The sequence below is a fragment of the Rhodococcus sp. no. 34 genome (genome assembly GCF_054589475.1).
In genome coordinates, this window is record NZ_BAAILK010000041.1 from 282,893 (window position 1) to 340,563 (window position 57,671).

Annotated in this window: 55 protein-coding genes (1 of these 55 cut by a window edge); 42 read left to right on the forward strand and 13 right to left on the reverse strand. The window is 63.2% G+C overall.

Annotated elements, in window-relative coordinates; translation table 11 throughout:
* The 24 genes from ACYP01_RS18830 to ACYP01_RS18945 form a co-directional block, all read left to right on the forward strand.
* Positions 1-192: hypothetical protein (locus tag ACYP01_RS18830; RefSeq protein WP_459681685.1), on the forward strand; the 192-nt coding region annotated here is incomplete at its 5' end.
* A gap of 220 nt (positions 193-412) precedes the next feature.
* Positions 413-844, forward strand: a complete 432-nt coding sequence (gene mraZ / locus ACYP01_RS18835; protein WP_003941779.1) for a division/cell wall cluster transcriptional repressor MraZ — start codon at positions 413-415, stop codon at positions 842-844.
* 190 nt (positions 845-1,034) lie between these two features.
* The gene (gene rsmH, locus ACYP01_RS18840) at positions 1,035-2,048 is read left to right on the forward strand and encodes a 16S rRNA (cytosine(1402)-N(4))-methyltransferase RsmH (RefSeq protein WP_007730079.1); all 1,014 of its coding nucleotides are present in this window, start codon (positions 1,035-1,037) and stop codon (positions 2,046-2,048) included.
* Positions 2,045-2,689 (forward strand): hypothetical protein, encoded by a 645-nt coding sequence (locus tag ACYP01_RS18845; RefSeq protein WP_003941715.1) that lies wholly within the window; start codon positions 2,045-2,047, stop codon positions 2,687-2,689. Before rsmH ends, ACYP01_RS18845 begins: the two co-directional genes overlap by 4 nt.
* On the forward strand, positions 2,686-4,560 hold the full coding sequence (locus tag ACYP01_RS18850) for a peptidoglycan D,D-transpeptidase FtsI family protein (RefSeq protein WP_003941764.1): 1,875 nt from the start codon (positions 2,686-2,688) through the stop codon (positions 4,558-4,560). Before ACYP01_RS18845 ends, ACYP01_RS18850 begins: the two co-directional genes overlap by 4 nt.
* Positions 4,561-4,727: 167 nt before the next feature.
* On the forward strand, positions 4,728-6,362 hold the full coding sequence (locus ACYP01_RS18855) for a UDP-N-acetylmuramoyl-L-alanyl-D-glutamate--2,6-diaminopimelate ligase (RefSeq protein WP_042921840.1): 1,635 nt from the start codon (positions 4,728-4,730) through the stop codon (positions 6,360-6,362).
* Positions 6,359-7,912: a UDP-N-acetylmuramoyl-tripeptide--D-alanyl-D-alanine ligase gene (locus ACYP01_RS18860; protein ID WP_065456587.1), complete on the forward strand. Its 1,554-nt coding sequence runs from the start codon at positions 6,359-6,361 to the stop codon at positions 7,910-7,912. Before ACYP01_RS18855 ends, ACYP01_RS18860 begins: the two co-directional genes overlap by 4 nt.
* A complete protein-coding gene (mraY, locus tag ACYP01_RS18865; RefSeq protein ID WP_003941699.1) occupies positions 7,909-8,991 on the forward strand; it encodes a phospho-N-acetylmuramoyl-pentapeptide-transferase in 1,083 nt (360 codons plus the stop codon). The genes ACYP01_RS18860 and mraY overlap by 4 nt, the downstream gene beginning before the upstream one ends.
* Before the next feature lie 5 nt (positions 8,992-8,996).
* A complete protein-coding gene (gene murD, locus ACYP01_RS18870) occupies positions 8,997-10,520 on the forward strand; it encodes a UDP-N-acetylmuramoyl-L-alanine--D-glutamate ligase (RefSeq protein ID WP_081557981.1) in 1,524 nt (507 codons plus the stop codon).
* Positions 10,517-11,995, forward strand: a complete 1,479-nt coding sequence (gene ftsW / locus ACYP01_RS18875) for a putative lipid II flippase FtsW (RefSeq protein WP_003941724.1) — start codon at positions 10,517-10,519, stop codon at positions 11,993-11,995. The genes murD and ftsW overlap by 4 nt, the downstream gene beginning before the upstream one ends.
* A complete protein-coding gene (gene murG / locus ACYP01_RS18880; RefSeq protein WP_003941767.1) occupies positions 11,992-13,161 on the forward strand; it encodes an undecaprenyldiphospho-muramoylpentapeptide beta-N-acetylglucosaminyltransferase in 1,170 nt (389 codons plus the stop codon). Before ftsW ends, murG begins: the two co-directional genes overlap by 4 nt.
* Entirely contained in the window at positions 13,158-14,666 is a 1,509-nt protein-coding gene (gene murC, locus ACYP01_RS18885; RefSeq protein ID WP_030537033.1) for a UDP-N-acetylmuramate--L-alanine ligase, read from the forward strand. The genes murG and murC overlap by 4 nt, the downstream gene beginning before the upstream one ends.
* A 164-nt stretch (positions 14,667-14,830) precedes the next feature.
* Positions 14,831-15,469 (forward strand): cell division protein FtsQ/DivIB, encoded by a 639-nt coding sequence (locus ACYP01_RS18890; RefSeq protein WP_373938992.1) that lies wholly within the window; start codon positions 14,831-14,833, stop codon positions 15,467-15,469.
* Between the two features lie 239 nt (positions 15,470-15,708).
* Positions 15,709-16,896 (forward strand): cell division protein FtsZ, encoded by a 1,188-nt coding sequence (ftsZ, locus tag ACYP01_RS18895; RefSeq protein ID WP_003941788.1) that lies wholly within the window; start codon positions 15,709-15,711, stop codon positions 16,894-16,896.
* 108 nt (positions 16,897-17,004) lie between these two features.
* Positions 17,005-17,772, forward strand: coding sequence for a peptidoglycan editing factor PgeF (gene pgeF / locus ACYP01_RS18900; RefSeq protein ID WP_007733207.1), 768 nt, complete (start codon positions 17,005-17,007; stop codon positions 17,770-17,772).
* A gap of 6 nt (positions 17,773-17,778) precedes the next feature.
* Positions 17,779-18,528, forward strand: coding sequence for a YggS family pyridoxal phosphate-dependent enzyme (locus ACYP01_RS18905; RefSeq protein ID WP_030537030.1), 750 nt, complete (start codon positions 17,779-17,781; stop codon positions 18,526-18,528).
* 85 nt (positions 18,529-18,613) lie between these two features.
* Positions 18,614-19,264 carry a cell division protein SepF gene (locus ACYP01_RS18910; protein WP_003941752.1) on the forward strand — a complete coding sequence of 217 codons (651 nt, stop codon included), beginning with the start codon at positions 18,614-18,616 and terminating at the stop codon, positions 19,262-19,264.
* Between the two features lie 189 nt (positions 19,265-19,453).
* A complete protein-coding gene (locus ACYP01_RS18915) occupies positions 19,454-19,732 on the forward strand; it encodes a YggT family protein (RefSeq protein ID WP_003941780.1) in 279 nt (92 codons plus the stop codon).
* Positions 19,733-19,858: 126 nt separating this feature from the next.
* Entirely contained in the window at positions 19,859-20,686 is an 828-nt protein-coding gene (gene wag31 / locus ACYP01_RS18920) for a DivIVA-like cell division protein Wag31 (protein ID WP_003941722.1), read from the forward strand.
* A 49-nt stretch (positions 20,687-20,735) separates the two neighbouring features.
* Positions 20,736-21,050, forward strand: coding sequence for a hypothetical protein (locus ACYP01_RS18925; protein ID WP_459681697.1), 315 nt, complete (start codon positions 20,736-20,738; stop codon positions 21,048-21,050).
* A 281-nt stretch (positions 21,051-21,331) separates the two neighbouring features.
* Complete coding sequence (gene ileS / locus ACYP01_RS18930; protein ID WP_030537028.1) at positions 21,332-24,445, forward strand: isoleucine--tRNA ligase; 3,114 nt, start codon at positions 21,332-21,334, stop codon at positions 24,443-24,445.
* Positions 24,446-24,513: 68 nt separating this feature from the next.
* Positions 24,514-24,852, forward strand: coding sequence for a TfoX/Sxy family protein (locus ACYP01_RS18935; protein WP_003941748.1), 339 nt, complete (start codon positions 24,514-24,516; stop codon positions 24,850-24,852).
* Positions 24,853-24,888: 36 nt separating this feature from the next.
* Positions 24,889-26,253, forward strand: coding sequence for a DNA polymerase IV (locus ACYP01_RS18940; protein ID WP_042452844.1), 1,365 nt, complete (start codon positions 24,889-24,891; stop codon positions 26,251-26,253).
* A gap of 131 nt (positions 26,254-26,384) precedes the next feature.
* Positions 26,385-26,873 carry a WKL family lipoprotein gene (locus tag ACYP01_RS18945; protein WP_371713249.1) on the forward strand — a complete coding sequence of 163 codons (489 nt, stop codon included), beginning with the start codon at positions 26,385-26,387 and terminating at the stop codon, positions 26,871-26,873.
* An 83-nt stretch (positions 26,874-26,956) separates the two neighbouring features.
* Here the strand turns inward: ACYP01_RS18945 and ACYP01_RS18950 are convergent, their stop codons facing one another.
* The 3 genes from ACYP01_RS18950 to ACYP01_RS18960 all read right to left on the reverse strand — a co-directional run bounded on the left by ACYP01_RS18950 (position 26,957) and on the right by ACYP01_RS18960 (position 30,181).
* On the reverse strand, positions 26,957-28,348 hold the full coding sequence (locus tag ACYP01_RS18950; protein WP_459681702.1) for a glutamate decarboxylase: 1,392 nt from the start codon (positions 28,346-28,348) through the stop codon (positions 26,957-26,959).
* A gap of 142 nt (positions 28,349-28,490) precedes the next feature.
* Complete coding sequence (locus tag ACYP01_RS18955; protein ID WP_459681704.1) at positions 28,491-29,258, reverse strand: sensor domain-containing protein; 768 nt, start codon at positions 29,256-29,258, stop codon at positions 28,491-28,493.
* Complete coding sequence (locus tag ACYP01_RS18960; RefSeq protein ID WP_125051242.1) at positions 29,255-30,181, reverse strand: hypothetical protein; 927 nt, start codon at positions 30,179-30,181, stop codon at positions 29,255-29,257. The genes ACYP01_RS18955 and ACYP01_RS18960 overlap by 4 nt, the downstream gene beginning before the upstream one ends.
* Positions 30,182-30,249: 68 nt before the next feature.
* On the opposite strand from ACYP01_RS18960, the gene lspA reads away from it, so the two are divergent.
* From lspA to dnaE, 5 genes are all read left to right on the forward strand, one after another.
* Complete coding sequence (gene lspA / locus ACYP01_RS18965; protein WP_003941684.1) at positions 30,250-30,936, forward strand: signal peptidase II; 687 nt, start codon at positions 30,250-30,252, stop codon at positions 30,934-30,936.
* Positions 30,933-31,859, forward strand: coding sequence for an RluA family pseudouridine synthase (locus ACYP01_RS18970; protein ID WP_007733161.1), 927 nt, complete (start codon positions 30,933-30,935; stop codon positions 31,857-31,859). Before lspA ends, ACYP01_RS18970 begins: the two co-directional genes overlap by 4 nt.
* Entirely contained in the window at positions 31,856-32,539 is a 684-nt protein-coding gene (locus ACYP01_RS18975) for a hypothetical protein (protein ID WP_459681708.1), read from the forward strand. The genes ACYP01_RS18970 and ACYP01_RS18975 overlap by 4 nt, the downstream gene beginning before the upstream one ends.
* A complete protein-coding gene (rarD, locus tag ACYP01_RS18980; RefSeq protein ID WP_399552190.1) occupies positions 32,536-33,489 on the forward strand; it encodes an EamA family transporter RarD in 954 nt (317 codons plus the stop codon). Before ACYP01_RS18975 ends, rarD begins: the two co-directional genes overlap by 4 nt.
* 99 nt (positions 33,490-33,588) lie before the next feature.
* Entirely contained in the window at positions 33,589-37,125 is a 3,537-nt protein-coding gene (dnaE, locus tag ACYP01_RS18985; RefSeq protein ID WP_459681711.1) for a DNA polymerase III subunit alpha, read from the forward strand.
* Between the two features lie 92 nt (positions 37,126-37,217).
* Here dnaE and ACYP01_RS18990 read toward each other — a convergent pair whose 3' ends face one another.
* A complete protein-coding gene (locus ACYP01_RS18990) occupies positions 37,218-37,451 on the reverse strand; it encodes a hypothetical protein (protein WP_003941759.1) in 234 nt (77 codons plus the stop codon).
* Positions 37,452-37,637: 186 nt separating this feature from the next.
* Between ACYP01_RS18990 and ACYP01_RS18995 the strand changes: the two genes are divergently transcribed.
* The 3 genes from ACYP01_RS18995 (at position 37,638) to ilvA (ending at position 41,398) form a co-directional block, all read left to right on the forward strand.
* On the forward strand, positions 37,638-38,072 hold the full coding sequence (locus tag ACYP01_RS18995; RefSeq protein ID WP_003941666.1) for a nitroreductase family deazaflavin-dependent oxidoreductase: 435 nt from the start codon (positions 37,638-37,640) through the stop codon (positions 38,070-38,072).
* Between the two features lie 116 nt (positions 38,073-38,188).
* Positions 38,189-39,964, forward strand: a complete 1,776-nt coding sequence (locus ACYP01_RS19000) for a pyruvate dehydrogenase (RefSeq protein ID WP_020969844.1) — start codon at positions 38,189-38,191, stop codon at positions 39,962-39,964.
* 78 nt (positions 39,965-40,042) lie between these two features.
* Complete coding sequence (ilvA, locus tag ACYP01_RS19005; protein WP_314681902.1) at positions 40,043-41,398, forward strand: threonine ammonia-lyase IlvA; 1,356 nt, start codon at positions 40,043-40,045, stop codon at positions 41,396-41,398.
* Between the two features lie 14 nt (positions 41,399-41,412).
* Here the strand turns inward: ilvA and ACYP01_RS19010 are convergent, their stop codons facing one another.
* Entirely contained in the window at positions 41,413-41,934 is a 522-nt protein-coding gene (locus ACYP01_RS19010; protein WP_003941685.1) for a TetR/AcrR family transcriptional regulator, read from the reverse strand.
* Positions 41,935-42,062: 128 nt separating this feature from the next.
* Here ACYP01_RS19010 and ACYP01_RS19015 point away from each other — a divergent pair, with 128 nt between their 5' ends.
* The gene (locus tag ACYP01_RS19015; RefSeq protein ID WP_054781564.1) at positions 42,063-43,607 is read left to right on the forward strand and encodes an MFS transporter; all 1,545 of its coding nucleotides are present in this window, start codon (positions 42,063-42,065) and stop codon (positions 43,605-43,607) included.
* A gap of 21 nt (positions 43,608-43,628) precedes the next feature.
* On the opposite strand, the gene treZ is transcribed toward ACYP01_RS19015, so the two are convergent.
* Together treZ and ACYP01_RS19025 are read right to left on the reverse strand one after the other, a co-directional pair.
* Positions 43,629-45,350: a malto-oligosyltrehalose trehalohydrolase gene (gene treZ, locus ACYP01_RS19020; RefSeq protein WP_459681716.1), complete on the reverse strand. Its 1,722-nt coding sequence runs from the start codon at positions 45,348-45,350 to the stop codon at positions 43,629-43,631.
* A 69-nt stretch (positions 45,351-45,419) separates the two neighbouring features.
* The gene (locus tag ACYP01_RS19025) at positions 45,420-46,781 is read right to left on the reverse strand and encodes an NAD(P)-binding domain-containing protein (protein WP_459681718.1); all 1,362 of its coding nucleotides are present in this window, start codon (positions 46,779-46,781) and stop codon (positions 45,420-45,422) included.
* Positions 46,782-46,876: 95 nt separating this feature from the next.
* On the opposite strand from ACYP01_RS19025, the gene ACYP01_RS19030 reads away from it, so the two are divergent.
* The 4 genes from ACYP01_RS19030 to ACYP01_RS19045 all read left to right on the forward strand — a co-directional run bounded on the left by ACYP01_RS19030 (position 46,877) and on the right by ACYP01_RS19045 (position 49,722).
* Entirely contained in the window at positions 46,877-47,761 is an 885-nt protein-coding gene (locus ACYP01_RS19030) for a helix-turn-helix domain-containing GNAT family N-acetyltransferase (protein WP_459681721.1), read from the forward strand.
* Positions 47,762-47,825: 64 nt separating this feature from the next.
* Positions 47,826-48,212, forward strand: coding sequence for an ArsR/SmtB family transcription factor (locus ACYP01_RS19035; RefSeq protein WP_003941739.1), 387 nt, complete (start codon positions 47,826-47,828; stop codon positions 48,210-48,212).
* Positions 48,209-49,312: an ACR3 family arsenite efflux transporter gene (gene arsB / locus ACYP01_RS19040; RefSeq protein WP_459681724.1), complete on the forward strand. Its 1,104-nt coding sequence runs from the start codon at positions 48,209-48,211 to the stop codon at positions 49,310-49,312. Before ACYP01_RS19035 ends, arsB begins: the two co-directional genes overlap by 4 nt.
* Entirely contained in the window at positions 49,309-49,722 is a 414-nt protein-coding gene (locus ACYP01_RS19045; protein WP_007733138.1) for an arsenate reductase ArsC, read from the forward strand. Before arsB ends, ACYP01_RS19045 begins: the two co-directional genes overlap by 4 nt.
* A 21-nt stretch (positions 49,723-49,743) precedes the next feature.
* Here the strand turns inward: ACYP01_RS19045 and ACYP01_RS19050 are convergent, their stop codons facing one another.
* The 3 genes from ACYP01_RS19050 to ACYP01_RS19060 are packed head-to-tail and all read right to left on the reverse strand — an operon-like array spanning position 49,744 to position 52,530.
* Positions 49,744-49,875, reverse strand: a complete 132-nt coding sequence (locus ACYP01_RS19050; RefSeq protein ID WP_007733137.1) for a hypothetical protein — start codon at positions 49,873-49,875, stop codon at positions 49,744-49,746.
* Positions 49,872-50,462, reverse strand: coding sequence for a TetR/AcrR family transcriptional regulator (locus ACYP01_RS19055; RefSeq protein WP_459681728.1), 591 nt, complete (start codon positions 50,460-50,462; stop codon positions 49,872-49,874). The genes ACYP01_RS19050 and ACYP01_RS19055 overlap by 4 nt, the downstream gene beginning before the upstream one ends.
* Before the next feature lie 58 nt (positions 50,463-50,520).
* Positions 50,521-52,530 (reverse strand): MFS transporter, encoded by a 2,010-nt coding sequence (locus ACYP01_RS19060; RefSeq protein ID WP_459681731.1) that lies wholly within the window; start codon positions 52,528-52,530, stop codon positions 50,521-50,523.
* A gap of 179 nt (positions 52,531-52,709) precedes the next feature.
* On the opposite strand from ACYP01_RS19060, the gene ACYP01_RS19065 reads away from it, so the two are divergent.
* The 3 genes from ACYP01_RS19065 to ACYP01_RS19075 are packed head-to-tail and all read left to right on the forward strand — an operon-like array spanning position 52,710 to position 53,999.
* Positions 52,710-52,904 (forward strand): DUF1918 domain-containing protein, encoded by a 195-nt coding sequence (locus tag ACYP01_RS19065; RefSeq protein ID WP_003941743.1) that lies wholly within the window; start codon positions 52,710-52,712, stop codon positions 52,902-52,904.
* 57 nt (positions 52,905-52,961) lie between these two features.
* Positions 52,962-53,585, forward strand: coding sequence for a TetR/AcrR family transcriptional regulator (locus ACYP01_RS19070; protein WP_459681733.1), 624 nt, complete (start codon positions 52,962-52,964; stop codon positions 53,583-53,585).
* Between the two features lie 57 nt (positions 53,586-53,642).
* The gene (locus tag ACYP01_RS19075) at positions 53,643-53,999 is read left to right on the forward strand and encodes a PLD nuclease N-terminal domain-containing protein (RefSeq protein WP_003941757.1); all 357 of its coding nucleotides are present in this window, start codon (positions 53,643-53,645) and stop codon (positions 53,997-53,999) included.
* 1 nt (position 54,000) lies between these two features.
* On the opposite strand, the gene ACYP01_RS19080 is transcribed toward ACYP01_RS19075, so the two are convergent.
* Positions 54,001-54,891 (reverse strand): LysR family transcriptional regulator, encoded by an 891-nt coding sequence (locus ACYP01_RS19080; RefSeq protein WP_042921818.1) that lies wholly within the window; start codon positions 54,889-54,891, stop codon positions 54,001-54,003.
* Positions 54,892-54,974: 83 nt separating this feature from the next.
* Between ACYP01_RS19080 and ACYP01_RS19085 the strand changes: the two genes are divergently transcribed.
* Positions 54,975-55,883, forward strand: coding sequence for an EamA family transporter (locus tag ACYP01_RS19085; RefSeq protein ID WP_459681736.1), 909 nt, complete (start codon positions 54,975-54,977; stop codon positions 55,881-55,883).
* A 34-nt stretch (positions 55,884-55,917) separates the two neighbouring features.
* Here the strand turns inward: ACYP01_RS19085 and ACYP01_RS19090 are convergent, their stop codons facing one another.
* A complete protein-coding gene (locus ACYP01_RS19090) occupies positions 55,918-56,511 on the reverse strand; it encodes a TetR/AcrR family transcriptional regulator (RefSeq protein WP_003941729.1) in 594 nt (197 codons plus the stop codon).
* A gap of 55 nt (positions 56,512-56,566) precedes the next feature.
* Here ACYP01_RS19090 and ACYP01_RS19095 point away from each other — a divergent pair, with 55 nt between their 5' ends.
* Positions 56,567-57,013, forward strand: a complete 447-nt coding sequence (locus ACYP01_RS19095; RefSeq protein WP_459681738.1) for a PaaI family thioesterase — start codon at positions 56,567-56,569, stop codon at positions 57,011-57,013.
* Here ACYP01_RS19095 and ACYP01_RS19100 read toward each other — a convergent pair.
* Positions 57,003-57,671: the 3' portion of an NADP-dependent oxidoreductase gene (locus ACYP01_RS19100; RefSeq protein WP_042921812.1), read on the reverse strand. Its footprint extends 261 nt past the window's final position; the window shows 669 of its 930 coding nt (coding positions 262-930); its start codon lies off the right edge, out of view; the stop codon is at positions 57,003-57,005. The genes ACYP01_RS19095 and ACYP01_RS19100 overlap by 11 nt on opposite strands.

The following is a 57,671-nucleotide window of genomic DNA, read 5'->3' on the forward strand; positions in this document are numbered from 1 at the left end:
GCGAATCACTCGCCACTCCTGCTGCCTCAGGGCATGCCCGCGGGCTTCCTCCACTTCGCTCCACTCGGCCCTCCACTTTCCTCCACCCTGGTCGAACTGCAACGCACGACCAGACCTCGTCCCGCTCACGTCTATTCGAAAACCGCGCTTGTACTGCGATTTTGTGTGGGGGAGCAACAGATCGTGGCGTAAAGTGTCGATCTGACGGCGGTGTGGGCCGGGACACGGTTGCAAATTTCCCCCACGTCTCCCCACCTGCGCTGACCTGCTATTTATCAGCAAATGATGCTGAATAGGGACCATGTGCTCCTTGTTTGTGGGGGAAAGTGGGGTACTGTGGGTTCGGGCGGAGAGCTGAAGCACGATCCGCTCGATAGGGAGGGTTTCAGCGCAAGCTCGCAGGAGGTGTCGAGTGTTCCTCGGTACCTTCACGCCGAAGCTCGACGACAAAGGTCGGCTCACGTTGCCGGCAAAGTTCCGAGACGAACTGGCAGGAGGATTGATGATCACCAAGAGTCAGGATCACAGCCTCGCCATCTACCCCCGGGACGAGTTCGTCAAGCTTGCTCGAAAGGCAGCGGCAGCTCCACGCAATGATCCGGCAGCTCGGGCGTATGTCCGTGCTCTGGCCGCCGGCACAGATGAACAGCACGCCGATGCCCAGGGGCGAATCACCCTCTCGGCTGATCATCGGCGTTACGCAAACCTGTCCAAGGAATGCGTAGTGACCGGCTCCGTCGATTACCTCGAGATCTGGGATCTAGCAGCCTGGGAGAGGTATCTCGGAGACAACGAAGAGGACTATTCGCAGGCAACAGGCGAATCTCTCAGCGAGATCGTCTAGGCGAAGAGCCCCCGGCGAATGCCGCGAGGCCTCTGCCCGGAAAGACCCTGACGCACTTCCCCAGCGCCAGGTTCTCCTTCGGGCAGGGACCTCGAAGCATTCGCCTTCTCGAACAGTCATCGCCTTCTCGGAAAGTCAGCACCTTTTCGAAAAGTCATCGGAAATCATGAAAGTAGGAGCCGGAGCAATCATGGTGGATCACGAGGTGAACGAACCCTCGGATGCCGATGGCTTCGCGCACGTCCCTGTACTTCTGCACCGCGCCGACGATCTTCTCGGCCCTGCCATCACCGCCGTCGGTGACGGTGGAGCGGGCGCATACATGATCGATGCGACGTTGGGGCTCGGTGGCCACTCCGAATTCTTCCTGGGCAAGTACCCGGGCCTTCACCTCATCGGTCTCGATCGCGACACCAACGCACTCCGGATCGCTTCCGAGCGTCTGGCGCCATTCGCGGACCGAACGACGTTCGTGCACACCACGTATGACGGGATCGAGGACGCGCTCGAACAGGCAGGTCTGCCGTCGACGGAGTCGGTTCACGCGATCCTTTTCGATCTGGGTGTGTCGTCGATGCAGTTGGACGAAGCCGACCGAGGTTTTGCGTACTCGATCGACGCTCCTCTCGACATGCGGATGGATCAGACGGTCGGGCTGACCGCGGCAGAGGTCCTGAACACCTACAGTCACGGCGACCTTGCTCGCATTCTGAGCACGTACGGCGAAGAACGGTTCGCGGGAAAGATTGCGTCCGAGATCCTTCGGCAGCGTGAGCGTGAACCCTTCACCACCAGTGCAGCTCTGGTCGAATTGCTGTACCGAACAATCCCGGCAGCCACGCGGCGTACGGGGGGACACCCGGCCAAGCGCACCTTCCAAGCGCTGCGGATCGAAGTCAATGCCGAGTTGGATTCGCTTCGTGCAGCCGTTCCTGCCGGGCTCGACGCACTGGCAGTCGGTGGGCGAGTGGTGTTCATGTCCTACCAGTCGCTCGAGGATCGAGTTGTGAAGGCGGAGTTGGTTCCCCGCTCGAAGTCCACCAGTCCTGAAGGACTACCGGTCGAGTTGCCGGGTATGGGACCGGAGTTCCGCATTCTCACCCGTGGCGCAGAACGTGCGTCAGAGCAGGAAATCGAAGAGAACCCACGATCAGCTCCGGTGCGTTTGCGTGCCGCAGAACGCATTTCCAGGAGGCGGGCATGAGTCGTCAGGGCAAATCCGGTGCAGCGCAACGTGCATACGACAAGCGCACCGCACGGGCGGCAGGCCGGACCGGAACTGTCGCTGCTGCCGGCCCGTCTATCTCTCCTCGGGCGATGCTCAAGGGGAGAGTGCCGTTCGTCGCCTCCGTCATCGGACTTCTGTCCATCGGTCTCGCGGTGACTCTGCTGCTGACCACTCGCGCTGCCGAGGATTCGTACCAACTCAGTGATGCACGTGCATACAACCAGTCTTTGGTCGAGCAGAAAGCAGCGCTCGAACGTGACTTCCAGTCGCGTAACTCGGCTCCGGAGTTGGCAAATCAGGCAAGCGCTCTCGGCATGGTCCCCGCCAAGGACCCTGCACGACTGGTAGTTCATCCGGACGGTTCGGTCGAGGTCGTCGGAACGCCGACTCCCGCGACTGCCGGAGCTATGCCTCCGCTCGATGCGCCCACATCGGTGCCCGCACCGACTGCGACACCCCCGCGCACCACGACGCCGGTTGCTCCCGGAGCCACGCCGAGCGTTCCGAATAACACGCGAAACCTCGCGCAGAGTGAACAATTGGTTCCTGTGATCCCCACGACGACAGCACCCGCCACCACGACGGCGGTGCCTGCTCCGCCTGAGGAACGTCGGTGAGTCAGAACTCCCGTAACAACCCCGGTCGGCGTCCGCGCCGCTCGGCCACCGCCTCATTTCCGTTTCGTCAGCGAGTCGGTCGTATCACCATGTGTGGTGCGCTCGCCGTTGCGGCATTGCAGCTCTTGTGGATTCAGGGAATCGACGCGCCGAGTCTGGCTGCGGAATCTGCCAATCAACGAACCACGACCCAGGTCGATCCGGCTGTACGTGGCTCGATAACCGATCGCAACGGAAACCCCCTCGCCTTCACCATGGAAGCCAAGGCGCTGACTTTCCAGCCGGTGCGGGTACGCAAGGAACTCGAGGAAGCGCGCGCCAAGAGCATCGAGCAGGGAGCCGAGGGTGACAAGCAGGCGCCGGAAGTGAGCGATCGCCTCGCCGAGATCGCCGCCGGAATCCACGCCAAGCTCGGCGATACCGTTCCGGAAAAAGATCTGCTTCAGAAGATGAACAGCAACGAGACTTTCACGTACCTCGCGCGCAGTGTGGATCCGGCGGTTGCTGCCGAGATCTCGGACAAGTTCCGGGAGGTCGGCCTCGAGCGTCAGGACATCCGCGAGTACCCCGGTGGCTCTCTGGCCGCGAATCTCGTCGGCGCGACCGGCTGGGACGGGCACGGTTTGCTCGGTCTCGAAGATTCGATGGACTCCACGCTCGCCGGAACCGATGGATCCGAAACGTATGACCGCGGTTCCGACGGCGCTGTAATCCCCGGTAGCTGGCGTGACAAGCAACCGGCAGTCAACGGTTCGGGTGTCGAGCTGACCATCGATTCGGACCTCCAGTTCTACGTTCAGCAGCAGGTCCAGATCGCCAAGGACAAGTCGGGCGCAAAGAACGCTTCGGTTGTGGTCATGGACTCCAAGACGGGACAGGTGTTGGCCATGTCCAACGACAGCACCTTCAACCCCGCAATCGGCATCGACAAGAACGCGCCGACAGCCGAAATGGGCAATCCGTCGGTCAGTACGCCGTTCGAGCCCGGATCGGTGAACAAGATCGTCACCGCAGCAGCGGCCATCGAGGACGGTAAGACAACTCCGGACGAAGTTCTGCAGGTCCCGGGCAGCATCACGATGTCCGGTGCCACAGTCAAGGACGCGTGGGATCACGGTGTGGCCCCGTACACCTCTACCGGTGTGTTCGGAAAGTCCTCGAACGTCGGCACCTTGATGCTCGCTCAGCGAGTGGGCGAGGATCGCTACGCAGACATGCTGAACAGGTTCGGCCTCGGACAACGCACCGACGTCGGACTTCCCGGCGAGAGCGCGGGCAGCGTTCCGAGTCGCGACCAGTGGTCCGGCGGAACCTTCGCGAACCTGCCGATCGGGCAGGGTCTCTCGATGACAACCCTGCAGATGACCGGGATGTACCAGGCCATTGCCAACGACGGCGTGCGTATTCCTCCGCGGATCGTGAAGTCGACTGTCGATTCTTCCGGCACGCGGACCGAGACCCCGCAGCCCGAGGGCGTCGAGGTGGTCAGCGCCCAGACAGCGGCGACCGTTCGGGACATGTTCCGGTCGGTCACTCAGGAAGACACCGGCAACCAACGAGGAACCGGTGTTGCCGCGGGCGTCGAGGGATACCAGGTCAGTGGAAAGACCGGGACCGCGCAGCAGGTGGATCCCGCGTGCAAGTGCTACTCCAACTCCAACTACTGGATCACCTTCGCGGGAATCGCGCCTGCGGACAATCCTCGATTCGTGATCGGAATCATGCTCGACGCACCGGTTCGCGGCGTGGACGGCGGCGGCGGTCAGTCGGCGGCACCGTTGTTCCACAACATCGCGTCGTGGATGCTCCAGCGTGACAGTGTCCCGATGTCGCCGGACCCCGGTCGCAAGTTGGTGTTGCAGGCGGACTGATTGCGGTGTGTCGGTTTCGACACGGTCTTCGGGTGAATCCCGGACACGGTAATCTCAAACGTCGCAGTAACCTCATTCATCGCAGTGCGCCGAACTTTGCTTGCGTTGCGACCGCCATAGACAACGACCGCGATAGAACAACGACAATTGCCAGGAGTCGAGTGACAGTGCCGAATCGTTTGCAATCGTCGAACTCGGACGGCGCTCCCGGGACGCGTCCGACACAACCGGTTGCTACCGCGATCACGGCGCTCTCCGAACTGTCCGGGGCTCGCCTCGAATGGGTGGGGCAACCGGGATCACAGTCCTCGGAGGTCGTCGTCAAGGGCGTCGACCTGCGTGCGCAGGGAATCGTGACCGATGACCTCTTCGCCGCTCTGCCCGGTGCACGGACCCATGGCGCTCAGTTCGCCGTCGACGCTCTGGGGCGTGGTGCGACCGCGATCTTGACCGACGAGGCCGGCCTCGAACTGATCGAGGCCGCGGACAAGGCGCCTGACCGGTCCGTCCCAGTTCTCGTTCATCCGAACCCGCGGGATGTGCTCGGTGAGATCTCCGCGGAAATCTACGGCCGGCCCTCGGAGAAGATGCAGGTCGTCGGTATTACCGGCACATCGGGCAAGACCACGACGTCGTACTTGCTCGAAGCTGCGATTGCCGGAGCCGGCCGCAAGCCGGGCCTGGTCGGGACCATCGAGACTCGAATCGACGGCCGCCGGGTGCCCAGCGCTCTGACCACGCCGGAGGCTCCGCAACTGCATGCTCTGTTCGCCGTGATGGCAGAGCAGGGGATCGATACCGTCGTCATGGAGGTCTCCAGTCACGCTCTCGCTCTCGGACGCGTCGACGGCATCCGCTTCGACATCGGCGCGTTCACCAATCTTTCGCAGGACCACCTGGATTTCCATCGGGACTTCGAGGAGTACTTCCAGGCCAAGGCTCGGTTGTTCGATCCCGAGTCGACGGTGCGAGCCGAGCATGCCGTCGTCTGCGTCGACGACGTGTGGGGTCGACGGATGGCCGAGTTGGCCGCGACCGACGAGAGCGACGCGGTGACAACGGTCTCGACCTCGACGGCCGAGGCCGAGTGGACGGTCGGCGCAGTCGAGGTTGCCGAGGACGGCTCGCAGACCTTCGAGTTGGTCGGGCCGGACGGACAGTCGTGGCCAGTCTCACTTCGTCTCCCCGGGCGATACAACGTGGCCAACGCTGCGCTGGCGTTGACCGTCAGCTTTGCTGCGGGACTCGACCCGGACGCGGCTGTTCGAGCGCTCGGGACCGTGGACGTCCCGGGGCGAGTTCAGCGGATCGACCGGGGGCAGAGCTTTCTCGCCGTGGTCGACTACGCCCACAAGCCGGCAGCGCTCGAAGCCGTGATCGCCACGCTGCGCAACCAGGTTCCCGGCCGAGTGGCCGTGGTGGTCGGTGCGGGCGGTGACCGCGATGCCGGCAAACGGGCACTCATGGGTGAAGCGGGTGCGCGAGGCGCAGACCTGCTGATCGTCACCGACGACAACCCACGCACCGAGGATCCGGCGAAGATTCGCGCTTCGGTGATGCAAGGCGCCATGGACGTGCCCGAATCCGAACGCGGAGAGGTTCGCGAAGTGGGGGACCGGGCCGCCGCGATCGAGCAAGCAGTCCGGTGGGCACAGCCAGGAGATGTCGTCCTGGTGGCAGGCAAAGGCCACGAAGTAGGTCAAGAAATCGACGGGGTCAAACACCCGTTCGACGACCGCGAGGTGTTGGGCGAAATGATCGGCCGATTCGCGATCAACACAGCACATGGAGGCAAGCAATGATCCCGATGACGCTCTCTCGGATCGCCGAGATCGTCGGAGGAACCCTGCACGACGTCGACGATTCGTCGACGCAGGTGACTGGAACCGTCGAATTCGATTCGCGCAAAGTAGCTCCAGGTGGGCTCTTCCTCGCCCTACCCGGAGCGCGTGTCGACGGTCATGATCACGCGGAAGCGGCGGTGGCAGCGGGCGCTGTGGCGGTGCTCGCGGCGCGGCCGGTCGGAGTTCCGGCAATCGTCGTTCCATCGGTGCCGAACGACGGTCCCAGTGCAGTGATGCTGCTCGAACACGACACCGACGGGTCCGGAGCCGCGGTCCTGCATGCCCTCGGCCTTCTGGCCAGGGCCGTGGTCGACGAACTGGCAACTGATGGCACACCGGCCGATGGTGGACTGACGCTGGTCGGTGTCACCGGTTCTGCCGGCAAGACCTCGACCAAGGATCTGATAGCAGCGCTGCTGCGCGAGTGCGGCGAGGTGGTTGCGCCCCCCGGGTCGTTCAACAACGAATTGGGTCTGCCGTGGACAGTGCTCCGCGCCGACGAGAAGACCCGCTTCCTCGTTCTCGAGATGTCGGCCCGTGGGGTCGGTCATGTCGGCGAACTGACGAAGATCGCGCCGCCGAAGATCGGCGTAGTTCTCAATGTGGGCACTGCCCATCTCGGTGAGTTCGGTTCGCGTGAAGCGATCGCGGTCGCCAAAGGTGAACTGGTGGAAGCACTCCCGTCGGCAGCCGACGGTGGAGTTGCGGTCCTCAACGCCGACGACCGCATGGTCGCCGCAATGGCGAGTCGAACCAAGGCCCGGATCGTATTCGTCGGCCAGTCGGAAGACTGCGACGTTCGGGCGACCGACGTGGTTGTCGACGACCAGGCCAGGGCTTCCTTCACACTGAACTGTTCACAGGGTTCTGCACGTATTCGCCTGGCCGTTCACGGCGAACACCACGTGAGCAACGCCCTGGCCGCGGCGGCCGTCGCACTCGAGAACGGCCTCGCGGTTGCAGACATCGCACGTGTCCTCGAGGGCACGAAGGCAGCGTCCGCGAGGCGGATGGAAGTCACAGAGCGCGCCGACGGCGTCACCGTCGTCAACGACAGTTACAACGCCAATCCCGATTCCATGCGCGCCGCCCTCAAAGCGTTGGTGTCCATGGCGCGATCGGATCGGCACTTCGGTCGCCGTAGCTGGGCTGTGCTCGGAGAGATGGGTGAGCTCGGACCGGAATCAGTTGTCGAGCACGACGCGATCGGTCGCCTTGCCGTCAGACTCGATGTCAGCAAGTTGATCGTCGTCGGGACGGGCCGCACCTCGCGTGCGATGCATCAAGGTGCGGTGATGGAGGGGTCGTGGGGTGACGAGTCCGTCGTCGTGCCCGACGCAGCTGCGGCAATCGCCATTCTCGAAGCGGAACTCGAACCGGGCGATCTCGTCCTGGTGAAGGCGTCCAAGTCGGTTGAACTGTGGACGGTCGCCGAAGCGATACTGGCTGCAACGCCCAACACCGACAGCGAGAACACCGATGGTGAGAACGGCGGGGATTCGCAGTGATCCAGATTCTTCTCGCCGCAGGCATCGCGCTGGCGGTCTCCATCATGCTCACGCCGATCCTGATCAAGGCGTTCTCGAAACAAGGTTTCGGGCAGGAGATCCGAACCGAAGGTCCAGCCAGTCACCAGGCCAAGCGCGGCACTCCCACGATGGGCGGCGTCGCGATCCTGACCGGAATCTGGGCCGGCTATCTCGGCTCACACCTCATCGGTCTCGGCATGGACAACGCGGAGGGACCGTCGGCGTCCGGCCTACTCGTTCTCGGTCTGACCACCGCGCTCGGTGGAGTCGGTTTCCTCGACGACTTCATCAAGATCCGCAAGCAGCGCAATCTGGGACTGAACAAGACAGCGAAGCTGGTCGGCCAGTTCGTCGCTGCCATTGCCTTCGGAATCCTGGCCCTTCAGTTCCGCGGTGACGACGGGCTGACTCCGGGCAGTGTTCATCTGTCGTACGTGCGCGACATCGCCACCGTCTCACTCGGGTCCGTGGTCTTCATCGCCTTCTGCTACCTACTGGTCAGCGCCTGGTCCAATGCCGTCAACCTGACCGACGGCCTCGACGGATTGGCCGCCGGTGCGATGAGTTTCGTTCTCGGCGCCTACGTCATCATCACGTTCTGGCAGTTCCGCTACTCGTGCGAGACGAATCCCGGCAAGGGTTGCTACGACGTCCGAGACCCGCTCGACCTTGCGGTGCTCTGCGCGGCAGGCGCCGGCGCGTGCATCGGATTCCTCTGGTGGAATGCCGCACCCGCCAAGATCTTCATGGGCGACACCGGTTCTCTTGCCCTCGGCGGCATGCTCGCCGGATTGTCGATCACCACCAGCACGGAACTGTTGATGGTGGTCATCGGTGCACTGTTCGTCGCAGAGGCCGCGTCGGTGGTGATCCAGGTAGCGGTGTTCCGGTCCAGCCGACGGCGGGTCTTCCGAATGGCGCCGTTCCATCACCACTTCGAACTCGCCGGGTGGGCTGAAACCACGGTCATCATCAGATTCTGGTTGCTGGCGGCTATTGCGTCGGCTATCGGATTGGCACTCTTCTACAGCGAATACCTCGCAGCGCTCGGAGGCTGAAAACCATGACCAGCTCAGCGGATTCCGAGAACGACCTGTCCTGGCTCCGCGGTACGCGAGTGCTGGTCGCCGGTGGGCGGGTGTCCGGTCAAGCGACCATCGAACCTCTCGTCGCCCTCGGTGCTGTCGTGACGGTTGCCGATTCGACCTTGGACTTCGCGGAGCGCTGCGCGGAGCTCGGCGCGGACATGGTGACCACCACCTCGATCGAGGATGCTCCGGATTCGATCACCGAGTACGGGCTCGTCGTCACCAGTCCGGGCTTTCGGCCGGATGCACCGATCCTTGCAGCCGCCGCCGGTCACGGGATTCCCATCTGGGGAGACGTCGAGTTCTCCTGGCGCGTCGACCACAGCGGGCACTTCGGCACACCCCGTAAATGGCTCGTCGTGACGGGGACGAACGGAAAGACAACGACGACGTCGATGCTGGCCTCGATTCTCGACGCCGCCGGAGTTGTCGGCCGAGCCTGCGGAAACATCGGGCTGCCGATACTCGACGCACTCGCCGAGACGTCGCCGCGCGTGGAGTACCTCGCTGTCGAACTGTCGTCCTTCCAATTGCACTGGGCGCCTTCGGTGCGTCCGGATGCCGGCGTGGTCCTCAACGTCGCCGAGGATCACCTCGACTGGCACGGCGGAATGAGCGCGTACGCCGAGGCAAAGTCGCGGGCGCTGAGTGGAAAGGTCGCGGTGGTCGGCCTCGATGACGCGATCGCTTCCGAACTGGGAACTCGCGCAACTGCAGACATTGTCACCGGGTTCAGATTGGGTGAACCGGGCGAAGGAGAACTGGGTGTCGAAGCGGGACACCTCGTGGACAACGCATTCGGCGATCACGTCCGCTTGGCCGAAGCAGCGTCGATAGATCCCGCCGGCCCGGCAGGCGTCATGGACGCGCTGGCCGCCGCCGCATTGGCGCGGGCACTCGGATTCGAGGCAGACGTCGTCGAACGCGGTCTGGCCGCACACAAGGTCGGCCCACACCGAGGGGCGCTGGTCGGCCGTGTCGGGTCCGTTGTGTACATCGACGACTCCAAGGCCACCAATCCGCACGCAGCCAGACCGTCGATACTCGCGCACGATCGCGTCGTCTGGGTTGCAGGCGGTCTGCTCAAGGGAGCCAGCGTCGACCAATTGGTGAGCGAAGTCGGCCCTCGACTCTCCGGCGCTGTCCTTCTCGGGCGTGACGCTGGTGTGATCGAGGACGCGCTCGCGCGACACGCACCCGATGTTCCCGTGGTGCACGTGATGTCGGGGGACGATGCAGTGGTGAGCGAAAACAGCAGCAACTCGACTCTCACCATCCGGCTGCCGTCGGGTGCCGACGCGGATGCCGTCATGGCCGCAGTGGTAGTCGAAGCTGCCGAGTTGGCGTCCCCCGGTGATGCAGTTGTACTCGCCCCGGCCGCCGCGTCCTTGGACATGTTCGCCAGCTACGGACATCGTGGTGACAGCTTCGCCGCCGCCGTCGCCGCATTACCCGATCCGTTCACGGATTCGCCTGGCCAAGCCGGGAACTTGCGATGACCAAGGGTCCCAAGACCCGAATCGGTGCCTGGTTGGCGCGGCCGTTGGCGTCGTTCCACCTGGTGGTGACGATTGCCACGATGTTGACTGTCTTGGGGCTCGTGATGGTTCTGTCGGCGTCGAGCGTCGAGCAGTACGTGTCCGGTGGCTCGGCGTATTCGTTGTTCACCCAGCAGTTGATCTTCGCGATTCTCGGAGCTGTGCTCTTCTACGTCGCGCTCCGGATCCCGGCGAGAGTGCTCCGGCAGTATTCGTTTCCGCTGTTCGTCGTCGTGCTGATCATGCTGGTACTCGTCCTGATTCCGGGAATCGGCACAGAAGCGCAGGGCGCGCGTCGCTGGTTCAACGTCGGCGGGTTCTCGGTGCAGCCCTCGGAAATCATGAAGGTCGCCTTGGCGATCTGGGGCGCGCATCTGTTGGCCTCGAGGCGTCCGGACGACCGATCCGTGAAGTCGATCCTGATTCCGCTCGTGCCCGCAGCAATGCTGGTCTTCGCCTTGGTCGTCGCGCAGCCGAACCTCAGTACGACCATCGCATTGGGAATCATCGTCGGGGCCCTGCTGTGGTTCGGTGGGCTGCCACTGAAGCTCTTCGGCTCGATCGCGGTGACGGGCGTCGTCGTGGCGGGCGTGCTGGCGATGACGGCCGGTTATCGTTCCGATCGAGTTCAAGCCTTCTTCAACAAGAGCGACGACCTGCAGGGCAACAACTATCAGGCCAAGCAGGCTTTGTATTCGCTCGCCGACGGGGGCGTTTTCGGACGCGGACTCGGTCAGAGCGTCGCCAAGTGGAACTACCTACCCAACGCGCACAACGACTTCATCTTCGCGATCATCGGCGAAGAGTTGGGATTTGTCGGCTGCGCAGTGGTGATCGGTTTGTTCGCTGTATTCGTCTACACGGGATTGCGGATCGCAGCCCGCAGCATCGATCCGTTCTGGCGGCTCCTGTCGGCCACTGCAACTACCTGGATCGTCGGCCAGGCAATGATCAACATCGGTTACGTCATCGGACTGCTGCCGGTGACCGGACTCCAGTTGCCCTTGGTCTCCGCCGGCGGTTCGTCCTTGGCGATCACGTTGTTCATGTTCGGTGTCATCGCCAATGCAGCGCGCCACGAGCCCGAAGCAGTTGCCGCTCTGAACTCCGGGCAGGACGGCAAGATCTCGAAGTTGCTCAGACTGCCGAAGCCCGTGCTGTACCACCCGCCGTCAGGGGGCCGGCCGATCCGTCGACCGAAGCCCGCACGGCAGATCGAACCGGCACGCGGACGCGACGGCCGGCGCGCGATCGAGACGGGCGATCGACGCAAGCGGGCAGATCAAGGTGCTCGCCCTTCCTCGGATTCCAACCGAGGTGCGGCCGCTGGGTCACGGAAGCGCACCGCGGGAGGGCAGAATGGTCAGCGTCGGCAGGCGCCGACACGTAGGGCACAAGATCCACGAGAAGTTCGAGAGCGAGGAATTCGTAGGTGAGCGGCAACAAATCGGCTCTGTCGGTAGTGGTGGCAGGGGGAGGCACGGCTGGTCACATCGAACCCGCACTTGCTGTCGCGGACGCGGTCAAGGCCGCTGCGCCCGACACCAGAATCACTGCGCTCGGGACGGCGCGTGGTCTCGAAACCACCTTGGTGCCGGCTCGCGGGTACACGCTCGAGCTCATTCCCCCGGTTCCGCTTCCTCGTAAGCCCACGATGGATCTCGTCAAACTGCCGACACGCATCCTCGCCTCGGTGCGCAAGACCCGTGAGGTACTCGATTCCGTCGACGCCGACGTGATCGTCGGTTTCGGTGGTTACGTCGCGCTTCCGGCGTATCTTGCCGCACGTGGCGGTGTTCTTCGGCGCCGCCGCAAGATTCCGATCGTCATCCACGAGGCGAACGCCAGTGCCGGCATCGCGAACAAGATCGGTGCTCGCCTGGCGACGCGGGTGCTTGCTGCTGTTCCGGGTTCCGGAGTGAAGAACCGCGGCGATCAGGACGCCGAGATCGTCGGCATCCCGGTTCGCGCGTCGATCGCCAATTTCGATCGAGCGGGACTCCGCTCGCAAGCTCGCGAGTACTTCGGACTACCTCAGGACGGTCCCGTTCTGCTCGTCTTCGGCGGATCGCAAGGCGCGAAGTCGCTCAACGACGCGGTGTCCGGAGCAGCGGAAGAACTGGCGAAGGCCGGGATCTCGGTCCTTCACGCACACGGACCCAAGAACTCCCTCGAAGTCACGCAGTACTCGGAGACGGCACCGTATGTGGCTGTTCCTTATCTTTCGCGGATGGATCTCGCGTATGCCGCAGCCGACGCGACTATCTGTCGTTCGGGCGCGATGACGGTCGCCGAGGTCTCGGCGGTCGGGCTACCGGCCGTCTACGTTCCGTTGCCGCACGGCAATGGTGAGCAGGAACTCAACGCGAAACCCGTGGTCGCAGCGGGCGGCGCGATCATCGTCTCCGACAACGAGCTCACGCCGACGTTCGTCGCCGGTACCGTCGTCCCGATGCTGAGCGACAGCGCGCGCCTCGACAAGATGAGCAGTGGCGCTGCCAACGTCGGGCACCGCACCGCGGCAACCGAGATCGCACGGATCGTGCTCGACATCGCGGCAAAGGAAAACGCCGTCCAGGAAAACGCAAGGGGAAACCGATGACCGCGCTGCCCGCCCACCTCGAGCGAGTACACATGGTCGGAATCGGCGGCGCCGGTATGTCCGGCATCGCGCGAATCCTGCTTTCCCGCGGGGGTCTTGTCTCAGGTTCGGACGCCAAGGAGAGCCGAGGAGTCCTGGCGCTCCGTGCACGCGGGGCACAGGTCCGGATCGGCCACGACGCCGATGCTCTCGACCTGCTGCCGGGTGGTCCGACCGTCGTCGTGACGACGCACGCGGCTATCCCGAAGGACAACCCGGAACTCGTCGAGGCCGCTCGCCGCGGAATCCCGGTGATTCTTCGGCCGGCTGTCCTTGCATCTCTGATGCAGGGCAATCGCACGTTCCTGGTTTCGGGTACACACGGCAAGACGTCGACGACCTCGATGCTCGTGGTCGCCCTGCAGCACTGTGGTTTCGACCCTTCGTTCGCCGTTGGCGGCGAACTCAACGAAGCGGGAACGAATGCCCATCACGGCAGCGGTGACGTCTTTGTCGCCGAGGCGGACGAGAGTGACGGGTCGCTGCTGCAGTACGACCCCAACGTGATCGTCGTGACCAACATCGAGGCCGATCACCTCGACTATTTCGGCAGCGTCGAAGCGTATGTGAAGGTGTTCGACGATTTTGTCGACAAGTTGCGTCCGGGTGGGCTCTTGATTGCTTGCCTCGACGACCCGGGATCGGCGGATCTCGCGAAGCGAATCGTGGCCTCGGGCCGTTCGGACATCCGGGTACTCGGCTACGGATCGGCAGACGCGCAGGAAGTGGAGGCGGGCACCGCCTTCGAGCCTGTCGACGGCGTCGAGGTCGGAGTCCGACTACTGGGCTTCCATGCGCACGACGTCGGGGGAGTCCTGCAGTTCCACCTGGCGGGCGAGAGCGCCGCGCGAACCGTGCGGATGGCAGTGCCGGGTCGTCACATGGCGCTCAACGCACTTGCGGCTCTACTGGCTGCCCGTGACGCCGGCGCCGAGACGGAGGAGATCGTCGAGGGGCTCGCCGGATTCGGTGGCGTACACCGCCGGTTCCAGTTCACCGGCCGCGAGCGTGGTGTCCGGGTGTTCGACGACTACGCCCACCATCCGACCGAAGTTCGTGCGGTTCTCGGCGCGGCGGCGGATCTGGTTCGACCGGAGGACGATTCGTCGTCGACCAATTCGGCGGCCGGACGCGTGATCGTGGTCTTCCAACCTCATCTCTATTCACGCACCGCCGCGTTTGCCGAGGAGTTCGCGCAGGCGCTGGACTTGGCCGACGAGGTTGTCGTTCTCGATGTCTACGGCGCTCGCGAAGAGCCGATGCCGGGCGTCAGTGGAGCGCTGGTCGCTCAGTCGGTCACGAAACCTGTTCACTATCAACCGGATCTGTCGCAGGCGCCGAAGCAGGTGGCGGCGTTGGCTCACCCCGGCGACATCGTCATCACGATGGGTGCCGGTGACGTGACCATGCTCGGCAAACAGATCCTCGATGCTTTGCGTTCGGCGCCGCATCCCGCGCCGCGATGACACCCGACGCACGAAGTCGGCGCGGGCGTCGAGATCCTCGAGCCAGACAAGCCACCAGTACGCGTCGGCGCAGTACTCGCACCGAATCGCGATACTCGACGCGGTCGACGGAGCCGGCTCCCGAACCCACACCGACTCGTAAGTGGTTCAAGCGACCGCTGATCGTGGCACCGCTGGCAATCGTGCTGGTGGTGGGAATTGCGTTGGCGGCTTGGTTGTCTCCGGTGCTCTCGGTCCGGGGCACCGAAGTTCTCGGTGCGACGACCGTCAGTGAGGAACAGATCCTTTCGCTCCTGGCCGTACCGACCGGTCAGCCGTTGATGCGGGTAGACACCGGCGCCGCCGCCGCACGTGTGGCGACGATTCCGAAGGTGGCCTCGGCTCGTGTGCAGCGGATGTATCCGTCGACTATCCGCGTCACCGTCACCGAACGGGTACCGGTCGTTTTCGTCGACTCACCTGAGGGTGCACACCTGCTGGACGAGAAGGGCGTCGACTTCGAGATGGGCGTCCCGCCGCCCGGGGTTCCGCGTCTGGTGACACCGACGCCCGGGTGGAACGACGAGCCGACGCTTGCCGCGCTCGAGGTGTTGTCGGTGTTGCCGCCGGATCTGAGATTTCAGGTGGGAGAGGTTGCCGCTCGGTCGATTTCGAGTGTCACGCTGACTCTGCTCGACGGTCGCGTCGTAAACTGGGGCGGTGTCGAGCACTCGGATCGTAAGGCTGCTGTGACGCTTCCGCTGTTGACCCAACCGGGGCAGACGTACGACGTGTCCAGTCCCGATCTGCCGACGGTCCGATAGCGCACGGTGCAGCCGTGCGTCAGTGCGCAGCAAATACTTCGGTGTGTCTCGGCGCGCCTAATGGCGGAACGCGACGACGGTGCATAGCGTTTCGTTTCAGATCGAATACTTGACATAACTCTAACCCTGTGGTTGAGGTTTAGGGTTGTTCTCGAAGAGCATGAAGCTACAAAAACAGCAGTAACAAAGACAGCAGCACTGACAAGCAGCGTGAAACACGACACGGAAGGCGAGAGCCGATGACGCCCCCGCACAACTACCTCGCCGTAATCAAGGTCGTCGGCATCGGCGGCGGCGGCGTGAACGCAGTCAACCGCATGATCGAACAGGGACTCAAGGGAGTCGAGTTCATCGCGGTCAACACGGACGCGCAAGCCCTTCTGATGAGTGACGCCGACGTCAAGCTCGACGTCGGTCGTGAATTGACCCGTGGCCTCGGCGCCGGTGCCGACCCGGAAGTGGGTCGCAAGGCAGCCGAAGATCACAAGGACGAGATCGAAGAGGTCATCAAGGGCGCCGACATGGTGTTCGTGACCGCAGGCGAGGGCGGTGGCACCGGAACCGGTGGTGCCCCTGTCGTGGCAAGCATCGCCCGGAAGCTGGGCGCACTCACCGTCGGTGTCGTGACGCGGCCGTTCTCCTTCGAGGGCAAGCGTCGTGGGGGACAGGCGGATACCGGAATCCAGGCGCTCCGCGAGTCCTGCGACACGCTGATCGTCATTCCCAACGATCGCCTGCTCCAGCTCGGTGACGCGGCCGTCAGCCTGATGGACGCGTTCCGCAGCGCGGACGAGGTTCTCCTCAACGGCGTCCAGGGCATCACCGACCTCATCACCACTCCGGGTCTGATCAACGTCGACTTCGCGGACGTCAAGGGTGTCATGTCCGGTGCCGGTAGTGCGTTGATGGGAATCGGTTCCTCGCGGGGTGAGGGACGCGCGATCAAGGCGGCGGAATCCGCGATCAATTCCCCGCTCCTCGAAGCTTCGATGGAAGGCGCCCGCGGCGTGCTTCTGTCGATCGCCGGCGGTAGCGATCTGGGCCTGTTCGAGATCAACGAGGCGGCTTCGCTGGTGCAGGAAGCTGCCCACATCGACGCCAACATCATCTTCGGAACGGTCATCGACGATTCACTCGGTGACGAGGTTCGTGTGACGGTCATCGCTGCGGGATTCGACGGAGGAGCTCCGGCTCGTCGTCCCGTGGAGTCGACCGCGCAGGGACGTGGAGCTATCGGCGCCGGGCGCGCGGGTGAGGTCGGCCGGTCGCCGGTGGCCGCCGAACCTGCTGGCGAGCAGCCGATTTCCGCAGCGCGCGAGACCACCGGTTCGGGCAGCTTGCCTCCGATCGGTGGCCCACGCCATGCGCCGGTCCAGGAAGACGAGGGCGACGACGACGTCGACGTGCCGGTCTTCATGCGTCGCTGACGTAGGGCTACAAACAGTTTCGAGAACAGGGTGCCCGGAATTTCTGGGTACCCTGTTCTTGACTGGATGTCCGGTCACGTCTGAGCCGGACGACAACTTTCGACGTTTGTGAGCACACTTATCTTGAGTACCGAGAAGTCGACCACCCGCACCCGCATTCGCCGCGTCGTGACCAGCCGAGCCGGTGGTGTTTCCGCGTCACCGTACGAGTCGTTCAATCTGGGCGATCACGTCGGAGACGATCCGGCAGCCGTCGATGCGAATCGCCGACGTCTGGCACGCGAAATAGGCGTCGAGCCTGACCATCTCGTGTGGATGGAACAAATCCATTCGCGCAACGTCACTGTCGTGACGGAACCGACCGACGAAGTGATTCCGGTGACGGATGCTCTGGTCACCACTGTTCCCGGCCTGGCGCTCGCCACCCTCAGTGCAGATTGTGTTCCCGTTCTGCTCTCCGACGAGGAGGCCGGTGTGATCGCGGCCGTTCATGCCGGACGGATCGGTGCCCGCATCGGTATCGTCCCGCGCGTCCTCGCGGAGATGGTGCGTCAGGGCGCGGACGTTTCGCGTATCGGCGCCTTCCTCGGTCCGGCTGCGAGCGGACGCCAGTACGAGGTTCCCGCTGCGATGCGCGCGGACGTGGAAAAGCACTTGCCGGGCAGCGCAACTCGCACCGAGAAGGGCACGCCGGGGCTCGATCTGCGTGCGGGACTGCGTAAGCAGTTGCTCGCCGCGGGTGTGTCCGGTGTCGCCGAGGACCCGCGGTGCACGATCGAGGATCGCGCGTTGTTCAGTCATCGCCGAGAATCTCTGACCGGGCGTCAAGCTGCAGTGATCTGGATGGAAGCGCCCGCAGCGCAGGAAACCGTCTAGGCAGAAATGCGCGAGACGGAAATGCGGCTGACAGAAATATCGACGGCACTCGACTCGGTGAGGGCGCGATTGGCGGCCGCCTGCCTTGCCGCCGGTCGCGAGGTTTCCGACGTAGCACTGCTGCCGGTGACCAAATTCTTTCCGGCGTCCGACGCTCGAATCCTGTACGAGCTGGGGTGCCGTGAATTCGGTGAGTCTCGTGAGCAGGAAGCAGTGGAGAAGGTCGCGGACTTCGACGGCGCTGCACAGACGGGCGCGATCGATGATCCGGTTCGCTGGCACATGATCGGACAGTTGCAGCGCAACAAAGCTCGGTCGGTAGCGAAGTGGGCCTATGCAATTCACTCGGTGGACAGTGCGCGACTGGCCGATGCACTCGATCGGGCTGCGCTGAGTGCTTTGTCGGACGGTGAGCGCACGGAGCCGCTCCGGGCGCTCATCCAGGTAAGTCTCGACGGAGACCCCGCGCGTGGCGGAGTTCCGACGGGCGAGCTAACGCCTCTCGCCGAGCGGATCGAATCAGCCGAAGGTCTCGAATTCGCGGGACTGATGGCCGTCCCGCCGCTTGGATCAGATCCGGACGAGCAGTTCGAAATCCTCCGCAGGGCACATCTTTTGATCCTCGAATCGCATCCCCGGGCAACCGAACTCTCGGCCGGTATGACCGGCGATCTGGAGGCTGCAGTGCGCCACGGATCAACCTGCGTGCGTGTCGGAACCGCACTGCTCGGCTCACGACCAGTAATCTCGAGGTGATCGCTCAGGTGATCGCCCAACCCGTCCACACCGCTGCGACCGGTCGCAGTCGGATTGATTCCGCCGCGCCAAGGAAGGTCGATCAATGAGCAACCTGCATAAGTTCAAGGCTTACTTCGGCATGGTTCCCCTCGATGACTACGAGGACGAATACGTGGAGGAGCCCGATCAGGCTCGCCGCGCACCCCGTCGTAGTCACGACGGCTATGCCGAGCGCGACGACCGCGAGTTCGTCGAACCTGCCTTCTCGAAGGCGAGCTATGCGCCCAGTCGTCGTGACGAAGAGGACGCGGAGTTCGATCGCTACGACTCCCGGCCCCGCGTCGACACCGTTCCCAGCCGCAGCAGCCGCCCGGCGATGGCGCCGCGCCCGGCAAGCCGTGGCAACCTCGCGGTCGACGCGCGCGCAGAGCGACCCGAAGCGCGACGTGCGCCGGTTGTCGACGACGGCGGCCCGCTCGCCAAGATCACGACACTGCGTCCGCAGAGCTACGCAGAGGCCCGCACCATCGGTGAGCGGTTCCGGGACGGCACTCCCGTCATCATGGATCTGGTCGACATGAGCAACGCCGACGCGAAGCGTCTGGTCGATTTCGCGGCCGGCCTGGCGTTCGCATTGCGTGGTTCTTTCGACAAGGTAGCCACCAAAGTGTTTCTTCTCTCACCGGCCGACATCGACGTTTCCGCCGAGGAGCGCCGTCGGATCGCCGAGACGGGTTTCTACAGCCAGAAATGATGGTCTCGACCGCAGTCCGGCCCCTGAGCAGGGGTGACGTGAGCACATTCGAACGGCGGCCCGCCTCGGCGGACGCCGCATTCGGACCCATCGCCGGCCGTTACAAGACGGACTCGATGCGGACCGGTTCCGGAATTGCTGCGGTGTGTCTGTTTTGGACACACCGCAGAAGTCAGGCAGAGTGAGGGTGTGGACGCGCTTCTCTCTGTGATCTATCTGGTGCTGGTTGTCTTCTGGCTGTTGCTGATCGGCAGAGTGATCGTCGAGTTCGTTCGTTCGTTTGCCAGAGATTGGCGACCGACCGGATTGGTCGCAGTCATTCTCGAAACCATTTTTACGATCACCGATCCTCCGGTGAAACTGCTCCGCAGGTTGATCCCCCCGATCAACCTCGGTGGAGTTCGCTTGGATCTATCCATCATGGTCTTGCTTTTCATCGTCATCATCCTGATGTCGGTTGTTCGCTGAGCGCAGTCCGAGTGAGTGGTATGCCAGAATGGATGCCATAACTCATCCAGTGGTTCGCCACTACGTAGGCTGTGTTGCAACTGAATGCTTGCTAGACCGCCAAATGACGCGTGAAGGGATCCTTCCATGCCGCAACTGACTCCAGCTGACGTGCACAACGTTGCGTTCAGCAAGCCGCCTATCGGCAAGCGTGGCTACAACGAGGACGAGGTCGACGCATTCCTCGACCTCGTCGAGCAGGCGCTGTCGCAGCTCATCGAAGAGAATGCGGACCTGCGCCAGCGCGTAGGTGAGCTGGATCAGGAGCTCGCGGCTGCCAAGAAGTCGCCGGCACCTGCTCAGCAGGCAGCACCCGTCGCAGCGCAGCCCAAGCCGGAGCCCGCTCGGGTCGTCGAACCGCCCAAGCCTGCACCTGTTGCAGCGCCGGTTCCCGCCGCCGCTGCCGTTGCAGCGCCGCAGAGCGGCGACACCCACATGCAGGCCGCAAAGGTCCTCGGACTGGCTCAGGAGATGGCGGATCGCCTCACCAACGATGCCAAGACCGAGTCCGAGCAGCTGCTCGGCAGTGCCCGCACCAACTCCGAGCAGCTCATGAGCGAGGCTCGCAGCAAGGCTGACGGCATGATCGCGGATGCGCGCAACAAGTCGGAGGCGATGCTCACCGACGCTCAGACTCGCTCCGAGACCCAGCTTCGCCAGGCTCAGGAGAAGGCAGACGCTCTCAAGGCGGACGCCGAGAAGAAGCACACCGAAATCATGGCGACCATCAACCAGCAGCGTTCGGTCCTCGAGGGCCGTATCGAGCAGCTCAAGACGTTCGAACGCGAGTACCGGGTGCGCCTGAAGTCCTACCTGGAATCGCAGCTCGAAGAGCTCGAACAGCGCGGCTCGGCCGTTCCGGTCGACGGTGGACAGGATTCCTACAGCCCGTCCTTCGCCAAGGGAAACAGCTGACCGAGAGCGCCCCGTCGGCTCAGCTATCGGACCGGACAAAGGTTGATACGTGCTGGTCGTGACGTTGGTTCTCGCGGGAGTTGGTTTCGCTCTCCTGATCGTCGCCCTGACCACAGGGTCGTTGATCTGGGCGTGGGCATGTATCGCGATTTGTGTAGCAGGTGCCGTCCTCCTGCTGGTCAGTGCGCTGACCAGCAGGAAGGCGGTTCCTTCGTTGGATGACCCGGCATCGGGCAGCGGACTGTCGTCGCCTTACGGTCGAGTCGAGAGTTCCTCGAATTCGTCGATCGACGATGCAGCCACCGCCAACGATGACAATCAGAGAAATCATGGCGAGTCGCCGGGTGGCCCCGACAAGTCCTAGGGCGAGTTCCGACAAGGTCCAGGACGAGTATTAGACTGTCCAACACGAATACCAGGCTGTGATCCGGCAATCACCGGGGAGCTTTCGGAAGAACGGTTCTTGTCGCTTCAGGCGCCCAGAACTCAGTAGAACCGAACGGGTGAGCCCGTCACAGCTCGATCGAGTGGCACCTCGGGATCCAAGCGCGGATCTACGGGGTGCAAACGGGGTGGTACCGCGGTGTCGGCGCACAAGCGCCACGTCGTCCCCGTGCCGAGTCCGACTGGCACGAGGAGATCGCCATGGCGAGTAACGGGTATCCCAAAGTCGACTACGGTGTCCCCGCCGACACCGGAGTCAAGTTCCCCGAACTGGAACAGAAAGTCCTGAAACAGTGGGACGACGACGACACCTTCCGTGCGTCGGTTTCCAATCGGGACGGTAGCGAAGAGTTCGTTTTCTACGACGGACCGCCTTTCGCAAACGGCTTGCCGCATTACGGTCACCTGCTGACGGGGTACGTCAAGGACCTGGTGCCGCGCTTCCAGACCATGCGTGGACGCAAGGTCGAGCGACGCTTCGGCTGGGACTGCCATGGCCTGCCCGCAGAACTCGAAGCGGAGAAGCAACTCGGCATCAAGGACAAGGCCGAGATCGAAGTCATGGGTCTGGCCAAGTTCAACGAGTACTGCAAGGCCTCGGTGCTCAAGTACACCGACGAGTGGCGCGACTACGTCACCCGCCAGGCACGTTGGGTCGACTTCGACAACGACTACAAGACCCTGGACGTCGACTTCATGGAGTCCGTCATGTGGGCCTTCAAGGAGCTGCACGACAAGGGCCTGATCTATCAGGGCTTCCGCGTGCTGCCCTACAGCTGGTACGAGCAGACTCCGCTGTCCAATCAGGAGACTCGTCTCGACGACGCGTACAAGATGCGTCAGGATCCTGCAGTCACGGTCGACATGCCGCTGGTCGCTCCGGGTTCACCATTGGACGGCGCAAACGCGATCATCTGGACCACGACTCCGTGGACACTGCCGTCCAACTTGGCCACTGCGGTTCATCCCGAGGTCGACTACGTCCAGGTGCTCGGCGAGGACGGAAAGCGGTACGTGCTCGCGGAAGCACGGGTAGCTCATTACGCACGTGAGCTGGGGGAGGACCCCGAGGTCGTTTCCCGTCACAAGGGCGCCGAGCTGGTCGGACTGTCGTACATACCGCCGTTCGACTTCTTCCTCGGACATCCGAACGCGCACGTCGTGCTTTCGGCCGACTACGTGACAACCGATTCCGGAACCGGAATCGTCCACCTCGCACCGGCTTTCGGTGAGGAGGATATGGATGTCGCCACGGCCAACGGTATCGAGGTCGTGCAGCCGCTCGATCCGGGTGGAAAGTTCACCTCGATGGTTCCGCCATACGAGGGCTTGATGGTCTTCGACGCCAACCCGGTCATCATCAAGGACCTCAAGGCCGCCGGAAAGCTGCTGCGGCACGAGACGATCGAGCACTCGTACCCGCACAGTTGGCGCAGTGGGCAGCCGCTCATCTACATGGCGGTTCCCTCGTGGTTCGTCGCGGTCACCAAGTTCCGCGATCGCATGGTCGAGCTGAACAAGGACATCACGTGGGTGCCCGAGCACATCCGTGACGGCCAGTTCGGCAAGTGGCTCGAAGGTGCACGCGACTGGAACATCAGCCGAAACCGCTACTGGGGCAGCCCGATCCCGGTGTGGGTGTCGGACGATCCGCAGTACCCGCGTACGGACGTCTACGGATCGCTCGATCAGTTGGAGGCAGACTTCGGTGTGCGTCCGACCGATCTGCATCGCCCGATGATCGACGACCTGGTCCGCCCGAACCCCGACGACCCGACCGGGAAGTCGATGATGCGCCGCGTTCCCGAGGTGCTCGACTGCTGGTTCGAATCCGGTTCGATGCCGTACGCGCAGGTGCACTACCCATTCGAGAACCGTGAATGGTTCGAGGGCCATTTCCCGGGCGATTTCATCGTCGAGTACAACGGGCAGACTCGCGGCTGGTTCTACACGCTGCACGTGCTGGCCACCGCACTCTTCGATCGTCCGGCGTTCAAAACCGTTGCTGCGCACGGCATCGTGCTCGGCGACGACGGACTCAAGATGAGCAAGTCCAAGGGCAACTACCCGGACGTGAAGGAGGTGTTCAACCGCGACGGCAGCGATGCCATGCGATGGTTCCTGATGTCTTCGCCGATCTTGCGCGGCGGAAACCTCATCGTGACCGAGCAGGGCATCCGCGAAGGTGTGCGTCAGGCATTGCTCCCGCTGTGGAACGCCTGGAGCTTCCTGCAGTTGTACGCCCCGGAATCCGGTGTGTGGCGTACCGATTCGGAGAACATCCTCGATCAGTACATCCTGGCCAAGCTCGCTACCACCCGCGACGTGATCACCGAGGCCCTCGAGGTCAACGACATCGCCGGCGCGTGCGACGAGCTTCGGTTGTTCTGTGATGCGCTCACCAACTGGTATGTGCGACGGTCGCGTTCGCGGTTCTGGGACGAGGATCGCGACGCGATCGACACCCTGCACACCGTGCTCGAGGTCGTGACGCGTCTCGCTGCGCCGCTGTTGCCGCTGGTGTCCGAGGTGATCTGGCGAGGGTTGACCGGGGAGCGCTCGGTTCACCTGGCTGATTGGCCCGAGGCGTCGGAGCTCCCCGCGAACCCCGAGCTGGTAGCGGCGATGGACGACGTCCGGACCGTGTGCTCCACGGTGCTGAGCCTGCGCAAGGCGCAGAATCTGCGTGTTCGTCTTCCGCTGCCCGAGGTCACGGTTGCGGCGCCGGATGCCGAGCGTCTGCGTCCGTTCCTCGGACTGATCGCCGACGAGGTCAACGTCAAGAAGGTTGATCTGACCGATGACGTCGACGTGCACGGGCGCTTCGAGATCGCGGTCAACGCGCGTGCTGCAGGACCGCGTCTGGGCAAGTCCGTTCAGACTGTCATCAAGGCGGTCAAGGCGGGCGACTGGACCGAGAACGCGGACGGCGTCGTGGTTGCGGCGGGCATCGAACTGCTGCCCGAGGAGTACACGCAGAAACTGGTTGCGGCCGAGCCGGATTCGACGGCTGCACTGCCGGACGGTGCGGGACTGGTCGTACTCGATTCCGCTGTGACGGAGGAACTCGAAGCCGAGGGATGGGCCAAGGACCGTATCCGTCAGTTGCAGGATGCGCGCCGTGCCGCCGGTTTGGACGTCTCGGACCGGATCAACGTCGTGCTCGAGGTTCCGCAGGACTGCAAGGAGTGGGCAGAGCGCCATCGCGAATTGATCGCCGGTGAGGTTCTGGCCACCTCCTTCTCGGTGGGTGAAGCGGGCGACGACGCCGTCGATCTCGGTGAGGGTATCCGCGCCGCAATCACGAAGGTCTAGTACTGACGCGACTACTCCGGCTCTCCGATGAATGTCTGTATGTCGGGGTGCCGGAGTAGTTTGCTCTCATGAGTACGAGCAAGGAAACCGTGGCGCGCATTCTCGAGCAGTTGGAACCGCTCGACGTGCGGGCAAGGGCGATGTTCGGCGAGTACGGATTGTATTGCGACGAGAAGATCGTGGGCTTGATCTGCGGAGACGTTCTGTTCGTCAAACCCACCGAGGTCAGTACGGAGTTCGGATCAGAGGCCGATCTGGCTCCGCCGTACCCGGGAGCGAAGGATTATTACCGGGTGACGGAGGAACGGTTGCAGGACCTCGATCACCTGCACGCCTTCATTCAACGGACTGCCGACGTATTGCCCCTGCCGAAGAAGAAGTCGCCGAAGAAGAAGGCGCGGACGTAAATTCTGCACCTACTTTTGAGAGAACCGTAACGCCCGATGAATCAAGGTGATCCCACACGAAGTCGTAGGTGGGTGCTGCATCTCGACATGGATGCGTTTTTCGCTTCCGCCGAGCAGTTGACGCGTCCCACTCTGCGAGGTCGCCCGGTGCTGGTCGGCGGCTTGGGCGGGCGCGGGGTGGTGGCCGGGGCAAGTTACGAAGCGAGAGTTTTCGGTGCGCGATCGGCAATGCCGATGCATCAAGCACGCCGGATGGTCGGTGGTGGAGCGGTGGTATTGCCACCGCGGATGTCCCTGTACTCGGTTCTCAGTAAACGCACGTTCGACGCGTTGCGCCTTCGTATGCCGATCCTCGAGCAACTGTCGGTGGACGAGGCTTTCGGGGAACCGGTGGAGTTGGCCGGTGTCGGAGCTGACGAGGTCCGCGCGTTTTGCGAGGACCTGCGGGCGTTGATCAAAGCCGAGACCGGGTTGGTCGCTTCGATCGGGGCCGGCGCAGGTAAGCAGGTCGCCAAGATCGCGTCGGGACTGGCAAAGCCCGACGGCGTCGCAGTGATTCCTCCCGGGATGCAGCACGAGTTGCTCGATCCACTGCCGGTGCGAAAGCTCTGGGGGATCGGCCCTGTTGCCGAGGAAAAGCTCAAGCGTCTCGGCATCGAAACCATCGGAGGGTTTGCCCGCACTCCCATAGCGGAGGTGGCGTCGATACTGGGAACCACTGTCGGTCCGGGGTTGCATCGGCTTGCGCAGGGGATCGACGATCGGCCGGTCGCCGAGCGTGCCGAATCCAAGCAGATCAGCGCGGAATCCACGTTCGCCGCAGACATCGTCACGATGGCACAATTGCGCGCGGCCGTCGAAAGTAGTGGTCGTGCAGCATTTTCCAGGCTGGAGAAGGACGGAAGAGCTGCTCGCACCGTCGTACTGAAGCTCAAGAAGTCCGACATGAGTATCTTGACTCGATCCGTGACGCTGCCGTTTGCCACCATCGACCGCCAAATCCTTATCGCGACCGCGCAGAAACAGGTCATCGATCCACAGGAATTGGGGCCGATTCGCCTGGTCGGTGTGGGATTCGCCGGTTTGTCCACGGTTCGGCAAGGATCACTTTTTCCCGAGTTGGATCAGGATGTTCCCGGCTATCCGGTCGAGACTCTCACGGGCGCCCTCGATGAGGCCGAACTCGACGTTCCGGTGGCAGCACGTGTCCCTCAGCGCTACTGGCACCCCGGTTTGGACGTGAAGCATCCAGAATACGGACACGGTTGGGTGCAGGGCGCCGGGCACGGTGTGGTCACCGTTCGCTTCGAAACCCGTTCCAGCGGAACGGGAATCGCCAAAACTTTTGCCGAATCCGATGAGGTGCTCGAGGTAGCAGATGCGGTCGACAGCCTTCTCTGAGGATGTCCTTAGACTTTTTCCGCTTACCGTTGGGTAATGTTGTCGACGATCCTCGAGCAAGCACGATGTTCGACTGACGCTCGAATGTGAACACCCGAATGGATAGGACTGAGAAGTTGAAGCTTCAGAAGATGACCGTTGCAGCCGTGGCGATCGCAGCAGCCCTGACGATGACCGCGTGTGGTTCAGACGGAGGAGACTCCGACAAGACGACTTCGGCGAAGCCCACGACCACCACCTCTGCGGCACCCACGTCCGAGGTTGTTCTGCCGACCGCCCCTGAGCTCAACGCCAAGGTCGCTCAGGCACTCGACGAGAGCGTTCCGGCCGCAGACAAGGTCAACCTCGTCCAGGGCGCCGAGGCTGATCCCGAGCTGATCAACCAGGTCGCCGCTGCCGCCAAGGCTGCCGGCGCGCAGGTCGAGATTCTCGACCCGGTCACCGACACGGGCAGCGAGACGGCAGCAGCTTCGCTGAACATCGTCGTCAACGGCCAGCCGCTGCAGCAGGGCCTGCAGGCGTCGTTCGTCTACGAGGACGGCGTCTGGAAGCTCTCGAAGACCACCGCTTGCCAGATCGTCGGCGTTGCAGGTCTGACCTCGCCGGCTTGCGCTGCTTGATCTCTCGGTAACACCTGAAACACCAGAGCGGCCGCCGACTCCCGAAGGGGAGTGGGCGGCCGCTCTTCACGCGGTAAGCGACGTCAGTGATGGAATCCCTCGGTGACGCGCGGCCGCGGCATCGGGCTGTCCAGTTCGTCGAGGAACGCGGTTTCCTCTTCGATGATGCGCAGCAGATTGGCCGCCAGGTCCATGCTCAGTCCGTTACGAACCACGATGCGCTGCACTGTCAGATCCGCGAGATCGTCCGGCATGGGGTAGGCCGGCACCAACCAGCCCTTGCCTCGCAACCGGTCCGAGAGGTCGTACAGCGTCCAGTTGGACGTGTGCCCCTCGGCGAGGCGCCACGCGAAGACCGGGATGTCGGAACCGTCGTTCCACAGTTCGAACGCGTCGAGTTTCCCGATCCCTTCGGCGAGAAATTTCGCCACGTCCTGGGAGGACTGCTGGATCGCGCGATAGCCGTCGTGGCCGAGACGCAGGAACAAGTAGAACTGCAGGATCACCTGAGCGCCGGGACGCGAGAAGTTCAGTGCGAAGGTCGGCATACTGCCGCCGAGGTAGCTCACCTTGAAGACGAGGTCGTCGGGAAGTAGATCCTGCGATCGCCAGACCACCCAGCCGAGGCCGGGGTAGACGAGCCCGTACTTGTGCGCCGAGGTGTTGATGGAGTGGACGCGCGGTAGTCGGAAATCCCATTCGAGTTCGGGCTGAAGGAACGGTGCGATCATCGCACCGGAAGCACCGTCGACGTGGATGGGGACGTCGAGTCCCGTCTTCGCCTGGATCTCATCGAGTGCCTTCGAGATTTCCAGGACCGGCTCGTACATCCCGGTGTAGGTGACGCCCATGATCGCGACGACGCCGATGGTGTTCTCGTCGACGTAATTGTCCAGATCGTGACCGTCGAGGGTGCGGTGTTCCTCGCTGATCGGCACGTAACGCGCTTCGACGTCCCAGTAGTTGCAGAACTTCTCCCAGCACACCTGGACCGCGGAACTCATGATGAGATTTGGCTTTTCGGTGGACTTGCCCGCGGCTTTTCGTGCGTGCTGCCAGCGTCGTTTCATCGCCAGGCCGCCGAGCATGCAGGCTTCGGACGAACCGATCGTCGAGGTGCCGATTGAATCCTTGGGGGAGGGTGAGTGCCAGAGGTCGGCAAGGATGCGCCAGCAATAGGTTTCGATCGCGGCGGTCTGCGGATACTCGTCCTTGTCGATCATGTTCTTGTCGAACGACTCGGCATACAGTTTGGTGGCGTGATCGTCCATCCACGTGCTGACGAACGTCGCGAGATTGAGCCGCGCATTGCCGTCGAGCATCGTTTCGTCGTGGACGATCTGATACGCGGTCTCGGGAAGCATGCCGTCGGGTTCGAGTGTGTACTTCGATGCAACCGAATCCTCGCCAGGCCTCGAGAAGATCGGATTGACGGCTACGTAATCGGTGTGATCTGACCTTCTGGGTTCCGGCATGAACTCTGGCTCCTCACATCAGTGTGTCGCGTCGGTCTGTTTCGTACCTACTCTCACCGTTCAGTGTGGACGGGCAGTTGTCAAAGGGTCTGTGGTCCCGAATCATTCGCGAAAGGCCGAGACAGGACGAATCCGCTCGTAGTCAGGGCGTTTGTGCGCGCAGGCGATCTGCGGCGGCCGATGCCATCGAGTGGAGAACATCGGGGGCGATCGGACTCGGCGCCGTCGCGGACAGCTGAGTCAACGTCGTCCCGACTGCGGCCACGATCGCGTCGGCGACCAAGGTGAAACCGCCACTCTCCGTGATGATTCGGAAAGCGAAAGACGCGTCGCCGATGTTCGGGTCCGACGCTCCGCCGACGCGATAGGTGATTGTCGTTCCGTCGGCATCGGTTCCCGAATACTCCGCACACCCAGCCAGCGTGGCCTGAAGTTTCTCGAAAGCTGCTGCTGCCGCGGTGCCGTCGGCGTACGAAGCAGAGTCCTGATCGATGCTCGTGAAATCGGGGCCGGTGAACATGTCGGAGAGGTCGGCGACCGATCCGGGAGCCTGGGTGGCTATCGGCGCCAGAACCTGGGCGCAGACGGCGGGGTCGGTGCTCGACTTGTCCGCCTCCGAATTTTCCGGCGCCGGTGCGAGGCCGAGGTCGTCGACCGGGTCGGGAACTACGTCGAAGTCGGCAGGTAGCTCGGACAGGGTGAGCGCGGCTCGTTGCAGGCCGTCACGGTCGAGAGGCGCCCCGCTCAGCGGTGCGGCCGGAGCAGCCGTGAACGGCGCCAAGCCGACCTGTGGGGCGGAAACCTGCGTAGTCGTGTCGGCACCAGGCGAGTCGTCCGAGCCGCAACCGGTCACGACGAACAGTGCCGCCGTTGCGGTCAGACCAAGTGCGAGAAGCGACCGGCGTGTCACGATTCCCACCGAATGCTGTTGGAGATGGTCTGCCGGATCACCGAGGAGCTGTCCGGGTCGCCGTATGCCTGGTCGCCGCCGACGGTCATCTGTCCGTCGATCGGCAAGGGGAGTGAGAGGTCGACGGTGAGGTTTCCGGAGCCGGCCATGACGTACTGATCGATGTTCAGCGTTCCGGCGTCACCGGCCAGGTTCCAGACCGGGCTCTGCGGGGTCTGCGATACGTCCACCGCGAGCGAAAGCCGATTGCCCTCGCGCGCGGTGAGCGTGACGGTGGTTGTCTGATCGAGCAGGATTTCGCTGCTGACTTGCTGCCGAACCACCCAACGTGCGCCGACACCGACCGGAGCGTCGGGGAGTGCGACGGTCCGGTAGACCGCTTGGCCCAGCGCTTGTTCGATTGCAGCGCGGGCAGCATTGGCCGAGTTGGCGGAGGGCTTCAACCGTAGGGCGGTGATGGCGCCCGAATCCGTGACCGACAATCCGGCCGCAGACCCGTCGGCCCCGCTCAGCGCAGCCTGCAGCGTTGCATCGGGCGAGGTCATCGACGACAGCGTGAGGTCAACGACTGCGGTGGGATCGTCAGCGGTCACGTTTGCCGAGAGCGGGATCGTGATCTCCGGCGAAGAGAAATCCTGCGCCGGTTGTTGATCGATCTGCTGACTCACGACGGCCTGGGTGACGAGCGTCGTCGTCTGCGTGGTGCCGACAGGCAAGTTCGTACGCAAAACCTCGCGCGGCTCGCTTCCCGCCTCGAGAACTTCGACCGTCGCGGCGGTCACCGGAACAGTCACCTCACTCGGCGAGGAGGTCGGGGTGTTCGGAGGTTGATCCGAGTCGCCGCAAGCGGTGAGAACGGTGGTGAGAGCGAGGGCAGCGAGGGCGAACGGAACGCGTCGGCCGGTCGTGGACAGCAGTGGCACGCGCTCCAGGCTAGCCGCAGTTGCAGAGTGCGTGACCCGGTGCGGTGAACATGAGGGATGATGGTTGCGTGAGTACAGACCACCCAGACCGAGATGTCAACGCGGAGGATCAGCCGATTACCGAAATCTCGAAGGCCGACGAGCCCGAAACCGTGAAACCGGAAGCCGTGAAATCGGAAGACGGTGACCTGGCGGTTGCGCCGGTCGAAAAGCCCCGCCGGCTGACCATGCTCATTGCCATCGCCGCTGTCATCCTGCTCTCGGACATTCTCACGAAGGTGTGGGCAGTCGCCGCGGTCAAACCGGGGCAGCCGATCGAAATCATCGGTGACGTGGTCACATTCACGATGGTGCGCAATCCGGGGGCAGCGTTCTCGATGGCGACGTCGATGACGTGGATCCTCACTCTCGTCGCAATCGGTGTGGTCATCGGTGTGATCAAGATCGGTCGCACGCTCCGATCACCGTGGTGGGCGCTCGGTCTCGGCCTCGTTCTCGGCGGCGCGCTGGGTAACCTCGTCGACCGATTCTTCCGCTCTCCCGGAATCATGCGCGGACATGTGGTGGATTTCGTCTCCGTCGGCTGGTGGCCGGTGTTCAACATTGCGGATTCCGCGATCGTCTGTGGCGCGATTCTGCTCGTCGTCCTGACACTGTTCGGCTTCGAACCCAACGGTGAACGCCTGCGTGATCACAAGGCGGACGACAAGAAGCTCACCGAATCGAAGGCTGCAGCCGAGGGAGAAACCAAGTGAGGGAATCCCGTTCGATGCCAGTGCCCGACGGTCTCGATGCCATGCGCGTCGATGCCGGCCTCGCGCGCCTTCTCGGACTCTCGCGCACCGTGGTCGCGACACTCGCGGAAGAAGGCTCGGTACTCGTCGACGGTGTGGCCGTCGGCAAGTCCGATCGTCTGACCGCAGGGTCGTGGCTCGAGGTAGTCCTGCCCGAACCGCCGCGGCCCCTGACCATCGAAGCGACACCGGTCGAGGGAATGGAGATCCTCTACGCCGACGACGACGTCGTGGCAGTCGACAAGCCCGTCGGAGTTGCCGCGCACGCCAGCGTCGGGTGGACGGGACCGACCGTCATCGGCGGACTTGCCGCGGCCGGTTTCCGCATCTCGACGTCCGGTGCCCACGAGCGTCAGGGCATCGTCCACCGCCTGGACGTCGGAACGTCGGGTGTCATGGTGGTTGCCACATCCGAGCGCGCGTACACGTTGCTCAAGCGCGCTTTCAAGCAGCGGACCATCGACAAGCGCTACCACGCTCTCGTGCAGGGACACCCCGACCCGAGCAGCGGAACGATCGACGCGCCCATCGGACGCCATCACGGGAACGACTGGCGATTCACGGTCACGGCCGACGGCAAGCCCAGCGTCACGCACTACGACACCATCGAGGCGTTCCAGGCAGCGAGTCTGCTGGACGTGCACCTCGAAACCGGTCGCACACACCAGATCCGTGTCCACTTTTCGGCGTTGCGCCATCCGTGCTGCGGCGACCTGACCTACGGCGCGGACCCTCGACTTGCCGAAAGGCTCGGCCTCGAGCGCCAGTGGCTGCACGCCGTGTCTCTTGGATTCGCACATCCGGCGGACGGTCGCTGGGTCGAGATCAAGAGCAAGTACCCGAAGGATCTCGAACACGCACTCGAAGTTCTCCGGTCCTCATGACACCGCGCGGGCTTACCCCCGCGCCGGCCGTCGTCGCGGTGGTGGTCGGTGTGGCGGCGATGGTGGGCGTGGGGTTCGCGAATCCCGTGCCGACCCCGCCGATCCGGACGGACACCCTGGGTCCGGACAGTGGGGAAGCTGTCCCGGACTACCTCGACCGAGCGCGAGATTCTGTCGCGTCGGTCGATGGGCCGGTGTGGGCGTTGGTCTCGTTCACGAAGGCGCTCACCGTCGACGAGGTCATCACGTCGACCAGCAGTGTTCAGGTGCCGGGCGCTGAGGTCTCGGGCGTTCGCGTGTCCAGGGTCATGTTCCGAGTCCCGATCGAGCGCGTCCAGACGCCGCTCATGTCGGTGCCCGTTCCCGACAACGACGAATCAGTGCGCAGATCGCCCGGGGTTGCAGCCACGCGACTGGTCTCGCTCGGCGGCGACACCGATCGTCAGCAACAGGTGGCGCTCGCGTCGGCGAAGCAATTGTCCGCCGGGTGCGCCTGCGCGGTGGGCGTGCTGGTGCGAGCTACTCCCGAAGGACTCGAAGCGATCGAACATGACTCGAACGTCCGTGCAGTGGAAGCGTTGCCGTCCGACGCCTCGCCGTGGTTGGCAGCCGTCCGTCCGTTGCTGCCGGAGTACGTGGACGTCGTTGCTCCCGGCCCCGACGACGGTCCGGTCCCGTGAACTCCGGTTCTGTGAACAAGGACGAACGCGCTAGGTCCGGTTCGTCCTCGGGGATCTTCTACGGTGTGGCGGCGTTCCTGTTGTGGGGAACGTTCCCGGCATTCTTCGGGCTACTCGACTTCGCCGATCCGGTCGAGATCCTGGCGCACCGGGTGGTGTGGACCCTCCTGTTGATGCTGATCGTGTTGGCCTTTGCCGGCCGCCTCGGATCGCTTCGCGGAATCAGCGCACGCACCTGGCTGCTGGTGACCGCGGCATCAGCGGCGATCGCGGTGAACTGGGGGACGTACATCTATGCCGTGGTGTCAGGCCGCGTCGTGGAGGCGGCCCTCGGGTACTTCATCAACCCGCTGGTCACTGTTCTGCTCGGCGTCGTGATCTTCCGCGAACGATTGCGCCGCGCTCAGATCGCCGCCCTTGTTCTCGCTGCCACGGCAGTTGTCGTGATCACGGTCGACTTCGGGAAACCCCCGATCGTCGCTTTGCTGCTCGCCGGCTCGTTTGCCACCTATGGGTTGGTCAAGAAGGTGGTTCCGCTCGATCCTCGAACCAGTTTGACTGCCGAGGGCGTCGTTGCCGCACCGTTCGCGGTCGGCTACCTCGTGTTTCTCGGCCTGACCGGGGCCGGTGCATTCATCAGCAGCGGTACCGGGCACAGCCTGTTGCTGCTTGCCGCCGGCCCGGTCACCGCGCTGCCGCTGCTCCTGTTCGGCGTCGCCGCTCAGAGAGTTCCGTTGGCGACGATGGGCATGCTGCAGTACCTCACTCCGGCGCTCCAGATGGCGTGGGGTGTGGCCGTCATGCACGAGGACATGCCGGCCTCACGCTGGATCGGCTTCGTTCTGATCTGGGCTGCACTGGTGATCTTCACGACAGACACCTTCGTCGCCGGTCGACGTTCGCGGCGTTCGGTGAGGTCGAGCGCCGAACCCGAGGTTCCGGTCACGTGACCGGAGGCGGCGCACGGCGATTCCGCTACGTCGGTCGCCGGTCGTGTCGGCAGCGCGGCATACACTCGATCTCGCTCCCAGACCTTCAGAGAGGCGCACGTGGCTGACTCGTTCGTACATCTTCACAATCACACCGAGTACTCGATGCTCGACGGTGCGGCCAAGGTCGGCGCCATGTTCGAGGAGGCCGCTCGTCTCGAAATGACCGCTGTCGGCATGACCGACCACGGAAACATGTACGGCGCCAGCCAGTTCTACAACGAGGCAAAGAGCGCCGGCATCAAGCCGATCATCGGCATCGAGGCGTACATCGCACCCGAGTCTCGCTTCAACACAAAGCGAGTTCTGTGGGGCGATCGCAGCCAGAAGTCCGACGACGTCTCCGGTAGCGGTGCGTACACGCACATGACGATGGTGGCCGAGAACGCGACCGGACTCCGCAACCTCTTCAAGCTGTCGTCGCTCGCGTCCATCGAGGGCCAGCTCGGTAAATGGCCACGGATGGACGAGGAGCTCATCGCCGCGCACGCCGAGGGCATCATCGCGACCACGGGTTGCCCGTCCGGTGAGATCCAGACGCGCCTTCGTCTCGGCCACGATCGGGAGGCTCTCGAAGCTGCCGCGAAGTGGCAGGAGATCTGGGGGCCGGACAACTTCTTCCTCGAACTGATGGATCACGGTCTCTCGATCGAGCGCCGTGTGCGAGAGGGTCTGCTCGACATCGGCAAGCAACTCGGTATTCCGCCACTTGCCACCAACGACTGCCATTACGTCACCAAGGACGCAGCCGAGAATCACGAGGCGCTGCTCTGCATTCAGACCGGCAAGACGCTCTCCGACCCCACTCGCTTCAAGTTCGACGGCGACGGCTACTACCTCAAGTCCGCTGCCGAGATGCGCGCCATCTGGGACAACGAGGTACCGGGGGCATGCGACAACACCGTTGCCATCGGCGAGCGTGTGCAGTCGTACGAGGACGTGTGGGCGTTCCACGATCGCATGCCGATCTTCCCGGTCCCGGAGGGTCACACGCAGCAGACCTTCCTGCGCGCCGAGGTGATGCGCGGACTCGATCGCCGCTTCCCTAGCGGACCGCCGCAGGAGTACCTCGCCCGCGCCGACTACGAGATCGGCGTCATCAACGAAATGGGCTTCCCGGCCTACTTCCTCGTGGTCGGCGACCTGATCAACCACGCCAAGGACGTCGGGATCCGTGTCGGGCCCGGCCGTGGATCGGCTGCCGGTTCGTTGGTGGCCTACGCGATGGGTATCACCAACATCGACCCCATCCCGTACGGGTTGCTGTTCGAGCGATTCCTCAACCCCGAGCGTGTGTCCATGCCCGATATCGATATCGACTTCGATGATCGCCGTCGCGGCGAGATGGTTCGCTACGCGACGGACAAGTGGGGCAACGACAAGGTCGCCCAGGTCATCACCTTCGGCACCATCAAGACCAAGGCTGCCATCAAGGACTCGGCTCGCGTCCAGTTCGGCAAGCCGGGCTTCGCCATCGCCGATCAGATCACCAAGGCACTCCCGCCGCCCATCATGGCCAAGGACATCTCTGTCTTCGGTATCACCGATCCGAAGCACGAGCGGTACAAGGAGGCCGTCGAGGTTCGAGCACTCATCGACTCCAGCCCGGACGTCGCGAAGATCTACAAGACCGCGGTGGGTCTGGAGGGGCTGATCCGTAACGCCGGTGTGCACGCCTGCGCGGTCATCATGTCGTCCGAACCGCTCACCGACGCAATCCCGGTCTGGAAGCGCGCCCAGGACGGCGCCATCATCACCGGGTGGGACTACCCCTCGTGTGAAGCCATCGGCCTGCTCAAGATGGACTTCCTCGGTCTGCGAAACCTCACTGTCATCGGCGACACGCTCGAGAACATCAAAGCCAACCGCGGCATCGACCTCGACCTCGACACGTTGCCGATGGACGATGCGGCAACATACGAACTGCTCGCCCGCGGTGACACTCTCGGTGTGTTCCAGCTCGACGGCGGCGGCATGCGCGAGTTGCTGAAACTGATGCAGCCCACCGGATTCGGCGACATCGTCGCCGCCTTGGCGCTGTATCGACCGGGACCGATGGGTGTGGACGCCCACATCTCGTACGCCAAGCGCAAGAACGCCTTGGAAGACGTCAAGCCGATTCACCCCGAGTTGGAGGAGCCGCTCGCGGAGATCCTCTCGGAGACGTACGGCCTGATCATCTACCAGGAGCAGATCATGCAACTGGCGCAGAAGGTGGCCGGGTACACCCTGGGTCAGGCCGACTTGCTGCGTCGCGCCATGGGTAAGAAGAAGCTGTCCGAGCTGGAAAAGGCCTACGCCGGCTTCCGGCAGGGCATGTTGGACAACAACTTCAGCGAAGCGGCCATCAAGGCGCTGTGGGACACGGTCCTTCCCTTCGCCGGCTACGCGTTCAACAAGTCGCACTCCGCCGGCTACGGACTCGTGTCGTACTGGACTGCGTACCTCAAGGCGAACTACCCGGCCGAGTACATGGCGGGTCTGCTCACCTCCGTCGGTGACGACAAGGACAAGTCCGCGATCTACCTCGCAGACTGCCGCAAGTTGGGCATCACCGTTCTCCCACCGGACGTCAACGAATCGCGAGTCGACTTCGCGACCGTCGGCGACGACATCCGTTTCGGTATGGGGTCGGTGCGTAACGTCGGCGCCAACGTCGTCGCCTCGATCATCAAGGCGCGCACCGAGAAGTCGAAGTTCACAGATTTCTCCGACTATCTCGGCAAGATCGACGCGATGGCTTGCAACAAGAAGGTCACCGAATCTCTCATCAAGGCCGGTGCTTTCGACTCGTTGGGTCATCCGCGCAAGGGCCTGATGTTGGTCCATGCCGACGCCATCGATTCCGTGATGAGCACCAAGAAGGCAGAGGCGATCGGACAGTTCGACCTCTTCGGCGGTGCCGAGGCGGACGAGTCGATCACCTCGGTGTTCGACGTCAAGATTCCCGAGGAGGAGTGGGACTCCAAGCATCGCCTGGCACTCGAACGAGAAATGTTGGGGCTGTATGTCTCCGGCCATCCGCTCAACGGTGTCGAGCACATTCTTCGCCAGCAGTCCGACACGTCCATCGCTGCGATACTCGAAGGCGGCGTTCAGGACGGTGCCCAGGTAACTCTCGGCGGCATCATTGCCTCGGTGGACCGCCGGGTCAACAAGAACGGTCTGACCTGGTGCATCGTGCAGCTCGAAGATCTCGTGGGTGGAATCGAGGTGCTGTTCTTCCCGCAGGCGTACGCCGTGTACGGAATGGACATCGCGGAGGATGCCATTGTGTTGGTCAAGGCTCGCGTCTCGATCCGAGACGATCGGATGTCACTGATCGGCAACGACCTTGCGGTACCTGATATTTCGGCGATCGGGGTTGCGCGTCCGCTGTCGGTCTCGCTGCCGCTTCGGCAATGCACCAAGGACAAGCTCAGTGCTCTCAAGCAGGTGTTGACCAGGCATCCGGGGACGTCCGATGTCCATGTCCGACTGATCGGCGGAACCGAAATCAGTTTGTGGAAGGTCGACGACGTCCTTCGGGTCGAACCGTCCTCGGCACTGATGGGTGACCTGAAGGCATTGCTCGGACCGAGTTGCCTGACTGTCTGACCGCCGAGCGGACCTGAACCGAACGAAGGGACCTTGCTGCTGATGCAGCAAGGTCCCTTCGTGGTTCGCGGGAGTTCGGGGGAGTGTGGTGATCAGGTGGTGCGTGAGTAGTGCACGCGCCGTACCCACCACGTGACTACAGCGGCCGTTGCGGCAGTCAGTACGGCCACCTGCATTGACTGCGTGACGGCACCGGCGACGACGAACAGCACGAACCCGACCACGAGAGCTTCGATCTTGTACAGCGGCCACCGAGTTCCGGCCAGATCGACGCAATAGTCGGGGGAGGGGCGTGATTCGCGAGTGGAGATATCTGCGGTGGTCATCTCGTCCCTTTCCGATACGGCTGTTCGAAGCTGTGGTTTCAGAGTAGCCAGAGATGAGAGTTCGGGCAAGCGAACTTTATTGATCGGCAGCTCACTTAATCGATCAACCAGGGGAGTGCGCGGGCGACAGGCCTGGTCGGCGTGGTTCGGTGGCCAAGGTCCTCGAGTGGGTGTTCACTGGTACACATGCCAATCACAGGTGAGTACGAACCCAGTCCAGCGTCGTGGGCCGCCGATCAGGTCGCACGCATCGAGAACTCCGGTGGCACCGAGGGAAACGACATGAACGGCATGCCCGTCGTCGTTCTCACGACCATCGGCGCAAAGTCCGGCAAGGTCAGGAAGACTCCGCTGATGCGGGTCGAGCACGACGGTTCGTATGCCGTTGTGGCTTCGCTCGGTGGCGCCCCGAAGAATCCGGTCTGGTACTACAACGTCAAAGCCGACCCGCACGTCACGCTGCGTGACGCGACGCAGGTCTTCGACCTGGTTGCTCGGGAAGTCACCGGCGACGAGAAGGCGGTCTGGTGGGAGCGCGCTGTCGCTGCGTACCCCGACTACGCCGATTATCAGACTAAGACCGATCGTGAGATTCCGGTGTTCGTGCTCGAACCCAAGTAACGCACTGCAGTCCTCACGAAACGGCAGTCCACAAGAAGCACTGCATAAACCACAAGCAAATCGTCACTCGCGGGGGTCGGCGATCCCGACTCCCGTGAGTGTGTCATGGAGGTCTGATGAGTCCGAAAACCGTTGCAGATCAATTGGTTCAGCAGCTCGTTGACGCGGGTGTCAGTCGGATCTACGGCATTGTCGGTGACAGTCTCAATCCCATCGTCGATGCGGTTCGTCGCACCGGTGGTTCCGAGAAGGGCGGAATCGATTGGATACACGTCCGGCATGAGGAAGCAGCCGCCTTTGCGGCCGCAGCGGATGCCCAGATCACCGGAAAACTCGCAGTGTGTGCCGGATCCTGCGGTCCCGGAAACCTTCACCTGATCAACGGCCTGTACGACGCTCATCGTTCGGGCGCGCCGGTCCTTGCGATCGCCTCACACATCCCCAGCGCCCAGATCGGAATGGGCTACTTTCAGGAAACGCATCCCGAGCGGATCTTCATCGAATGTTCGAGTTACACCGAACTCGTCAGCACGGCAGTCCAATCACCACGCGTGGTGCAGTCGGCGATTCAGCATTCGGTGGCTCGAAACGGCGTCTCGGTGATCGTGCTTCCCGGGGACATCGCCGATTGTCCGGCAGAAGGCACCCCGCCGACGCTCGTCGAAACCCGAAGGCCGACAGTCGTTCCGGATGCCGGTGACGTCAAGGCGTTGGCAGATGTGATCAACGGCTCGCGTAAGGTTGCGATCTTCGCCGGCGCGGGCGTGCGAGATGCGCGCGCGGAGGTTCTGGCGTTGGCCGAAACCGTCGGCGCTCCCATCGGGCATTCACTGCGTGGCAAGGAATGGATCCAGTACGACAATCCATACGACGTCGGGATGACCGGATTGCTCGGTTACGGTGCGGCGCACGACGGTATCCACGGCGCCGATCTCCTGCTCCTCATCGGTACGGACTTTCCTTACGACCAGTTCTTGCCCGATGACGTTCGTACCGCTCAGATCGACATCGCGGCCGAGCGGTTGGGGCGTCGAACCAGCCTGGACCTGGCGGTGCACGGTGACGTCGCGAGCACCTTGAGCGCACTGATTCCGCAACTCGATCGAAAGACCGACCGCGGGTTCCTGGAGGATACGCTCGCAAAGCACAACACTCTGATGACCAAAGTGGTTGGTGCGTACACGGATCCGGTCAAGCAGCGCACACCCATTCATCCCGAGTATGCGGCCTCGATCCTCGACGATCTGGCGGCCGACGACGCAATCTTCACCGCCGACACCGGGATGTGCAACGTGTGGACGGCGCGCTATCTCAATCCGAACGGATCGAGACGCTTCATCTCCTCGGCGCTGCACGGATCGATGTCCAATGCGCTCCCACACGCGATGGGTGCTGCATGGTCGAGTCCGGGGCGTCAGGTCATCTCGGTGTCGGGCGACGGTGGATTGTCGATGCTGCTCGGTGAGTTGGTCACCGTCGCGATGTACAAGTTGCCGGTCAAGATCGTGGTGTTCAACAACTCGACGCTCGGAATGGTCAAGCTCGAGATGCTGGTCGACGGCCTTCCGGATTTCGGGGTCGACGTGCCCGCGGTCGACTACGCGGCGGTTGCTGCTGCGCTCGGTATCTTTTCGCGCCGAATCGAGAATCCCGCGGACATCGAAGCGGGCCTACGCGCCGCGCTCGATCATGACGGTCCAGCCTTGGTGGATCTGGTGACCGACCCGTTGGCATTGTCGTTGCCGCCCACCATCACCGGTGGTCAGATGAAGGGCTTCGCTTTGGCGATGTCGAAGATGGTGATGAACGGCGGCGTCGGCGAGGCAGTACAGATGGCCAAGTCGAATCTGCGGAACGTGCCACGTCCTTCACAGTTGGATCCGCGCGGCTGACCTACCGCCACCCTGCCTCGCAGACCATGCGGGGCGGGGTGGTGGGAAGGTTGATCTCCGACGTGCGAAAATGGCGGGGTGTCTAACTCGCCCGATGTCGTAGTAACGAAGTCCACCGTCCCCGCGCTCGACGCGCAGGAGATCGACGCGGCCATCGAGCGAATTCAGCACGTCATTGCGGCGACACCCCTGCAGTACAGCGATCGTCTTTCGGCGTTGACCGGGGCACACGTGTATCTCAAGCGTGAGGACCTCCAGGGCGTTCGTTCGTACAAGATTCGTGGCGCGTACAACCTGATCGCTCAGCTCAACGAGGCCGAACGCGGTGCCGGCGTAGTGACTGCCAGTGCCGGTAACCATGCGCAGGGTGTTGCTTTCGCGTGCCGAACGATGCAGATCAAGGGTCGGATCTACGTTCCGGCCAATACCCCCAAGCAGAAGCGTGATCGCATCCGCGCGCACGGTGGAGCGTTTGTCGAACTGTTCATGATCGGTGAGACCTATGACGCCGCCGCTGCTGCGGCCGCGGAGGACGTAGCCGAAACTGGCGCAACCATGGTTCCGCCGTTCGACGACGTGCGCACCGCTGCGGGGCAAGGAACCATTGCAGCGGAGATTCTCACGCAATTGGACGCCCCTCTCGACACGATCGTCGTGCCGGTCGGCGGCGGCGGTTGCATTGCGGGCATCGCCACCTACCTGCACGAACGGTCGCCGAAGACGTCGATCGTCGGGATCGAGCCGTCCGGTGCGGCGTCGATGACGGCCGCTCTTGTTGCCGGGGGCCCGGTGACTCTTCCCGACGTCGATCCATTTGTCGACGGAGCAGCGGTCAAGAGGATCGGCGATGTTCCCTACGAGGTCGTCTCACGTCTGGGTGCCGCCGTGGTGTCGCACGCGTCGTTGCCGCTCGTCGCTCGTCAACTTCAGACGCGGTCCGGTTCGGGATCGTTTGTCGTCAATCAGATCGACGAGGGCGCTATCTGTACGGCGATGCTCGAGCTGTACCAGAGCGAGGGCATCATCGCCGAACCCGCGGGAGCGCTTTCCGTTGCGGCACTGCAGAATCTGACGTTCGAGCCGGGTTCGACCGTCGTGTGCCTGATCTCCGGTGGCAACAACGACGTCTCCCGTTACGGCGAAATTCTCGAGCGTTCGCTCGTTCACCTCGGGCTCAAGCACTACTTCCTGGTGGACTTTCCGCAGGAACCGGGAGCGTTGCGCCGGTTCCTTTCGGACGTGCTGGGGCCGGACGACGACATCGCGCTGTTCGAGTACGTCAAGCGAAACAATCGCGAGACGGGTGCCGCGTTGGTGGGTATCGAACTCGGTTCCGCCGACGGGTTGGCGTCGTTACTAGAGCGGATGGAGCGCGCGCCGATGCAGTCCGAGAGGCTCGAGCCGGGAAGCCCGGCGTACCGCTATCTGACGTAAGGGACGCCCCCCGGTCAGGGCCGCAGTCGCTCGACTACCTGTCGATGCAGTTCGGGATCCGGCTGGGGGAGTCCGAGCATGGCCGCCAGATACAGGCCGTCGCCGACGAGTCGGATGATCTCGGCCTGCACAGGGTCGGCGATCTCGGTCTGAAGGCCCTTGTCCCAGCTCCGCATCACATGTGTGACGGCCTTCTGGATTTCGTCGTGTTGTCCGTCGACTGTTCTCAGTGCCGCGATGATCGATCGGAAGAGTGAGAGTTCTTCGCTTTCGTTCGCATCGGGGATCTGCAGATAGAACTCGGTGACCGTGGTACCGCCGGCTACGGCGTCGTCGAGTTGCTGATCCGAGCGTTCCCCGAGTCTGCGGACCATCGCCGCGAGGAGGGCTTCCTTGCTGGGGAAGTGATAGAGAAGTCCGCCCTTGGAAACCCCGGCTTCGGCGGCAACGCCTTCGAGCGTGACTTGGGCGACGCCGCTGACCAGCAGCAGCTTCTCCAGTGCGTCGAGAATTCGATCGCGAGTGTCGGCAGCCATGTGATGTGACCCTACCCGGAAATAACTTTACCGCTCGGACGGTTCACTGTTACCGTAGACCTACTGTACCGGCTGGACGGTGCAGTGAAATCTTTTCGAAAGAACTCAGAGAAAGTCGCAGGGGAGCAATGTCAGTGTCGGCAGATCAGACGTCTGCAATCAATCCCGACGAGGTTCGGGCGACAAAGCGTGACTGGGCGGGCTTGATAGTCCTTGCCTTTGCTGTGTTGCTCATCGCAGTCGACGGCACGGTGCTCGATCTTGCGCTTCCGTTCATCAGCGCCGACCTCGAACCGAGCAGCACGCAGTTGCTGTGGATCATCGACGTCTATTCGTTCGTGCTCGCCGGTCTGCTCATCACCATGGGTACGCTCGGCGACCGGATCGGTAGGCGAAAACTGCTCCTGATCGGCGCAGTCGGCTTCGGTCTCGCCTCGATCATCGCCGCTCTCGCTGTCAGTCCCGAGATGCTCATTGCCGCCCGCGTGCTGCAGGGTATTTCCGGTGCAACGCTGATGCCTGCCACCCTCGGTCTGATCCGCACGATCTTCGTCAATCCGCGTCAGCGCACCGAGGCGATCGGTGTCTGGGGCGCGATGGCCGGTGGCGGTACCGCGGCAGGCCCTTTGGTCGGTGGTTGGTTGCTCGAGCACTTCTGGTGGGGTTCGGTCTTCTTGATCAACATTCCGGTCATGATCGCGCTGGTTGTACTCGGCCCGATCCTGATCCCGGAGTCGAAGGACCCCAATCCGGGTCGATTCGACCTCATCAGCGCTGGTCTGTCGATGGCGACCATGTTGCCGCTGGTGTACGCGGTCAAGGAATCCGTGGTGCACGGCGTCAGCATCACGTTGCTGGTGATCGGCCTCGTTGGTCTCGCGGCGGGTTACGTGTTCGTGCGTCGTCAGCGGATGCTGAAGGATCCGATGTTGGATCTGAAGCTGTTTGCCAACGCGTCGTTCTCCACCGCCGTCATCACCAACCTGCTCTCGATCTTCGCGCTGGCAGGTGTCCTGTTCTTCGGCTCGCAGTACCTGCAGTTGGTGCTCGGTAACTCGGCGCTCGACGCCGGGCTGCTGATGCTCCCGGGTATGTTGCTCAGCGCATTCACCGCGGTTGCGGCGGCCTGGTTGATTCGCCGGTGGTCGGTGTCTCACGTGCTCAGCGCGGGCCTTGCGGTTGCCGGTATCGGTGCTGCGATGCTGCTCGCGCTCGGCGTCGACAGCGGCCCGTTGATGTTCGTGATCGGCTTCGGTCTGGCCGGTGCTGGTGTCGGTGTCGCGTTGACGTTGACATCGGATCTCGTGGTCAGCTCGGTGGAACCCGAACGCGCCGGCGCTGCGTCCGCTGTGTCGGAGACCGCGTACGAACTCGGCATCGCGCTCGGCGTGGCGATCCTGGGCAGCGTGGTGATGGCGATCTTCCGCAAGGGAATCGACACCTCGATGCTCGAAGCAGATCAGGCGCACGCTGCACAGGGCACGCTCGGCGGTGCCCTGCAGGAAGCAACGTACCTACCTGGTGAACTCGGTTCGGTGCTTGCCGATTCCGCGAAGTCGGCGTTTGTCGACGGTATGCACGTTGCTGCCGGTGCAACAGCTTTGGTTCTGTTCGTCAGTGCCGCATTGGTGTTGCGGATGCTGCGGAGTACACCAGAGAACGCGAAGCGTTAATACCGGAATCTCGAGAGTTAGTCAGCTTTCGAGTACGACGAACGAGTGCCCCGGCACCACTGTTGCGGACGCGGTCTCGTCCTGTGTCGGCGGATCCCACCAGAGGATGGGGGTTCCGCCGGCCGGAACCGAGGCCGCGTCCGTTCCCAGATTGCACACGATCTGTAATGCGCCGCGGCGCAAGGTGATCCACTGGTCGTCCTCGTCGTAGTCGACGTGCAGGTTCCCCAGCCAAGGGTCGGTGATCTCGATTCGCTTCCTGCGCAGGGCAAGTAGATCGCGATAGCAGGCCAGGACGCGAGCGCGTGTCTCGTCGTCTCGCTCGTCCCAGTCCAGTTTCGATCGCAGAAATGTCTGTGGGTCTTGCGGATCCGGAATGTCGTCACTGTTCCAGCCGTGCGCCGCGAACTCCGCTTTGCGGCCTTTGGCAGTGGCCTCGCCGAGTTCCGGTTCCGGATGCGAGGTGAAGAACTGGAACGGAGTGGTCGCTCCCCATTCCTCGCCCATGAACAGCATCGGCGTGTACGGCGAGAGCAGGACCAGCGCCGCCTTGATCGCCAATTGTCCTGGCGTCAGATAGGCGCTCGGGCGGTCCCCGATCGCGCGGTTGCCGATCTGATCGTGGGTGCACGTGTATGCGAGCAGGGCGCTGGCGGGCTGATGCGTGATGTCGATCGGCCGGCCGTGAACCCGTCCACGGAACGAGGAATACGTTCCGGCGTGGAAGAAACCGCGCCGCAATGTATTTGCAAGGGATTCCAAGGATCCGAAGTCGGCGTAATAACCCTGGCGTTCGCCGGACACGGCCGTGTGAATGGTGTGGTGGATGTCGTCGTCCCACTGCGCGTCCAAGCCGAACCCGCCGGCCGCTCGTGGCGTGATCAGAGTGGCGTCGTTGAGATCACTTTCGGCAATCAACGTGAGCGGTCGGCCCAGATGGGCCGACAGTGTTTCCGTTCGGACGGCGAGTTCCTCGAGGATGTGCGTTCCGGTGTGATCGACCAACGCGTGGACGGCGTCGAGGCGTAGACCGTCGATGTGGAAATCACGCATCCATCGCAGGGCATTGCCGATGATGTACTCGCGAACCTCGCCCGACTGCGGGCCTCCGATGTTGATCGTTCGGCCCCAGGTGTTCGCTCCATCGGCAATGTAGGGGCCGAACTTTTCGAGGTAGTTGCCCGACGGGCCCAGGTGGTTGTAGACCACGTCAAGAATCACGCCGAGTCCGCGTTCGTGGGCCGCATTCACCAAGCGTTGCAATCCGTCCGGGCCACCGTAGATCTCGTGGACCGTGTACCAGAGCACACCGTCGTAGCCCCAGTTGTGAGTTCCGTTGAAGCCGTTGACCGGCATGATTTCCACGAAGCCGACGCCGAGGTCTACCAGGTGATCGAGACGTTCGATCGCGGCGTCGAATGTTCCTTCGGGGGTGAACGTTCCGATGTGCAGTTCGTAGACCGATGATCCTGGGAGTTGTCGTCCGGTCCACTGAGAGTCGGTCCAGGACGCCTCGTCGAGCTGATGCAACTGGGAGCGAAGGTGCACGCCTTCGGGCTGGCGTGGTGAACGCGGATCCGGGAGTGTTTCACCGTCGACGACAAAGCCGTAGCGAGCGCGGTTGTCGCAGTCGACCTCGGCGCGCCACCACCCGTCGTCGGTCCGGTCCATCTCGTGCGTGATGCCGTCGACTTCGACCCGGACCGATTCCGGTGTTGGCGCCCAGACCTCGAATGTATGCACACGATCAGCATGCCTTGTTCGGCCGGATGTGGCAGCCCGGCGGGCTGGATCCGTCGTCAAGGACTGTTTCTATCCGCAGGTGTTGCCGGACGGTGCCGACAGTGTGATCAGTTTCGGAGCGGGGGCGCTGCAGCATCCGCCCTCGGCTTTCCCTGTGACGGTTTCTGCTGTGTCAGGTTCGTCGAAAATGCCTGCGCCGCCGCAGACTCCGGTCTCCGGAAGGATCAACTCGACACGGGCCGCTGCTTCGTGATCGCCGGCGAGCTCGGCTGCGATGCTGCGAACCTGCTCGTAGCCGGTCATCGCCAGGAAGGTGGGTGCTCGGCCGTAGCTTTTCATTCCTGCCAAGTACACCCCCGGCTCCGGATGGCGAAGCTCCTTCGCGCCATGCGGGTAAACGGTGCCGCACGAGTGGACGTTCGGATCGATCAGCGGAGCAAGCTCGACCGGTGCTTGTAAGACCGGGTCGAGGCCGAGTCGAATTTCCGAGAGCCAGGACAGATCGGGGCGGAAGCCGGTCAGCGCTATGACGTTGTCCACGTTCTCGATGCGATCACCCGCATCGGAGGCAAGTATGAGTTGTCCCGAAGGGGTAGTTGTCACCTCTGCGGTGCGGAAGCCGGTGACGACGCTCAACAGGCCATCCTCGACGGCCTTCTTTGCGCGCAATCCCAGGGCGCCGCGCGCGGGCAGTTCGTCAGCGTCGCCGCCTCCGAATGCAGAGCCGATGTTTCCTCGGCGGACCGCCCAGGTGATGCGGGTGCTCGGAGCGTGCTCCGCCAACTCTGACAGCGCAACGATCGCCGTCAGCGCGGAGTGGCCACTACCTGCGATGACGGTGTGCGTTCCGGCGAACTGTGCCCGCACTGCCGGATCGTCGAGATCCGGAACCCGGTACCGGATCGCAGTACCCACAGCGCCTTCGCCGAGTGCAGGAAGACCTTCACCACCGAGCGGGTTGGGGGTGCCCCAGGTGCCGGACGCATCCACAACGGCCTGGGCGAACATCCGATCCTCGGTTCCGTCGCGGCGCCGCAGGTGAATCGAGAGGGGTTCGCTGTCGCGTCCGGCGTCGACGACCAGGTCACGTCCGCGTCGAGCTACGCCGATCACCTCGGTGTCGAACTGGACCAGGTCGGCGAGGGCCGAGGCGAGTGGTTCGAGGTAGAGCTCGCGCCATTGCCGGCCGGTCGGATAGGTCTGCCCGTCGGGTGAGCTCCATCCATTCTGGTCGAGGAGTCGCCGCGCGGCGGGGGAGACGAGTTCGGACCACCGGGAGAACAGTCGAACGTGATTCCACTCGGAGATCGCAGCACCGGCTGTGGTTCCGCGCTCGAATACAAGGGGTGTGAGTCCGCGCTCGCGCAGTTCTGCTGCGGCTGCCAGGCCGATCGGGCCGGCCCCGATCACGACAACGGGTAGGGGGTTCATTTTCGTGCCTTTCATCGACGATTATCGATCTACGGGGACTGTATCGACGATCATCAATGTAGGCAACCATCGACAGCTGTCGATATAGTGGAGAGATGACTTCGCTGCAGACTCCGACGGTGCGAGTCGGAGATTCGGACTCGGATCAGATCCGTTCTTCCGTCCTCGCGCAGGGCGATGCCGATACCTACGCGCAGTGGTTCGCCTGCCTTGCCGAGCCGATGCGCGTCCGATTGCTTCACCGGGTAGCGAGCGCGGTCGGTGGTATTACCGTCGGAGCGCTCGCCGAGGCGTTGGGGATCGGGCAGCCGACGGTGTCGCATCACCTGCGCAAGCTCGCCGATGTGGGTTTTGTGACCATGCGTAAGGAAGGGACGAGCACGGTCGTCGCGATGAGTCCGACGTGTTGCGTTGCCTTGCCGCAGGCGGCGGATGTGGTGATGGGAGTCCTTACTCCGCGTCCGTGCTGCCCGAGTGATCTGCCCGGCGATGTCTCTGTCCGGGCCATGGTCGACGACGACTGGGATGCGGTTCGACGTATTTACGGCGAGGGTATCGACACCCGAAATGCCACCTTTGCCGCTGAGGTCCCCTCGCGTGAGCATCTCCACGAACGGTGGCTGCCGCAGCATCGATGGGTGGCGACTATCGGGGGTGTTGTTGTCGGATGGGCTGCGTTGAGTCCGGTTTCCGAGCGTGACTGCTACCGCGGGGTTGCCGAGAACTCCGTGTACGTTGCGGACGGCATGCGTGGTCGTGGCGTCGGAAAGGCGTTGTTGCGCAAGCAAGTCATGGCCGCCGACGCCGACGGACTCTGGACTCTGCAGACGTCGATGTTCCCGGAGAACCGTGCCTCCATCTCGCTCCATCATTCGGCCGGGTTTCGAACGGTCGGCCTTCGCGAGAAGATCGCCGAACTCGACGGCGTGTGGCGCGACACTGTTCTGCTCGAGCGTCGAACGGCGATCGCCGAGGGATGAGTTCGGGATCCGGCTGACCGGATGCCCGATTGTGCGTTGATTCGATATCTGTCAATATCGAAGAATGTCGAATCAAGAGCTGCCGGACTCCGAGGCTTGCTGCACCCCGCTCGTTCGCGAACCGTTGACCGAGGATTGGGCCGGCGACTTGTCTCGGATGTTCAAGGCCCTCGGCGATCCGGTTCGTCTCCGCTTGCTCAGCTTGGTGGCAAGTCACGAGGGTGGTGAAGCCTGCGTCTGCGACATCTCCGACTCGTTCGACTTGTCTCAGCCGACTATCTCGCATCACCTGAAGGTGTTGCGCCAGGCCGGGTTGCTCGATTGTGAACGACGCGGGACCTGGGTGTACTACTGGGTTATTCCGGCTGCGCTGCAACAGCTTTCCGCCGTTCTGCTGGTAGAAGGTGCGAGCGTGAGTGCCGCAGACGCTTGCGCTGAGGTCACCGCATGAGCAACACCGCTGCCACCACCGAACACCCCGAAGTCGTCGGAAAACTCTCCACCCTCGACCGCTATCTGGCGGTCTGGATCGGCGTGGCCATGGTCGTCGGCCTGCTGGTTGGACGCTGGATCCCCGGTGTGAACACTGCCCTGGACAAGGTGCAGATCGACGGCATCTCGCTACCGATCGCCCTCGGTCTGCTGATCATGATGTACCCGGTCCTGGCGAAGGTCCGCTACGACCGCCTCGACACAGTCACCGGGGACAAGAAACTCCTCGCCGGCTCCCTGTTCCTGAACTGGGTTCTCGGCCCGGCGCTGATGTTCGCCCTCGCCTGGCTGTTTCTGCCTGACCTGCCGGAATACCGAACCGGTTTGATCATCGTCGGTCTCGCTCGCTGCATCGCGATGGTGATCATCTGGAACGACCTGGCCTGCGGAGACCGCGAAGCCGCCGCGGTGCTGGTCGCCATCAATTCGGTGTTCCAGGTGATCATGTTCGCCGTGCTCGGTTGGTTCTACCTCTCGGTCCTGCCCGGGTGGCTCGGCCTCGAACAGACCACCATCGACACCTCGCCCTGGCAGATTGCGAAATCGGTCCTGATCTTCCTCGGTATCCCGCTGCTGGCAGGTTTTCTGTCCCGCTTCTTCGGCGAACGCGCCAAAGGCCGCGACTGGTACGACAACAAGTTCATCCCCAAGATCAGCCCCTGGGCGCTCTACGGTCTGCTGTTCACCATCGTCGTGCTCTTCGCGATGCAGGGCGAACAGATCACCTCCCAGCCTTGGGATGTCGTCCGGATCGCGCTGCCCTTGCTCGCGTACTTCGCGCTCATGTGGGGCGGAGGCTACATCCTCGGCGCCGCAATCGGATTGGGCTATGAACGCACCACGACCCTGGCGTTCACCGCCGCGGGCAACAACTTCGAACTCGCGATCGCGGTAGCCATCGCCACCTACGGCGCCACCTCGGGGCAAGCTCTTGCCGGTGTCGTCGGCCCGCTGATCGAGGTACCGGTGCTCGTCGGGCTGGTCTATGTCTCCCTTGCTCTACGCAAACGCTTTGCAGTCGAAGAGGTTTCATCCAGTCGAGAAAGAGCGAGGTCATGAGCAAACCATCGGTGTTGTTCGTCTGCGTCCACAATGCCGGTCGATCTCAGATGGCCGCGGGATTCCTGAGCCATCTCGCAGGCGACGCCATCGAGGTCCGTTCCGCCGGATCCGCACCCGCCGAGACCGTCAATTCGGCAGCGGTCGAGGCGATGGCAGAGCGCGGTATCGATATCTCAGCGCAGTCTCCGAAGATCCTCACTGTCGACGCCGTCCAGGATTCGGATGTCGTCATCACCATGGGCTGCGGCGACACGTGCCCGATCTTCCCCGGCAAGAGTTACCGAGACTGGGTTCTCGACGACCCGGCCGGACAGGGCCTTGAAGCAGTTCGCCCGATCCGTGACGAAATCGAGCGTCGCGTTCAAGCCTTGATCGCTGAACTCACCACTGCAGCGAAGTCTCCCTGACCGATCGGGGAATCGACAGGATCATTCGCCCGCGGGCTCGATGTGTTCGGCACCGAGGACGGAGAGTCGGTATTCCTGTGCGTCCTGCTCGGTTTCGAAATCTTTCTCTTCGAGGAGATTCCGGTCGGCGTCGAGGTATCGGTAAGTAGTCATTCCTCCACCGTGTCACTGATGAACGATTCGTGCTCGGATACCGGTTCGATTTCGTCGACGGCTATTTGAATCAGCCTTCCGTAGCGCCGGATCAGATCCTGCGACGACAGTGAATCCTCACCGAGGAGTTCGAGCGTCCGCATGCCGGTGGCCAGTCCGAGCAGCAGTGAGACGACGATCTGGCTGCGTACCAAACCGGGCTCCGTGTCGCCGATGCGGCGCGCGATCCCGTGAACGTATCGTTGCTTGATCTCGGCCCGAGCGGCGGCCGGATCTGGCGCCTCGTGAACGTGTACTGCGAGCATTGCCCACGGATCGGTTTCGTCGGATTCTCTACGAGCGACAAGTTTCTCGACCAGTTGACAGCCGATGTCTCCGGTGGCGTCGGCATTCGGATCCTCGTCCATCGGAGGTGCGGACGGGATCGCAGCCGAGTACAGCCGAGCTTTGCTGCCGTAGATCTTCATGACCAGGGCAGGGGAGTAGCCGGCTGCGACCGCGATGTCCTTGATGGTCGTCGATGCGTAACCTCGTTCCGCGAACAAGGCTTTCGCTGCTGTGAGGATGCTGGCTTCGCCGCTGCTCACGTCGCTCGCCTCCGCCTCGATACCCGATCGCCATGCGTTCGGTTGCTCGTACTGGCGTTCATACTGTCGTCAACGGCTCGGCATCGACGGGTACGTCGAAATCGACGACGGTGGACTGCGCGATGACCGCTATCTGACGAGCCAATGTGCCGTGTCCGCTCTCGGTCAGCGCGGTCAGGATGTACCGGCCGGATGTGGGAAGTGCGATTCCGTAGTGCCCGGTTCCGTCGGTGACCGTGGATGCGACGAATTCGCCGGTCGGTTTCGTGAGCGTGACGACGGTTCCCGAGGTTGTTCGGCCGCCGACTCCGACCTTGCCGGAGATGGTGAGGCGGTCACCGAGTTCGACGGTGTGCGTCGATTGCGCGCTGTCGAAAGCGATCACCTGCGACCGAGGGGACCAGCCGTCGGCACTCGTCACTACCAAATACCGTCCGGGCCGGGGTAGGGCGAGGGAAAAGTTGCCCTCGTTGTCGGCGCGACTCCAGTCGATCGGTCGACCCTCCATGTCCATCACGGTGACAACGGCCTGCCGGATCGGTCGGCTGTCGGCCCGGACCACACGACCGGCAACCACAATTTCCGTTTCGGACACGGCGGCGTCGGGAAGCTCGAACCCTTCCGGGGTCACCGGGCGAAGTGCCGCTTCCGGTTTTGCGCCGCGGCGAGGAATGAACGCAGCGGCAGCGGCAGCAGCCACGGCGGCGAGGGCGGCCAGCCAGAAGATGTTCTTGAAGGCGTCGATCGACGGAAGGCCCTCGCCCGGCCCGGACGGGATGACCATCGAAGTGAGCATGGCGGCAACCACCGCGCTGGACGTGGAAGTACCGACTGAGCGGAGCAGCGAATTGAGGCCGTTTGCCGACGCGGTTTCGGTAATCGGAACCGATCGCATGATCAGCATCGGCATCGCGGAGTAGGCGATTGCGGTTCCGATGCTGACCACCGCCGCGCTGATGATGATCAGTGCTATCGAACCGGTCAGGAACACTCGCGCGATGTAGGCGAGCGCGAGCACCGTGCCGCCGACGATCAGGGTGATCTTGGCTCCGAATCGCTTCGTGATGTTCGCGGAGACGGGCGCGAAGAAGACCATCGCGAGGCCTGCCGGAATCATGCACAGTCCGGCCGCCATCACGCCCAGTTCGAAGCCGTAGCCGGAGATCTTCGGCATCTGAAGTTGTTGGGTGGTGGAGAGGTTGTTCGCGTACATCGAGAAGCCGACGAGGATCGAGGCGACGTTGGTCAGCAGAACAGGCCGCTTGGCCGACGTTCGTAGATCGACCATCGGCTGGGTGACGCGGAGTTCGTAAGGGAACCACAATGCGAGAGTCACGATTCCGATGACGAACATCAGCAATGTCAGTTCGCTCGTCCATCCCCAACGGGCGCCCTTGGAGATGGCGAGGAGGATCGCCGTGAGTGCTGTCGAGAGCATGACCGCGCCCAGGAAGTCGAATTTGCCGCGGGTACGAACACTCGATTCCGGGACGACGGCTACCGCGATGATCAGCAGGACGCCCACGATCGCCGAGAGCCAGAAGATGGCGGGCCAGCCCAGATGCTCGAAGATCAACCCGGACAGCGGGAGCCCGAGTGCGCTGCCGATTCCGAGAGTGGCACTCATCAACGCTGTTGCCGACGCCACCTTCTCCTTGGGCAGTTCGTCGCGCATGATGCTGATTCCGACGGGGATCATCGAGATCGCGAAGCCCTGGAGACCACGTCCGATCAGCAGGGCGACAAAGTTGCCGCCGATCGCCGCGACCAGTGATCCGACCACGATCATCGTCATCGAGATCAGCATCATGCGTCGTTTTCCGAACATGTCTGCCAGGCGGGAGACGATCGGAGTGGCGACGGCACTCGTGAGGAGCGTGACGGTGACGAGCCAGGAGGCGTCGTCAGCGCTGACGCCGAGGATCTTCGGGAAATCGGGCAACAACGGAATGACCATCGTTTGTTGCAGCGCGACCACGGTGCCGGAAAGACAGAGAATTGCGGTAATGAGCCGACTTGAACGGCGAGTGGTCGGAGACGAGTGCAATGCCAAGAGACGGTCCTTCACGCGGCGATGGTGAACGGGAATTCACCCATGAGTGAACCACTGTTCACCCGTCGCTGTCACCTTCGGTGAATATGCGATTTCTCACGACGGCAACTCGTCCCAGGGTTTCCGAGTCGGCATGGCGGGAACAACGTCAGTGGTTGGTCTGCGCCTGCGCGAGCGGGCAGCGAGGAGGAGTGATGCATGCCGAAGTGGGTGACCGTCTCCACGTCCAGGGGCGCGTGGTGGGGCAGGCGGAGGTAACTGCCGAGGTTCTCGAGGTGCACGGCGAGGACGGCGGTCCTCCCTATCTGGTCAGGTACGACAACGGCCACGAGGCGTTGGTGTTTCCCGGTAGCGACGGCTGGATAGACCACCCCGGAAAAGGCTCCTGAGCTGCACGATTCTTTCCATGCATGGTCGTTGCATCGAATGCGGCTAAAGTGTGCGCAATGGAGGGCAGACGCCAGTACCACTCCCGCGTGCGTGAAGCTTCCGCGCAGCGAACGCGTGAACTCATTCGTGATGCGGCGACGGCCTTGTTTGTTCGAGACGGGTATGTCAGTGCCACCGTCAAGCAGATTGCCGCCTCGGCCGGCGTCGCCGATCGGACGGTGTTCACAGCCTTCCCTGGCGGGAAACTCGAGATCTTCGAAGCGGCCCTCGCTGCGGCGCTCGATGCCGAAGAGGTTCCACTCGGCGCGCCGAACCTGGCCTCGGACCCCGATGACGTTCGCCGGATCGTCTCCCAGATCGTGGCACAGGGCATCGGACTGCTCGAACGTGCCGGCGCTCTGATGATGGTCGCGGTCGAATCCTCGGGTGCGGATGCCGACATGCGTCGACTATTCGAGGAGTCGTCGGATCAGTCGGCCGTCAATGCGATGTCGATAGCCGAGGGTCTCTCCGAGCATGGCTTGTTGAGGCCTGAGATTTCGCTCGAGAAAGCCGCGGGCATACTTGCCGCTTTCGTCTCGCCGCAGCTTCATCAGCAATTGCGTCGGGTCAGTGGATGGGACGTCGATGCGTACCGAGGATGGCTCGAGTTCAACATTCGCCAGAATCTAATGTACTAATTGGTCTGTTTTCGTTAGCATGGCGAGGGTTTTTTATTCTCGGGAGGAATCGCCAGCGTGCCCTATGCCTTGTTCGGCCTCATCACGATGTTGCTGTGGATTTTCTGCATCGTCGACGCCATCACGAGAGATGACGCCTACATCCAGTACCTACCCAAGGTCGTCTGGATTCTGATCATCATCTTCCTTCCTACTTTGGGATCGGTTCTGTGGCTGGTGGTGGGGCGCGGACAGAACGCGCCCCGCGGATACGTCGGCCCAACCGGGTACGGCGAATACGAGCGCCCGGGACGTGCCGTTGCGCAGGATCCGGCGGCGGACGAAGCCTTCTTGCGTCAGTGCCGCGAGCGGGCGGAAGAGCAGCGTCGAATTGCCAAGCAGCAGCGCCGCGACGGCGACGCTGATCGGATGTGAGTTATCGGTAGGCCGTGAGTCGGTCCAACACGAGCCGAAGCGGCGGCCACGACGATCGGCCGCGACGCGTCACCGCATAGGCAGTGAGGATGACGGGCGGATCGACGAGTGGTTCGACGCGCACGCCTTCGCGAGTCTTGCGTTCGAGCGGCATCAGCCCCACGCCGTAACCACTGAGGATCAAGAGTTCGACCAAGTCGAGACTGTCGATCTGGTGAGTGATCCGAGGGGTGAACCCGGCCAGCGACGCGAGGGTTCGCACAGCGCGCTCGTCTGCCGTGTTGCGTGAGTTCACTATCCATGACGTGTCGGCGAAGGCGCGGAGATCGATTCCGGATTCTGTGGACTTGTCGGGAGCTTTGGCGTCGTCGGGAACACACAGTCCCCAGGGCGTCGACCAGAGCGGAATTGCTTCGAGTAGTGGGCTCGGCGACGCGGGGGCAAGGTTGTAGTCGTACGTCAGTGCGAGGTCTAGATCGTCGCGTTCGAGGAGTGCAAAAGCCTCGACGGGTTCGTATTCGTAGATCATCACGTCCACCTGCGGGTGACTGCGTTGCAGGCTTCGAGCGACGGGGAGCATCGCGGTTCTGATCGCAGTTGCGAATCCGCCGACTCGCAGGGTCCCCACCGGTTCCGCGTCCGGATCGAGGTCCAGGCGAGCTGCATCGACGGCTGCCAGGATGGTGACGGCATGATCGGCCAGTCGTTGACCGGCCGGCGTCAGCCGCACCCGGCGACCGTCGGGCTCGATCAGTGCGGTACCGGTCTCCGCGGTCAAGGCCGCGAGTTGTTGGGACACTGTCGACGTCGTGAGGTTGTGCGCTTCGGCGACCGCACGCATCGAACCCAAGCGGGAGAGTTCGAGGAGGAGATGGAGTCGACGGGTTTCCATCCTTCGATCATTCACTAATCGTGAACATAATGTAGGTCAAAATCGCGTGGACACGAACGGTTGGCCTCCCGTTCAATTCAGCTATGGATACGAAAGCGCGGGCCGGAGTGGGCCTGGCTGTTTTGGCGATGTTGTGCGTGCAGCTCGGGCTCGCCGTGTCGGTGGGCCTGATCGATCAGCTCGGCGCAGACGGAGCGGCGTGGCTACGACTCGCCTGGGCAGGCATCATTCTTCTGATCATCGTCAGGCCCCGCCCTTCGGCGTTCACTCGCAAGGCGTTTCTGGCTTGCGTGGTTCTGGGTGTGGTCACCGCAGGCATGACGCTCCTGTTCATGGCAGCGGTGGAGCGCCTTCCGCTGGGAACAGCAAGCGCATTGGAATTCTTGGGTCCGCTGACGGTTGCTTTGCTCCGGGGGCGTGGCCGCGTTCTGTGGCCGGTTCTGGCAGGCGTGGGCGTCGTGCTTCTCACCGAACCGTGGTCCGGGACAGTCGATCTGGTCGGTGTGGCGTACGCACTCGGTGCGGCGCTCTGCTGGGCGATGTACATTTTGCTCACCCAGCGCGTCGGCGACGAGGTTGCCGGTATCAACGGGCTGGCGGTGTCGATGGCGGTAGCCGGGTTGGCCGCGACAATTGCCGTAGGCCACTCGGCTATCGGGCGGCTGACTCCGCATCTGATTCTCGTGGGCCTCGGACTCGCGATCTTGCTGCCCGTCGTGCCGTTCGTTCTGGAGATGGTCTCGTTGCGAAGGCTGTCCACGGCGGCGTTCGGCACGCTGATGAGTCTCGAGCCTGCTTTCGCGCAGCTTATCGGTCTGGTTGTGCTGCAACAGGTTCCGAGTGTTCTGGCCGTGGCAGGTATCGCGTGCGTCGTCGTCGCAGGGATCGGCGCGGCCCGCGGTGGTGCTCGAGGTGGCGCTCGGGATGGCGCCCGGAAGCCTACCGAGCCACCCTCCGATTCCGAGCGAACGTACCTTTCGGCGCCTTCATGAGGCCGAGAGTGCCGTTCGCTCAGGTCGCGTTCGCTCAGTGCGAGTGCGCCGCGGCGATTGCTCCGTCGAACACGTCGGCGACCTCGCCGAGGGAATCGAGAATCGGCTGACCGGATCGTTCGACGCGAGCCCGCACCAGCGAGCCCTCGAGCGCGGACACTGCAAGGACGGCAAGCCGTTCCGCTCGCGCACGTCCGACCCCGGACGCGATCAGTGTGTCGCGCAGTAGCGAAGTCCACTGTCGATACACCGCCTGTCCGGCGGCTGTCACGCTCTCCGAATCGGGGGCAAGTTCCAACAACACCGTCGTGATCGGCGAGCCTTCGTGGAAATCCGAATCGCTCACCCATCCGGCGAGCAACCGCGCGTACTCGCGCAGCAGCGACCCGGCGTCCGATTGGCTGTCGGCGAGTTCGGTCAGGGTGTCGGTGACCAACTGCCCGCCGACGCGGACGACCTCTTCGCCGATCTGCTCTTTGCCGCCGGGAAAGTAGTGGTAGAGCGAACCTTTCGGCGCCCCGCTCGACTTGAGGATCTCGTTGAGGCCCGTTGCCGCATACCCCTGGCGGCGAAACAGATCGGCCGCAGCTCGTACGAGTGCTTCGCGGTGTTTCGGGGGAGTCGCCACGAGTTGGAGCTTAAACACCCCAGCGATCCACCACAATCTATGTAGACTGGTCTACATGGGAAATTCTGAAATGCTCGAACAGTTGCGCGCGGTCAACGCCTCGGCGGCCTTCAACCGGTGGGCCGGATTCGAAGTCACGGAGGCCGAACCGGGTCGCGTTTGTCTGCGGCTCGAATGGCGTGAGGATCTGGGCCAGTACTCGGGACACCTGCACGCTGCGCTCGTGGCGGGACTCGTAGACACCGCGTGCGGATTTGCTGCTTTCACCCAGGTAGGTGTCGTGGCGGCGTCCAACTGCGCGGTCAATTTCGTGAGTCCGGGCGTCGGAACCGCGTTTGTCGCTACGGCGCGCTCGGTCAAGGCCGGGCGCAAGCAGGTGTTCGTCACTGCCGAGGTACTTGCCGAACGCGAAGGCGAATCCGTGCTCGTCGCGTTCGGCACCACCCTGTTGGTTCCACTCGCCCCTCAGACACAGGGAACCGCAAGCAACGTCAGGGAATGAGGATGAACTTCCCGGCGGGATGGGAGCTCTGCAACTCGGTGTGAGCGAGTGCCACGTCCGCTAGCGGGAAGGTCTTGGCGATCTTCACGATGAGGTGTCCGGAACCGGCTTGTTCGACAAGTTCGGATCGTGCCTTCAAACGCGCTTCCGCACTTGCCGGATTGCCTCCGCCGACGGAAGCGAAGCCGTCGGTCTGGGCGCGTCCGAACGCGACGATGGTGACGATACGGCTCTTGTCGGTGACCAAAGCCAGAGATGCATCGACGGCTTCGTCCGTTCCGGCGGTGTCGAACGCCGCATCGACGCCGTTCGGCGCGAGTTCACGGACACGCGCTTCGAGGCCGTGGCCGTAGAGCACAGGCGTGGCGCCGAGCGAGCGCACGTAATCCTGATTCGAGGCTCCCGCAGTGCCGATCACCGTAGCTCCGCGACCAACTGCCAGCTGAACAGCGATCGCGCCGACGCCGCCGGACGCGCCGTGGATGAGAACGGTGTCGCCGGAACCGACCCGAATGGTGTCGAGGGCGTCGACTGCAGTTCCGCCGACCAGAAGGAGGCCGGCTGCCTGTTCCCAGCTGATGCCTGCGGGCTTCGCGGTGACAGAGGAGACCGGCACGACTACCTGTTCGGAGTAGAGGCCGTTGCCGGGGCTGACGAT

Coding starts and splice junctions, on each gene's coding strand:
- ACYP01_RS19045 (WP_007733138.1), top strand. CDS start 49,309: ATGAGCAAACCATCGGTGTTGTTCGTCTGCGTCCACAATGCCGGTCGA.
- murD (WP_081557981.1), top strand. CDS start 8,997: ATGACCAGCTCAGCGGATTCCGAGAACGACCTGTCCTGGCTCCGCGGT.
- ACYP01_RS19015 (WP_054781564.1), top strand. CDS start 42,063: ATGTCAGTGTCGGCAGATCAGACGTCTGCAATCAATCCCGACGAGGTT.
- ACYP01_RS19030 (WP_459681721.1), top strand. CDS start 46,877: ATGACTTCGCTGCAGACTCCGACGGTGCGAGTCGGAGATTCGGACTCG.
- ACYP01_RS18940 (WP_042452844.1), top strand. CDS start 24,889: ATGAATCAAGGTGATCCCACACGAAGTCGTAGGTGGGTGCTGCATCTC.
- ACYP01_RS18935 (WP_003941748.1), top strand. CDS start 24,514: ATGAGTACGAGCAAGGAAACCGTGGCGCGCATTCTCGAGCAGTTGGAA.
- arsB (WP_459681724.1), top strand. CDS start 48,209: ATGAGCAACACCGCTGCCACCACCGAACACCCCGAAGTCGTCGGAAAA.
- ftsW (WP_003941724.1), top strand. CDS start 10,517: ATGACCAAGGGTCCCAAGACCCGAATCGGTGCCTGGTTGGCGCGGCCG.
- ACYP01_RS19080 (WP_042921818.1), bottom strand. CDS start 54,891: ATGGAAACCCGTCGACTCCATCTCCTCCTCGAACTCTCCCGCTTGGGT.
- ACYP01_RS18975 (WP_459681708.1), top strand. CDS start 31,856: ATGACACCGCGCGGGCTTACCCCCGCGCCGGCCGTCGTCGCGGTGGTG.
- ACYP01_RS18845 (WP_003941715.1), top strand. CDS start 2,045: ATGAGTCGTCAGGGCAAATCCGGTGCAGCGCAACGTGCATACGACAAG.
- wag31 (WP_003941722.1), top strand. CDS start 19,859: ATGCCGCAACTGACTCCAGCTGACGTGCACAACGTTGCGTTCAGCAAG.
- ACYP01_RS19085 (WP_459681736.1), top strand. CDS start 54,975: ATGGATACGAAAGCGCGGGCCGGAGTGGGCCTGGCTGTTTTGGCGATG.
- ACYP01_RS19035 (WP_003941739.1), top strand. CDS start 47,826: ATGTCGAATCAAGAGCTGCCGGACTCCGAGGCTTGCTGCACCCCGCTC.
- ACYP01_RS19050 (WP_007733137.1), bottom strand. CDS start 49,875: ATGACTACTTACCGATACCTCGACGCCGACCGGAATCTCCTCGAAGAG.
- ACYP01_RS18945 (WP_371713249.1), top strand. CDS start 26,385: ATGACCGTTGCAGCCGTGGCGATCGCAGCAGCCCTGACGATGACCGCG.
- ACYP01_RS19010 (WP_003941685.1), bottom strand. CDS start 41,934: ATGGCTGCCGACACTCGCGATCGAATTCTCGACGCACTGGAGAAGCTG.
- ACYP01_RS18990 (WP_003941759.1), bottom strand. CDS start 37,451: ATGACCACCGCAGATATCTCCACTCGCGAATCACGCCCCTCCCCCGAC.
- murC (WP_030537033.1), top strand. CDS start 13,158: ATGACCGCGCTGCCCGCCCACCTCGAGCGAGTACACATGGTCGGAATC.
- ACYP01_RS18860 (WP_065456587.1), top strand. CDS start 6,359: ATGATCCCGATGACGCTCTCTCGGATCGCCGAGATCGTCGGAGGAACC.
- ACYP01_RS19065 (WP_003941743.1), top strand. CDS start 52,710: ATGCATGCCGAAGTGGGTGACCGTCTCCACGTCCAGGGGCGCGTGGTG.
- ACYP01_RS18995 (WP_003941666.1), top strand. CDS start 37,638: ATGCCAATCACAGGTGAGTACGAACCCAGTCCAGCGTCGTGGGCCGCC.
- ACYP01_RS19095 (WP_459681738.1), top strand. CDS start 56,567: ATGGGAAATTCTGAAATGCTCGAACAGTTGCGCGCGGTCAACGCCTCG.
- ileS (WP_030537028.1), top strand. CDS start 21,332: ATGGCGAGTAACGGGTATCCCAAAGTCGACTACGGTGTCCCCGCCGAC.
- ACYP01_RS19000 (WP_020969844.1), top strand. CDS start 38,189: ATGAGTCCGAAAACCGTTGCAGATCAATTGGTTCAGCAGCTCGTTGAC.
- ACYP01_RS19070 (WP_459681733.1), top strand. CDS start 52,962: ATGGAGGGCAGACGCCAGTACCACTCCCGCGTGCGTGAAGCTTCCGCG.
- rsmH (WP_007730079.1), top strand. CDS start 1,035: ATGGTGGATCACGAGGTGAACGAACCCTCGGATGCCGATGGCTTCGCG.
- ftsZ (WP_003941788.1), top strand. CDS start 15,709: ATGACGCCCCCGCACAACTACCTCGCCGTAATCAAGGTCGTCGGCATC.
- ACYP01_RS18905 (WP_030537030.1), top strand. CDS start 17,779: ATGCGCGAGACGGAAATGCGGCTGACAGAAATATCGACGGCACTCGAC.
- ACYP01_RS18910 (WP_003941752.1), top strand. CDS start 18,614: ATGAGCAACCTGCATAAGTTCAAGGCTTACTTCGGCATGGTTCCCCTC.
- ACYP01_RS19025 (WP_459681718.1), bottom strand. CDS start 46,781: ATGAACCCCCTACCCGTTGTCGTGATCGGGGCCGGCCCGATCGGCCTG.
- ACYP01_RS18950 (WP_459681702.1), bottom strand. CDS start 28,348: ATGCCGGAACCCAGAAGGTCAGATCACACCGATTACGTAGCCGTCAAT.